Raw genomic sequence first — 57,003 nt, 5'->3', positions numbered from 1 at the left:
CGAGACGTCCGCCGACCGGAGCGAGACCTGCTCGCCGCCACCATTGAGTACACCCTCGGTGATCGTGTCTGGACCCAATCCTTCGTCTCTCGTCGAATCGACGATGACTTCCTGACCGAAGAACTGGCCGCTGCCAAGCTAAGACTTGCGGGCTTCCTCACCCCGGATCGTGCATGGATTCGCGCCCTCCCTGTCCCCCCTCTGCTGTGATCATGAAGGCGTTGAATTCACTGGTCCCGTTCTCCTCGCCGGCCGAATGTCTCGGTTGAGGCCACTGCGCCCGCTCGGCGGCCGGGCACGCGGCCTGGAGGCCGGTCCCGGTCGCCGGTGGCTTTGAGCCGCGGACCATCGAGAAATATCGCCATGTGCAGCGAGCGCAGTTGCGACAATCGCGGCATGAGCGACATGGTCCTTGACATGGCAGACCTCCGCCGACTGTGCACTCTGCTCCTGGACGCCATGGAGCAGCGACATGGACCCCGAATCGACCTCGACGTCGACTACTACTGGGACATCTCACCTCAAGCCGCCTTCGACATGTCCAGCGATCCAGCCCAATATGTGGGATGCGGGCAGGTCAGTGATGACCTAGCCGAATTGCGCAATGCACTCGATCGCTCGCAGAACGACGAACTGATCCTCTGGCATGGCCTGACACATCTGTCCGGGTTGATACGAGCCCTCGCCACGATCGATCTCGCCAATCCATGTTGATCTGAACGCCTCCAGAAGAATGCCTCTACCGGCCCGCAAGGCACTCAAGGCTCAGGGACTGGATCTGCCCCAGTAAGGCATCTACTACGGTCGACTATGTTCGATACCACCCTCACGATCGCCTGGCGTCAGCCGATCTCCGTCCGTGGTCGGGGGCGATCGACGATCCGGGGTTCGTTCCTCAACTCCGGCCCACCGCACTGCTTGGAATTGACCGGCTGGCGTGGTCGGGCACCAGAGTGACGCGTGCCCGCTATAGCCGACGCCTATGGCACCCGCCTACCCGCGATCACGTTCGCCCGTCGGGCCCTGATCGGTAGGGGCACCGACTATGCCATCGGGGGCCTGGGTCGTGTGCATGATGATGGGGTGCTGATCTGTATTGAAGCATCTGAGCTGCCGGGCCGGGAGTGTGGACGGGCGCCGGGGTTTCCCGGCTACTCCAATGTTCATGTCGGTGTGCAGCGGCGGGAGCGCCCCGGTGAACTGCTCGGCATGACGGCCGCAGACGTCTCCTCGGCTGTGTGGGAGCTGGAGGTGACCGCGACCCGCACGGAGTCCGGTTGGGATCTGCGCGGCCCGTTCGTGCAGGGCCGGCCGGGCGGCCGGTTCGTCTACCTGTCGTGGGGGACGGTCGACCAGGCCGGAGCATTCGCGACGTTCCGGCGGGCGAAGCTGTGGCTGGAGGCGATTCCCGCGGACGTGCTGGAGCGGGCCGTGGCCGGTGGCGCCCTGGTGGCGCGGCTGGGGCTGACGGACGCCAAGGGTCAGCCGTTGTGCGCGTCGGTTCGCCCGCCGCTGGTGGAGTGGTCGACCCCCGCGGGCTGACGCCGGCCAACCGTGCGAAGCCAAGGCCGGTCTGTCAATGCGGTCGGGAAAGCTCGACTGGGGAAAGCCGCTTCGACACATCAAAGTCTCCACGAAATCCGGCGGGGCCACTCGGCCACTTCGGACTGGCGCGTCCACCTGGATTTCTGGTGGATCGGCTGTACGGGCACGACGTAGCGCCCTGCTAGCAGAGCACGGTGGCCAACTCCTCGTATGTTGGGGCGAGCCGGCGCAGCGTCTCAGCAGCGGACGTCGTGAGCCCGGCTACGAGCTCGTACTGGAGGCTGCCCACCAGCCGCGCCTGGCGGGTGGCCACGGCGGCGGCCTGGTGGTGGCCAAGGTCGGCGAAGGATGTCGCGGCGTCGGTGAGGCGTCGGGCACCGACCCGGATGGCGAAGTGGACGAGGTGACCGTGCACCTGGGGATCCAGCCCGCCGGTGATCATGCCGGCGAGCCGGTCGACCGCGGCGGCGCCCGCGATCGTGCCTGGTGGCACTGTGAGGTCATCGCGTCCGCGCAGCCAGGCGACCGCACCGGGCAAGGCCGTGTGCAGCGCCGCCTCGGTGGTGACCTCTCGGACCCGCTGGAATTCGCTGCGCATGGTGTAGGGCGTGGTGCGGTAAGCGATGGTGTCGGCGCGCCACGCGGCGAGGAAGTCCCCGGTCGGCAGGGTTGCGTAGGGGTGGCCGTGTGGGTCGTGGAATCGGATGATCTTCTCGTCTGCTTCCAGCACCGTGACGAAATGGTCCGCCTCGATCGGCCCGCTCATCCCGGGCAGGTGATACAGCAGGCCCATTTCCACGGGCCCGGCCAGGATCGGACCGGCCTTGACCGCATCGCGCAGCATCACAAGGGCTTGCTCGTCGTCGTCCGCACCCTGACGCCGGCAGGTCCAGCCCAGCAGCGCGATCGCGTCGTCGAGGCCCCGGTCAGGGTCCCAGCCGTACGGGTCGAACAGCGGCAGCCGCCCGGCCAGCAACTCAAAGCCGAACGGCGAGCCGGTCAGCACTTCGATCACCGACGGCGAGGGCGCGGTGGAGCCGAGCACCATCGCCAGTGAGTTGGCGTAGCAGTAGGGCCCGGAACCGATGTAGGGATGCATCGCTCAACTTTCTTCACTGGGCACGACGGGGTAGGTGACGTCGAGGAACGCGCCGTTGCCGCCGGGCCGGACCTCGACCGGGCTGCCGACGCAGAGCAGCCGATGCGCGTCGATCCAGGCTTCCAGCACACCGTAGACGTGCAAGATCATGGGGAACTCGGCGTCCGCCTCGGCGACCGGCAGTACGGCATCGGTGCCGGCCGGCGAAAGTCTGATCCGCAGATCGTCGACGGGTTCCACCGAGCCGTTGAACGGCACCGCGACCTCCACCGGCCCGTCGCTGTCCCGGGTCACGAATCCGTGGAAGTGCACCAACGCCGGTCCGTCGTCGGACGATCCGACGGCCCGCAACCGCGCCCGGATGTGCTCCTGCGCGTCGGCGATGAAACCGTCCAACTCGTCGATGTGGACACGGCGTTCCCGGCACAGCAGTTTGCGTTGCGGCCGGCTTCGGAGCGTCGGGACACCGGCGGTTGTACGGCTGGTGCAATCGAGTGCCTCGACCAGCTCGCGCCGCTGCTGGAGCTCGATCTCCTGAGCGGCCAGCCAGGCTCGCAGCTCGGCTTGGCGAGCTTGCGCGTTGAGTGGAAGCAGCGCGGCTATGCGGGCCAGTGGCAGGTCCAGCATGCGCAACCATCCGATCAGCCGACCGAGCGAGATCTGGTCGCGGTGATAGCGGCGATACCCGCTGCCGGGGTCGGTGGAGGCCGGCACCAGCAGGCCCTGCGCCGCGTAGAGCCGCAGGGCCTTCGGCGACAGCCGCGTGGCAGCACCGAACTCGCCAGGCAGCATGAGATCCGCGTCGTCCACCCGCCTAGCCTGGACCATGCCCCTGGGGCGAGGTCAAAGCCGCCCAGCCAGGGTCACGACTCAAATCTTGATGACAGTGATGCGCACACCGCACAGGGCGGCGAGGTCCTTGGGGTCGGAGGTGAGGACCGTGACGGGTCCTGGGGCAGCGAGGGCGGTGGCGCTGAGCATGGCATTGACGGCTGTTCGTGGACTAATCGAAAGTGGCCCCCGACCGGCACGGACGCCGGTCAGGGGCTTTCGGGGTAGGTGGTGATGCAGGGCTGCGACCAGACACCGGCAGTGCTCCATCAGCCGGGTGTCACCCCATCGCCGACAGGTCCTTGCTGTCGCGGCCGCGGCGGCGGCATCAGGTCACTGATCGTCTGGTCACTCGGAGGCCGATGTCTCAGGGGATGGTGACGTAAGGGCCGTAGAAGTTCTTGCCGTTGGTGATGTCCTGCAGTACCGACTGGCACTGCCCCTTGTTACCGACCGAGAAGACGAAACTCTTCCGCTGACCTGCCGAAATGTTGAACGCGCCGTTGTCGGCCGCCTTGTATCCACCGACGCACTGCAGGCGGAACCGCACGGTCACCGTGGAACCCGACCTCTTGTTGTAGGCCACGTCGTAACCCGCCGGAGAGCCGGAAATGCCGGTAGTGCACAGGTCGCCATTGCCGATGTTCGTACACTTCGTGGGACCGAAACCGGCCTTGCTGGCCGTGCCGGCCTGAGCGGCGGACGCGGAGAAGGAGGTCAGCGGCACAGCGGCGCACACCGCTGCGAGTGCGAAAACACTGATTCGACGACGTACGATCATTCGTTCACCCTCACTTGGATTGCTATCGCGGTTCGCTGTTCGCGAGCGCCGAACTCACGGTAAGCAAGCCACAGAGGGATGTCGTTGATCGCGCGTGCCACATGCTTGACAGAGCGCGCCACCTACACGGGCCACGTATAGAGACGCTGCGCCCCACCACCCAGGGTGACGTACCAACCCCTGGCTGGACTCGATGCCACGGGGGGAACCTCGGCTTGGCCTCGGCACGGTCTGGGAACAGGTGGTTCCCCTCATCGATGATCAAGAGGGCGGACCGCAGGTAGGAGCCCTCTGGACCACGGCACGGAAGTTCGGTTGTTACAGTCCACAGATGACTCGACGCGTTCCTGCCACCGCCGGCGAAAAAGAGAGTTTGCACGCCAGTCTCGACCGGCATCGGGATGTCGTGCTCTGGAAGCTAGAGGGTCTCGACGAGGAGCGGCTACGACGGCAGATGACGCCGTCCGGCACATCGCTGCTGGGGCTCGTGAAGCACTTGGCGGCCACGGAGTACGGCTGGTTCAGCGAGACCTTCGGGCGCGAGACGGAACCTCTGCCGTTCGACGATGACGACCCGGAGGCCGATCTGCGCCCGACCCCCTCGGAGACGGCCGCGGACATCGTCGCGTTCTACGGCCGGGCTCGTGCCGCGTCCGACAGAGTGATCGACGAGTTGGAGATCGACAGTCTGGGCACCGCATGGCATGGCGAAGTCGTGTCCCTGCGCTGGACGCTCATTCACATGATCGAGGAGACCGCGCGCCACGTCGGGCACATGGACATCGTGCGCGAACTTCTGGACGGGCGAACCGGCGACCACCCACAGGACTGATCTCCGCACCGGCTACCGGCGGAAACTCATGCACCGCCTCCCTGGAGGCACCGCCCGGCCGCTGTAGCGGCGGGCCCAGGCGTTCGCGGTCATGCCGCCGGGCTCCACTCTCGCTGGAGCATCGCGTAGACCAGTTCCTCGCCCCACTCGCCCTTGAACATCTCGTTCTCCACGAAGTGGGCCTCGCGCCGCATGCCGAGCCGCTCCATCAACCTGGCGGAGGCGGTGTTACGAGCGTCGCAGCGGCCGTAGATCCTGTGCAGGCCGAGACCTGCGAAGCCGAGGCGCAGGATCTCCCTGGACGCCTCGGTGGCAAGCCCGCGCCCGTGGTAGGCGGGATGAAAGACGAAACCGATCTCGCCCTGGCGGTGCTCGGAGCTCCGCCAGAACAGAGAGAGGTCGCCGATCAGCGCGCCGGTCTCGCGTAGCTCGACGGCGATGTTCAAGGCGTCGCCGTCCTTGAGCAGCTCGGCCTGACCGATCTTGGTCTCCAGTGCCGCCCGGGTCTCGTCGCGCGTACGCGCGTCCCAGTAGAGGTATCGGGCGACGTCGGGGCGCGAGTGGAAGGAGTACAGCTCATCGAGGTCGTCCATCGTGAAGGGACGGAGCGACAGCCGGGGAGTCTCGATGGGATAGGGAGGCTTCAGCATTTGGTCACCTTATGAGGCATGCGATGCGCCGCGCCTCCTGATATTCACCTGGCCTTCCCGGAGTCGCCGCGTCGCGTGGAGCCTGCGATTGCCGGTGCATCGCGGAAGCCTCGATCCATGAGCTCGGCCACCTGACGCCACCGAGAACCGATCGCGGCTTGATACCTCAGCTGTCAGATCTGCTTGAGGAACCCGCCGTCCACGGCGAAGTCCGCGCCGGTCGTGCTGGCCGAGCGGGGTGAGGCCAGCAAGGCGACCACGTCGGCGATCTCCTGAGGCTCGACGAGACGGCCGGTTGACAGCTTCATCATCTCGGGTGCCAGCTGATCGATGACGCTGTCACGGTCGGTCCCGGTCTGGGCGGCGATGATGTCCGCCGCGCCGCCGCTCTCGGTCCACCAAGCCGTACGTACCGGACCTGGGGAGATGGTGTTCACCCGGATACCCTGGGGTGCGAACTCCTCGGACAGGGCCTTGGTCAGGTTGTTGAGGCCCGCCTTGGCCGCGTTGTAGTCGACGTTCATGGGAGCGGGCAGGCGGGCACTGCCCGAGGAGACGTTGACGATCGAGCCGCCGCCGCGGGCGAGCATCGGCGTGATGGCGGCCCGTACGGTGCGCACGACCGAGAACAGGTTGAACTCGAACATCACCCGCCAGTCTTCGTCGGTCGGGGTGAGGAACGAAAAGCGCGGCAGGGCCACGCCGGGCGGCGGCCCGCCCGCGTTGTTCACCAGGATGTCGAGCCCGCCGAACTCCGAGACGGCCCTTTCCACGATCTGCCCGGGAGCCTCGGCATCCATCAGGTCGGCGTGAACATGGATCAGGTCGCCTTTGAGCCCCGCCAACTCGGGGGTGCTCTTCCGGGAGGCGGCCACGACACGGACGCCTTCGTCGAGGAGGGCACGAGTGACGGCCAGACCGATGCCCTTGGAAGCACCGGTGACGACCGCGACCCGACCGGAAAGCTGGAGATCCATATTTTCTCCCCCTCGTCATGGTTCCCATCCGGCGAAGCGAACGGGTCTGTTCGTTGTGAACGTTACGGGCGGTCGCCTGACGAGGGACGGCGTGATTCGGACCGGCATTTGCCGCGAAAATCAGACGCGACATTTGTGGACAGCCGGTCGAGTGCGTCGCGGGCAGGTCAGTGACGACCTGGCCGAAGTTCATGACGCACTCGACCGCTCAGAGATGACGGACCTCGGCGGGACTACTCAGGCTCCGGGTTTCATCCGGTCTTGGGGGCGCCGGGCGGTGGCTCCCCTTCTGCACGCGTTCGGTCTTCCGGTTCGGGGGTCTCGGGTCGCTGAGGCGCTCGCTCGGGCACGGCCTGCTCGGGTAAGGGCCGAGCAGGCGGTACGGGAGCAGGCGGCACTCGGACCTGACTCGCGCGGTCATGCTTGAGGGCCAGGCGGACCGCTCCGTAGATGACGACGAAAAGCAACAGGAGAAAGAAGGCCCATCCGATCAGGCTGCCCAGCAAATAGAACCGCACCATTGCTCCTTCCAGCGCTCGGAGCCGGGCATGTGGGAAAGGCGGTCAATTGCCCACTGCGTTGCGACGGGAGACGGCGGAGAGCGCATTAAGTGCCGATTCCCGGTCCGCCACTTCGACCACGGCGTAGTCGTAGGTCCAGCCGTCGAAGGACAGCCGGATCGCCCGGTCGCCCTTACCCCACACCCAGAACGAACGCTCCTGCGGACTATGGAACCTGCCGGCGACCACCCCGGGGAACCAGGTGGCGCCCATCCTCATCCCCGGCACGCCGAGGCTTCGGGGGTCGATCTCGTACGCGGCGCTGAGCACCCCTGCGGGCACTCGCAGTCGCGGGGTGAAGGCGAAGAGCTTGAAGATGCCCCGCGGGATGATGACGATCTCGTCGTTTCCGACATCCAATCGCGCGACGTCACCGTTTCTCGCCCTGAGCACGGCGACGGCGAGAAGACCGAGAAGAACGATGAGTGGAAGCAGAGCGACGGCGCCCTGGGAGAAACCCATGCTCACGCGCCTCTCGGATCGGCGGAAGGTCAGGTACGTCGCACTTACTCAAGTTAACACCCGGAGGTCTCTCGCGGGCGGCGCGAAGCCGCGCCGATCGAAAGGCGCCCAGACTTCTTGATATAGGCAGGACCGCGAGGATCAGGTGACGACGAGGCGGTAGCCCAGGTCCAACTCGCCGCGGGCGAGCAGACCTGCGTTTCTCTTGTGCCAGGCACCGGTGCCGAGGTCGCCGGAAAGCCGGTGCATCGCGTTTCGCACATAGGACTGGTCGAGCAGCATGACCGGAGACATCGCCGCCCTGATATCGGCATCGAGATAGGCGTGCGGCCGCCGCCAGTAAGCCCCGGCGAACCCATCGGTGCAATCGGCCGGGATGGGTACCGGCAGCACCGAGGGCGCGGCGCCCAGATGGGCCAGGCAGTCACGGACGGCGTTCAGCGCCGCCAGGTCGCGCTCGCGTACCGCCAGCTCCGGCAGATAGTCCTCGACGAGCCAGAAGCGCGCGGTCACCTCCGGGTCCCAGGTGAGTATCACCTGGCGGCGCGAGACCCGGCGCAGTTCACGCAGCCCCGCGCGCAGGTCCGTCCAATGGTGGACGGTGAGGATCGCCATCCCGGCATCGAACGAGCCGCTCCCCAGAGGGAGCGCCTCCGCGGACGCCTGGACGACCGGGGCCGCCTCTGCAGGACGTTGCCGGATCATCATGGCGGACGGTTCCACGGCGAGGACGGCACGGTCCGCCGGCTCGTACGAGCCCGTCCCCGCTCCGACGTTGAGCACGGTCCGGGCCGGGCCCAGTGAGTCGCCGATCAGTGCTGCTATGCGCGGGTCCGGTCGCCGTCGAGCGGCATATCCCCTGCCGAGAACGGCATAGGCGTCACCTGGCGTACTCATCGGCCTCTCCCAGCAGTCGGCACCGGGCGGCCTGAACGGATCGCGGCCAGGATCACGTCCGGCATGGCGGCGGCCGCCTGGACGCGGTGCGCACAGTCGGAAAGTACGGGGTTTCCGGCGTTCGGGAAACCCCGTACCAAGAGGACGGTGTCATCCCGCCGGGACGGCGGGATGTGCGGGCCGGGCGGGTGTCAGTCGTCCGGTGCGGTGCAGGCGGGTGACGGCGAGGGTGGAGGCGAGGCCGGCGCAGATCAGCAGCAGCCACGGCAGGCCGGGCAGCCGCCAGGTCCCGGCCAGGTCGATGGCGGCTCCGCTGGCCAGGTTGCCGGCCAGGATGCCGGCCCCGGACAGCAGGTTGTACAGGCCGTAGTAGGTGCCGATCAGGCGGCCGCCGCCGACGTCGGCGACGGTGGCCATCTCGAAGGGGAAGGCCAGCAGCGTGCCGAAGGTGAGCAGCAGCGTACAGACGATCACCGGGGCCAGGGCCAGGTACGGCGGCGGGTGGAGCGGCGCCGTGATCGCCAGTGGCGCGAAGGCGAGCGTCATCAAGGCCAGCCCTCCGGCGATGCACTGGCCGGAACTCCATCGTGCCGAACACCACGCCGTGACCGGCACCTGGCCGGCGATGCCGATCAGCCCGGAGATCACGTACAGCACCATGACGCCTCCCGCGCCGCCGCCGACGCGCTGCACCTCCAGCGGCAGTCCCAGATACATCTGGTAGGACAGGGCGTAGGAGGCGATCATGGCGGTGGCGAAGGCGAGGAAGGGCCGGTTGGTGCAGGCCTCGCGCCAGTCGTGCAGGACCGGCCGGCCGGCGTCCGCTTCGGCGCCCCGCCGGGCGGGCAGGCACCGCCACTGCAGGACGGCCAGCACGGCGAAGATCGCCGCGGCCGAGAAGCACACCGTACGGAACCCCGCGCCGAGGAGCGCGAGGCCGAGCAGCGGGCCGGCCAGGATGCCCGCCTGGTAGAAGACGTTGAACACGGCGAAGGCCTCGACCTTGCGGTCACCCGCCTCGTGGGCGAGGTAGGCGCGGGCGGCGGGGTTGAACAGCGCGCCGGCCAGCCCGCTCAGCACCGCGGCGATGAGCAGGAACGGCAACGAGGTGGACAGGCCGAACAGGGCGAATCCGGCGGTACGCAGCACGCAGCCTGCCATGATCATGGGCTTGTAGCCGAGCCGGTCGGCCAGGGTGCCGCCGATCAGGAACAGCCCCTGCTGGCTGGCGTTGCGCAGTCCGAGGATCAGCCCGACGGCCCACACCGCCAGATGGGCCTGGCCGGTCAGATGCTGGGCCAAGTAAGGCATGAGCAGGAAGAAGCCCAGGTTGATCCCGGCCTGGTTGATCTGCAGCAGCCGGATCGGACGGGGAAAGGAACGGAACCGGCGCCAGGTCGAGATCATCGCCCGGATCCCGCCGTGCCGGACGGATCGCTGACGGTGGTGCAGCGGGTCCAGCGTGCCACCTCGCGCTCGCCGGGTGTGGTGATCTCGTCGGGCCGGTCGGCGGGCGGCGCGTCCAGGAGGCCGCGGGCGGCGCAGAAGCCGTCGTCGAAGACCGTGTCCCAGTAGCGCCACGGCCCGTCGGGGAAGACCGCCACGATGGTGGCGGCGGGCCGGGTGGTGGCCAGCCAGCGGGCCACCAGTGCGACCGCCCCGGTGCTCCACCCGCCTGAGACGTAGTGGCCGGCGGCGAGCGTGCGGCAGGTCCACACCGCCTCGGCCGCGTTCACCCAGTGCACCTCGCTGAAGGAGTCGTAGGCGACGTTGCGCGGGTGGATGCTGGAGCCGAGTCCCCGCATCAGGCGCGGCCGGGCGGGCTGGCCGAAGATGGTCGAGCCGACGGTGTCGACGCCGACCAGCTCCAGATCGGGGAAGTGCTGGCGCAGCACCTTGGAGATGCCGGCGCTGTGGCCGCCGGTGCCCACCGAGCAGACCAGTACGTCGATGTGCGGCAGCTGGCCAAGCAGTTCGTGCGCCAGACCGGCGTAGGCGCCGACGTTGTCGGGGTTGTTGTACTGGTCGGGACACCAGGCCCCGGGGATCCGCCTCAGCAGGCGGGCGACGTGGTCGCGGCGCGCCTGCTGCCAGCCGCCGGTGGCATGCGGTTCGGCCACGATCTCCACCCGCGCCCCGTACGAGGCCAGCAGGTGCCGCATGAGCGGTTCCATGCCGGGGTCGGCGACCAGCACGACCGGGTGGGAGTAGACGATGCCCGCCAGGGCCAGGCCGAGGCCGAGCGTTCCGCTGGTCGACTCCACGATGGTGGCGCCCGGCCGGAGTTCGCCGCGGGCGCGGGCCCGGCGGATCATGTGCAGCGCCGGCCGGTCCTTGATCCCGCCCGGGTTGAAGCCCTCCAGCTTGGCCCAGAACCCCGGGCCCGTGCCGCCGGGGCCGGGAACGTACGCCAGTGGTGTGTTTCCGACGGCGAGGCCGACCGACGAATACGGTGACGACGGCACGCTGCTGCGGCGCGCGATGGTTATCTGCGATGACATGTGAATCCCCGATGTGAGATGACGCGACGTCGAGGGCATGGCGGAATATCGCCACGCCTGGAGAATGGCGGCGGCGAGAAAGGCGTACCGCCTATATGCGCATCACACAGATGTGCACCGGATCGGGTGCCCGCAGTGGTACGGCGCCGGGGCGGGCCGGATGCGGGCGGCAGCCGCTGCGGCCGGCGACGGCCGCGAAGACCGCCTGGACGGCGGCGGGCAGCTGTACGCCCGGGGGATCGGTCGCCGAGCAGTCCTGCTCGGTCCCGTGCCGGTGTCCGGGTGGCAGGTCATGGTGCCGGCAGCCGGTGTCCGGCGATACCTTCGGCGCCGTGACGGTCGCGTGGACGGCGTGCCAGTCGCTCTCGGACATGATCACGGCCGCGCAGGCCCCGCCATGGGTGAACACCAGCGAGGCGATCATCACCAGCGCGAGCACCGCGCCCAGCATCGGCCGGCCGGCACCTTGCGCGGCCGGCCGCCCACAACGCCTCACTGCTATCGCGAACATCACCGCCGATGATGCCCACCGGAGGCACAGGACGCGCCCAGCCGATGCACCGCCTTTCGCAAAACGAATTCCCGTCCCGCCCTTTCGCACCGCCCGCGCCACGCCGACCCGGCGGCGAATACCGTGGCCGGCCCCCGATTTCCCGCAGACTGAAAGTCATATCCGCGGCGGAATCCGCCGGACGGCCGCGGGCCGCTGACGCGCGTGGAGAAGCCGATGACCTGGTCCCGCCGAGAGGTCGTCGCGGGACTCGGCGCCCTGGCCGTCGCCCCGGCGGCGTCCTCGGGCCGGCCGCTCGCTGACCTGCTCCCGGCCGTGCCCGCCGGGGTGACGCCCGAGCGGCTGGCCGGCGACGAGGAGTTCTGGGCGGGCGTCGCGGCCCTGTTCCGGGTGAGCCCCGCGTTCGTGAACCTGGAGAACGGCTACTACGGCGTCATGCCGGAGCCGGTACGGCAGGCCTACCACCGCAACGTCGACCTGCTCAACGAACGCAACTCGCACCTGCTGCGCACCGCCTACAAGGCGCGGGCCGATCGGATCCGGCAGCGCGTCGCCCGCGTCGTGGGCGCCTCGGCCGCGGAGATCGCGCTGACCCGCGGGGGCACCGAGGCGCTGCAGAACCTCATCGCGGGCTACAACCGGCTGCGCCCCGGGGACGCCGTCATGTACGCCGACCTCGACTACCACAGCGGGCAGTACGCGATGAACTGGCTGGCAGGCCGGCGCGGCGTACGCGTCGAGCGCATCGTCATCCCCGAGCCGGCCACCCGCCAGGCCGTACTGGACACCTACGAGCGCGCGCTCGGTGAGCGTCCCGGGGTGAGACTGCTGCTGCTCAGCCACCTGAACAACCGCACCGGCCTGGTGGCGCCGGTACGGGAGATCTGCGTCATGGCCCGCCACCGCGGCGTCGATGTGATCGTCGACGCCGCCCACTCCTTCGGCCAGCTGGAGTTCACCGTTGACGACCTCGACGCCGACTTCGCGGTGTTCTCGCTGCACAAGTGGATGGGCGCGCCCCTCGGCTCGGGTTTTCTGTACATCCGCGCGCACCGCCTGGCCGATATCGCCCCGGTCTTCGCCGACGAGACCTACCCCGCCGGCGACATCCGCTCGCGGGTGCACTCCGGCACGATGGACGTCGCGCCGATCCTCACCGTCGGCACCGCCCTGGACTTCCACGAGGCTCTGGGCGGCGCCAACAAGCAGGCCCGGCTGCGGTATCTGCGCGACCGCTGGGTCCACCGGGTGCGTGACGTCCCGGGGATGCAAATCCTCACTCCGGACGAGCCGGGCATGTACGGGGCGATCACCGCCTTCCGGCTCGCCGGACGAACCCGTACCGAGGAGAACGTCGCGATCACCGACCACTTGATGAACCGGCACCGGATCTTCACCGTGCAGCGCGGCGGAGTGACGGCCGGCGACTGCGTCCGCGTCACTCCGGCCCTGTTCACCACGGCCGAGCACCTCGACCGGCTGGCCGCCGCGCTGCGGACCCTGCCCAGGGCCCTGCGCTGAGGCGATCGACCGGTGGCTAACCGCGCGGGGCGTACATGATGACCAGCACGCCGAGCACACAGATGGCGGCCCCGATGATGTCCCACCGGTCGGGCCGGAAGCCGTCCACCACCACGCCCCACAGCAGTGACCCCGCCACGAACACGCCTCCGTAGGCGGCGAGGATGCGGCCGAAGTGCGCGTCCGGCTGGAGAGTGGCCACCAGCCCGTACAGGCCGAGAGCGACGAACCCCGCGCCGACCCACGCCAGCCCGCGTTGTTCGCGCACGCCCTGCCACACCAGCCAGGCTCCGCCGATCTCGGCGATCGCGGCCACGACGAACAGCAGGAGCGAACGGGCGACGGTCACGCCCGCGACTGTAGCCGAGTGGGCCTGGGCCGGTCTTCCGCGCTCACGACGCCGCCCGGGGAGACGACTCGATCGCCCTGGCGGCCAGCCCGTCGAGGACGCTGGAGTGAGCCGCCGGAACGCGCACGTCCAGGACCAGGCCCTCCTCGTCCTCGTCCTCGTCCTCGGCGAAGGTGAAGGTGAAGGTGAAGGCGAAGAACGAGCAGCAGTCCGACTCACGCGCCGCCGGATGCGACCGCCGTCCGGCGGCGCGCACCCCGGCGAGCAGGGCGCGCGCCGCCGGACGGCGGGAGGTGGACGTCAGGAGATGGTGAGCGTGCCGCCCGCGTTGCGGGCGCAGGTGACGATCGTGCGGGGTGCGGCGGTGAGGGCGCCGCTCAGGCACTGGCCGAGGACGGCGTGGCCCGCGGCGTTGGGGTGCCACGACTCCTGGCAGGTCTGGAAGTAGGTGACGCAGGTGTTCGCCAGCCGCTGGATGCCGATCTTGTCCCAGCCGGACAGACTGGTGACGAACGTGCCGGACGGTCCGTCCTGCACCCGCAGCGGCGTGGCGAGCGCGCCCGTCGGGCTGCCGGAGTTCTCGCACAGCCGGGCGCCGTCGAACGCCCGCTGGACGTCCAGCACCCGCAGGTCGGCCGCCGGACGCTCGGCCGCCAGCGTGCTGTAGGCGTTCTTCACCAGGGAGCCGAGGTTCTGGGAGAACAGCTGCCCGGGGGCGAGGCTCGCGCGGTGGATCGGACAGCCGGCGGCGTACCGCTCGGCGCCGAGGGCGCGGAACTTGTCGCGGGTGTCGCTGCGGTCGTCCTCCTCCCAGTACGGCGAGGCGAGGTCGGGCGGCAGCGGGTTGGTGTAGGTCTGCAGCACCACCCGGTGGACGCCGTCGGCGTCGATCTGGTCGAGCGTGTCCAGGACCTGGCGCAGGGCGGCGGTGGTCTCGGTGGTGGCGGCGCTGATCTCGGCGTCCGTGGCCAGGTCGGAGACGGTGCAGGGCTCCTGCGGCACGTCGCCGTTCAGGTACGCCCAGAACTCCCACCAGCCCGTCCAGGCGTCGGCGATGAAGCGGTTGGCGCACAGCTCGGCCACGTCGCCGAAGGTGAACTGACTGTTGTTGGAGCCGAGGCCGATGAGGACGACGTCGATGTCGTGGGTCTGGGCGACGGCGCGCAACTGGTCGAGCTGCGAGGCGACCGAGCGGCCCTTGGCGCGGGCGCTTCCGGGGTTGGCGATGTCGGCGGGCCGGCCACCGGAGCAGGCGAGGTTGAAGCGGTCCTGGATGCCGGGGAGTGTCGCCTTGTACAACGAGGCGTTGGCCGACCGGTGGCAGAAGTAGGCGTTGCCGTTGGCCGCCGACCAGCCGGGGAAGCCCTGCGCCGTCCCGGACGCGTCGACGACGGGCTGGTAGTCGCCCGCGCCCTCCCCACTGATGAAGCTGTCGCCGAGCGCGACGGCGGCGGTGGGCAGGGCCGCCTGCGCCGCTCCGCCCTGGACGACCTGGATGCCGGCCGCGCCCAACAGGATCGCGGCCACCGCGGCAGCATGCCGGAGTACCCTCACAACTCCTCATTCCCTGCTAAATAAGCATGAAATATTGGTTATGCGGATCACAACACGCCACCTCGATGGCGTCAAGATCTCCACATGCGCGGCCGCTCCCCCTAAGAGATCGCGAATCGCCCTGATCGTCAAGCATGCGTTTGCTCATTCAGTCAGGACTGCAGGTCGAGCAGGTTCGGGACGAGCGGGGTCAGACGAGGCCGCGGCGGGTGGCCTGGGCGCCGGCCTGGAAGCGGGTCTCGGCGTTCAGCTCGTCGAACAGGTGGCGGAGGCGGCGACGGAGGCTGCGCGGGCTGGTGCCGAGCTGGCGGGCGATGGCGTCGTCCTTGAGCCCGGCCGAGAGCAGCGCGAGGATGCGGCGGTCCTCCAGGCAGAGGTCCGTCCATTCTGAGTCCTCGCGCTCGCCGGGCGCCTCACCGGGCGCCTCACCGGGCGAGGACGCGCCGTCGTGGTCGGCGGGCCGCGGGTACATCGGGACGGCCTCCTGCCACAGGCGCTCGAACAGCTCGACCAGGGCCACCACCATGGTGGACCCTCTGATCACCACGGTGCGGGAGATCGGCGGGTCCAGGTGCAGCGGCATGAGCGCCATCCGCCGGTCGACGAGCATCATCTTGAACGGCAGGCCGGGCAGGACCTTCGCCTCCTCGCCCGCCGCCAGCGCGTCGTCCAGCACGTCGAGCGCCCCCAGCTGCTGGAAGGCCTCCGGTGCGTAGATGGTGCGGTAGCGGACGCCGTCGCGCAGGCGTTCGCGCTCCAGCGGGTTGCGGTGGTCCACCACGTACGGCGGCCGGTCGAAGGTCAGCACCTCGTCCCTGGCCTCCTGCTGCAGCCGGACGAACCACCGGGAGAGTTCCTCGGCCCCGGCCAGCACCTCGAACTGGCCGGCCTCCTCCGGGTCCTGGCCGACGCTGCGGAACGCCGCCTCCAGCGTGTCGGCGGTGTCGGTGAGCCGCTCCAGCTCGCCCTGCAGGCCGCGTACGAGCGAACGGATCGCGGTCCCGGGGTTGGTCGCGGTCCAGCGGGGTGCCTGCCCCCACGGGCGGCTGACCATGCCCTTGACACGGAGCCTGCTCAGCGAGGACTGGATGCGACGGGGACTCTCGCCGCTCCGCATGACGAGCTCCTGCACGGTGATGCCGGGGGAGGCCAGCACCGCGCGGTACACGCGTTCGTCGAACGCGCTGATGCCCACCACTTCCAGCGTCGGACCTTCATCGAGCATGCCCACGATGCTGGCCAGTTCCGGCAACTGCCGCAATAGGCCAGACGATCACCTTGTCAGCAAAATTCGCAAACAGTTAGAAATCGGGTCGTGCTACAAAGAACCGCCCTTGTTGGAGTTGTGGTAGCGGCCCTGACAGCCGCCGCAACCCCCGCCCAGGCGACCCCCACGCCCTCCCCCACGGCGTCTGCCGGAACGGCGCAGAGCGCCGCGAAGGCCGGCCCGCCCAAAACGATCACTCTGATCACCGGTGACAAGGTCACCCTTCGCCCGCTTCCCGGCGAGCAGACCCAGCTCAGCGTCACCCCCGGCGCCGGCCGGGAGAACATCGCCTTCATCCACCGCCGCGGCCAGGACGGGCTCAGCATCGTCCCGGCCGACGCGATGCCGCTCCTGGCCGCCGGCCGGCTGGACTCCCGGCTGTTCAACGTCACCCGGCTCGCGGCGTTCGGCTACGACGACGCCGCGAGCCCGGCGCTCCCGCTGATCGTGACCTACCCCGCGGACGTCGCCACGCTGCGCGTCGCGGGCGGGCACCCGCTGCCCGCGATCAACGCGATCGCGCAGAGCGAGCGGCACGACGCCGCGGGCACGCTCTGGAAGTCCCTGACCGCGCAGGCCAGGACGTCGGCGGCCACCCCGGAGAAGATCTGGCTGGACGGCAAGGCCAAGCTGTCCCTCGACGTCAGCGTTCCGCACATCGGCGCGCCGCAGGCGTGGCAGGCCGGGTACGACGGCAAGGACGTCCCCGTCGCGGTGCTCGACACCGGCTACGACCCCGGCCACCCCGACCTGCAGGGCCTGGTCGTCAAGACGGCCAACTTCACCGCCGAACCCGACGTACGCGACCTCAACGGGCACGGCACCCACGTCGCGAGCACCATCGCCGGGTCCGGCGCCGCCTCCGGCGGCAGGTACAAGGGCGTCGCCCCCGGCGCGAAGCTGCTCATCGGCAAGGTCTGCGAGCAGGGCGGCTACTGCCCGGACTCGGGCATCATCGAGGGCATGACCTGGGCGGCGGAGAACGGCGCGCGCGTCGCCAACCTCAGCCTCGGCAACCCCGACGCTCCCGGCCTCGACCCGCTGGAGCAGGCCGTCGACACGCTGTCGGAGAAGTACGGCACGCTGTTCGTCATCGCCTCGGGCAACGACGGCCCCCGGACGCTCGGCTCGCCGAGCAGCGCCGACCGCGCACTGTCGGTCGGCGCCTCCTTCCGCGACAACGACTCGGTCGTCGCGTTCAGCAGCACCGGCCCGCGCCCCGGCGACGCGGCGGTCAAGCCCGACCTGATCGCGCCGGGCGTGGGCATCGTCGCGGCCAGGGCCGAGGGCACCGGCTTCCCGGCGGACGACGAGTCGTACACCGAGATGAGCGGCACGTCCATGGCCACCCCGCACGTCACGGGTGCCGCGGCGATCGTCGCCGGGCGGCACCCCGACTGGAAGGCCGACCAGATCAAGGCGGCCCTGATGGCCTCCACCGCCCCCGGCGCGGAGCTGGGCGCGTACGTCCAGGGCTCCGGCCGGGTGGACGTGGCCCGCGCCGTCACCCAGCAGGTCACCGCCGAGCCGGCTCCTCTCAGCCTCGGCGACGTCCAGCTTCCGGCCGCCCCCGGCAAGCGCACCCTCACCTACCGCAACGACGGCGACGCCGCCGTCCGGCTGGACCTGAGCATCGTGGCCAAGGACGGCCGGGGCCAGACGGTGACGCCGTTCACGCTCAGCGCCTCCTCGGTCGAGGTGCCCGCCCACGGCACCGCGCAGGTCGAGGTGTCCACCGCGGCGCAGCCGACCGGCCTGTACAGCGGCACGGTCATCGCCACCGGCGGCTCGGTCTCCGTACGCACCGCCATCGGCATGGAGGTGGTGCCGGAGAAGCGCAAGGTCAAGCTGACGTTCACCGGCTCGGACGGCCGGCCCGCGCAGGCCGCCCTCGCCGGGGTGATCGACCTCGACACCAAGGAGCAGAGCAACTACGACGTCGCCACCGGCACGCTGGAGCTCAAGCTGGACAAGGGCCACCGGTACACCGTCGTCACCCTGCTGCTCGACCAGGACGGCGCCGTGGTGATGGGCGCCGATCCGGAGTTCACTCTCGACGCCGACCGCGCCTTCACCTCCGACGCGCGCAAGTCCCGGCCGGTGGACGTGCGCACCGAGGAGCCGTCGGCACGGCTGGCGTTCGGCATGCTCGGCATGCTGCAGGTCGTCGACGGCGTGCAGCCGCTCGGCGTGGACGTGGACCTGCCCGCCGGGGCCGACCGCGTCGATGGCATCAAGGCGATTCCCACGGCCCGCACGGCGAGCGAGAAGTTCGCCTACTACCGGTGGACGCAGTGGGCCAAGCCGAAGAGCGGCGGCGGCTTCGACGACAGCCCGTACTTCTACCACCTGATGAAGGCCGAGCCGCGCATCCCCGCCGACCCCGGCTACCGGCCGCGCCGCCGCGACCTCGCCCAGGTCGACGCCACCTACGCCGCGCAGGCGGACGGCAAGCAGGGCGAGCGCTTCGCCCTGCCGGTGCTGTACGGAACCGAGCTGGCGTGGATGCCGTACGGCGAGGTCTCCCGGTTCCCGCTGCCGTTCCACCGCACCGAGTACTACACGCCGGCCGACACCGGCTGGTACTCGACCTTCGTGCAGTACAGGGTGCCGCCGGACGGCTTCGACAACCTCGACCAGTTCTTCTACGACAAGATCAGGTCCTACCGGGCCGGCGAGAAGATCTCCGACCGCTGGAACGGCGGCGTCTTCGGGGCGGCGCTCGACCCCGGCGGGGACTACTCCTGGCGCGAGGGGAACGCGCTGCAGTTCTCCATCGGGCTGTTCAAGGACGGCGTGCCCGAGCACTTCTCCTACGACTCCTACGTCAACCCCAAGGCCACGCTCTACCGGGACGGCAAGGAGGTCTGGGCCGCCGAGTACCTGCCCGGCTACATCGAGGTGCCCGCCGACGCCAAGGCGGGCAAGTACCGCCTCGCCGTGAGCGCCGACCGTGAGCCCCTGAGGTCCAAGCTCTCCACCAGGGTCAGCGCCGAGTGGCGGTTCGGCTCCACGACACCGGAGCAGGGGAAGCGGCCGGTGCTGCCGCTGATGGCCGTCAAGATCGCGCCGGAGCTGGACGACCGCAACCGCGCCGACGTGGGGCACATGCGCATCCCGCTGCAGATCCAGCGGCAGAAGGGCTCCCCCGCCCTGAAGGTGAACGCCCTCACCCTGGATATCTCCTACGACGACGGCCGCACCTGGCTGCCGGCGCTGGTGCACCGCACGGGCGACGGCACCTGGGCCGCCGAGACCTCGCACCCGCGGAACGCGCGTGGGAAGTTCGCCTCCCTGCGGGTCAAGGCGGCCGACACCGGCGACAACGCCTTCACCGAAACGATCATCAGGGCCTACGAGATCAAGTGAAGGACGCGTCCGATCACCGCGCCGGCGAGGACGTCCTGAGGACGTCCTGAGGTCGGCGCCCGGTCGGTGCGGGGACCGCCGGTCCTGGTGGGAGAGGCCTTCTCCCCCGGGCCGGCGGTCCTCGCCGTCGGCGGGCACGTTCGCCGGTACGGCCCGGCGGCCCTCTCAGGGCTGGGCACTCGGCAGGCGGCGAAGAGCGCGCACGGGTGACAGCAGGCCCGCGGCGACGCCGGTGAGCATCAGGCAGGAACCGGCGACCAGGGTGGCCCGGAGACCGAACGCGGTGCCCGCCACCCCGCCGGCCAGCGCGCCGAGCGACTGGCCGCCGAAGGCGAGGAACCGCCAGGTGGCGTTGACCCGGGCGAGCAGTTCCGCCGGGACCAGGACCTGGCGGAGCGTCTGCTGGTTGACGCCGTACAGCGAGGGCCCGAGGCCGCGCAGGCACTGGGCGAAGACCAGGACGGCGAACGCCACGAGGAACGGGCCCACCGCGGCGGCGAGCACCAGGCCCGCGACCGAGGCCAGGAACATCCCGAGGATGAAGGTGGGGCCGGGCCCGAGGCGATGGGTGACCCGCGACGCCATCAGCGCGCCGGCGACGCTCGCCAGGCCACCGGCCGCGATGAGCGCACCGATCTGACCTGACGACAGGCTCATGTCGCGCACGAGGTACAGCACCAGGACCACGGCCTGCACCTGGCCGGCGAACGCGCCGACCGTGGCGGCCACGACGACCGCGCGCAGGACGGGATGGGCGAAGACCGCCCGCCAGCCCTCGGCGATGCTCGATCGCAGGCGCATCGGCGGCCGCGGTTCGCCCGCCGCGCTCACCCGGCCCGGGGTGCGGATGCGCGTCTTGCACAGGGCGGAGACCAGGAACGACGCCGCGTCCACGACGATGGCCATCGGCGCCCCGAGGGCTGCCACCAGCACTCCGCCGATCCCGGAACCGGTGGTGCCGACCGTGGCGTTGCTGAGCATCAACGCGCTGTTCGCGGCGAGGAGCCGGTCACGCGGCACCAGTCGCGGGGTGAACGACTGCGCGGCCACCGACGCGAAGAGGCCGGCGACGCCGGCGAGCACCGCCACCACGTACAGGTGCCATATCGAGAGCGCGCGGAACACGGCCAGCGCGGGGATCGATCCGACCAGGAGCAGCTGCGCCGCGTCGGTCACGATGAGGACGCGGCGGTACGGCAGGCGATCGACCCACACACCGGCGGGCAGGCCCAGCACCAGGTGCGGCAGCCACGCGAGGGCGCCCAGCACCCCCATCTCGGCGGGCGATGCACCCAGGTGGGTCACGGCGGTCAGCGGGAGGGCCACCGTGGTGACGCTGGACCCGAACAGCGAGACGGAGTTGCCGGCGAACAGCCGGCGGAAGTCGGCATGACCGGCCAGCACCGCCCACAGACCCGATGAGCGCCGCGAGATGTCATCCGCATCGCGCGGCGGCGTCCGCGATGTACCCCCGCCAGGGACCATGCGATCGACCTTATCCCGCCAGGGCGGCGTGCGCCGCGGCGAGACGTTCCTCCTGGTCGCGGTGTGAGCCGCCGCCCGAGACCTCGTCGGCCCAGTCGAGCAGGCGGTGCAGGTGACGGTCGGGTGCGGCCGGGACGGCGGGATGGTCGCCGAGGACGACCTGACCGCCCGTTCCGTCGATGGTGATGAGCGTGCCCTCCGCGATGGTCCGCCCGCCCGCGCTGACACGGGCGGCGGCGACGTCGACCGTGAGGTCCGCCGCGCCCACGACGGCGGGTTTGCCCATCGCCCGCGCGACCACAGCGGCGTGACTGACCGGCCCGCCCCGGGCGGTGACCACGCCGGCCGCGGCGGCGAGACCGTGCATGTCGAGCGGAGAGGTGTGCGGGCGCACCAGGATGACCGGGCCGCCGGCGGCCATGCGGACCGCCCGGTCGGCGGTGGTCGCGACCCTGCCGGTGGCGACCCCCGGGCAGGCGCCGAGCCCCCGGGTGAGCACGTCGCCCGGCTCGGCCGTACCCATCCGGGGCGTGCGGACGTGCCGGAGCTGCGGCGGGGTGACCCGGAGCAGCGCCTCGCGGCGGCTGATGAGCCCCTCGTCCGCGAGGTCCACCGCGACGCGGACGGCGGCACGGCCGGCGAGGCCGCCGGGACGCACCTGCAGGAGCCACAGCTCCCCCGCCTCGAAGGTGAACTCCACGTGGCACGCGTCGCGATAGTGCCGTTCGAGGCGGTCCAGTGCCGCCGGCAGGCCGGCCCATACCTGCGGCTCCCGTCCGGCCAGCTCGGGCAGCGGCCTGGTCAGCGACGTCCCGGAGACCACGTCCTCCCCTTGCCTGCCGAACAGCACCTCACCGAAGGGCGCCCGCTCACCGGTGTTGGGGTCACGGCTGAACGCGACACCGCTTCCGCTACGGTCGTCGCGGTTGCCGAAGACCATGGCCTGCACGGTGACCGCCGTACCAAGGTCGTGTGGAATGTCGTGCAACGTGCGGTATGTCGTGGCGCGCGGTGTGTCCCATGACGCGAACACGGCCCGGACGGCCAGTTCCACCTGCCGCACGGGGTCGTCGGGGACCGGGGCGCCCGATCGGCGATGGACGAGCTCCTCGACGGCTCTGATGGCATCGGCGAGACCGCTCTCGCCATCGCTCCCGGCCACCTGGCGGGCGGCGTCGAGGATGTCCGGCGGCACGCCGAGGACCGCGGCGGCGAACCCGGACAGGAACCGGAAGCGGGAGTCCAGCGCGAAGTGCCGGTCGCCCGTCTCGGCCGCCAGCGCCGCCGTGGCCCCGGCGGTGAGGCCGACGTTGAGGACGGTGCTCATCATGCCGGGCATCGACACGCCGCCGCCCGAACGGACCGACACCACGAGCGGCCGCTCCGGCCCGCCGAGACGCCGTTCGGTGGCCGTTTCCAGGCCGGAGACGGCGGCGGCCAGTTCGGCGTCGAGACCATCGGGGAGCCGGCCGTCACGCAGGAAGGCGCGGCAGGCCCCGGTGCCGATGATGAACCCCGGCGGCACGGGCAGCCCGAGCCGGCGCAGGACGACGAGCCCGTACCCCTTGCTCCCGAGCACGCTCGCGGGCTCGGTGAGCCCGGCGTGGATGGGGTGGATCCAGGTCATCGGTGTCCCGGGTCGGGGCGCGGGATGCCCAGGGTGGCGAGCAGGTCTTCGTGAAGCTGGAACCACACGATGTGGTAGGAGGACATGTTGTCGGTCACGTAGTCCAGCGCGCCCGCTCTGGCACGGGTGAGTGCGTCGGTGAGCCGGAGCCGGTACCTCCCGAACCGCAGCATGGCCGCCCACAGCTCCGCGCAGGCGTCCTGCAACCGCTGGTCGAGGTCGGCGAACCGGTCCAGGACGCGGGAGTCGTACGCGGAGTCGGTGTGGTCGTTCCACGTGGGCACCCCGCCGACCGGCCGCATCTGCCACGCCGTGCACAGGTCGAGCAGTTCGGGGTTGAGCACGAGGAAGGCGTCGTACGCCTTCGCCACCACCGGCCGAGTGCCGGCCGTGTCCAGCTCGCCGGAGATCCGTTCGGCGTCGGCGGCGCGACCGGCCTCGGTGAGCCCCCACGCGCCGAAGTCGCCGGGAACGTACTGGACCAGGCCGGCCGCCGCGAGGTCGATCAACTCGGACTCGGTGTCCGCCTCGGAGAGCCCGGTCGCTTCGGACACGCGGGACAGGGCGGCGAAGCCGATGCACCGAAGCGCGTGCAGGGCCAGCAGGTTAGCGCTGGTCACATGGGGTGAGCTCCGCACTCGACCCGCCTTCCCTTCCGGCCGCGGATCCGAGTCGACACTTCGGATGCCATCTTCATCTGGATGACATTAACATCCGAATGGCCGGGACAGGTAAGGCGTACACCCTGCCTCGCGGAACCGGGCGCGAGGCGCTCCGCCCGCCGCGCCAAGGCCCGGCACCGCGCCTCCCCCCGATGTCGCCTGCGCTCGACCGCGGAGGTCGCCCGCCGGACGTCGCGCACGCGCGGGGCATCCGCTCGGCCAGGGCGCCGGGCGCCGAAAACGGGTGTCCGAGGTCAGTTCGGGGCTGCGGCGAGGACTCCGTCGATCTGCCCCAGAGCCGCGCTCATCCCCTCGATGACGCCCATGGCCAGAATCTGGTCGAGTTGCTCGGCGCTGGTGTACACCGTGGCCAGGGTCATGCGGGAGCCGGCCCCGTGCGGCTCGATGGTGACGACGATGTGCGCGGGGTCCATGGCGACCAGCGGGTCGTTCTCGTCACCGCCGAAACCGTCGTCGAACTCCAGCCGGGCCGGCGCCTCGATCGCCGTGAACCTCCACCAGCCGCGGACCTCCTGCTCGCCGGGGCCGTTCATGCGATAGCGGGACCCGCCGCCGACGGTGAAATCGTGCTGCTCGAAGGTCGCCGGCCACATGGGCGGCCCCCACCAGCGCTCGGTCTGGCGAGCGTCCTCCCACACCTGCCAGACGCGTTCGACCCCGGCGTCGAATTCGCTGACGAACGTGAGCGTCCGCGCGTCCAGGTCCTTGTCCGTGCTGACTACGGTCATGGGGTGGTTTCCTCTCCCGGTCTTCGGTCGGATACCCGGTCGATGCCTCTGGCTTCATGCCGCGAAATCCGCTCGCGCCGAGATCCGGCGGCGAGCGGCGCCCCCGAGGCCCGGACGACGAGATCGGCGTCCGCCCCGCTCAGTTCCCTTAGCACGATATAGACGCACACACAGCCCGTCACCCCCGATTTCAGCCGGGGTCCCCTAGCGGCGAGCACCTTCCGTGACTCACCCATTCACCCCGCAGGGCGGGCGGAGCCATCGTCAGCGTTTGACGCAGGTGTAGGTGCCGTAGAGGGAGCGGTGGAACGCCGACCGGACGATCTCCAGTCCGGCCGCGGCGATCATCGGTTCGAGCAACCAGCGGAAGGTGCTGAACTCCGTGCGGATGTGCACCGCGTAGTCCTCCGCGGTGTACCCCGCGGCCGGATCACTCGCCGCGCCGGCGAACCACCGGCCGAAGACGGCCTCGGCCTCCGACGGCGCGAAGTCGTAGATCAGGTCGTGCAGCCGCAGCACACCACCGGGCCGCAGCAGGCGGGAGATGCGGTCCAGCGCGATGGCCTTGAAGAAGTCCGGAAGCTGGTGCAGGGCGTTGCGGGTGTGGACGGCGTCCACCGGCGGGCCGTCGTGCTCGTACGACAGAAACCCGGCCCGGACGACATCGATGTTCGACACGCCGGCGTCCGCGGCCCGCCGCCGCAGGAAGTCCTGCATCGCGGGAGAGACGTCCACCGCCACCACCCGCCGGAAGCGCCGCGCCGCGGGCAGGGCGAACTGCCCGGTCCCCGCGGCGAGGTCCACGACGGTCGAGTCCTCGGCCACGCCGAGCTCGCCGAGCACGGTCAGATCCTCGGTGGGATCGGGGTATCCCTGTTTGCGGTCGTATCCGGCGATGAAGGCCGGGTCGAGATGTTCCGGCCCCGCGTACGCGAGTTCGTCGATCATCCATGCGGGCACTCCCCGATCATCCCGTTGGCCCCGGGGGTACGGCATCCGGTTTTCCCGTTCCGGCCGCCCGAGAGGTCGCCTGCCAGGGCGGGTGGCCGTCAGGGGGCGTTCACCTGACGTGAAGGGTGCTCCGCGACTCAATAAATAAGAAAGCTTCCTATTGACAAGAGCCGTGACGTCGGGGTTACATCCTTTTCATCCAGGCGGTGAAGGCTCTTCCGGCAGGACGACGAGCGCGCCGGTGTGCGCCCCCGCACGCCTCCGAGGCGCGGGCCGGAAGTCGGTGCCTGGCGAGAACCACCACCGGAGGTCTCCATGCGCACACCCCGGCTCCTCCTCACGGCGCTGACCGTGGTCGTCACCCTGACCGGCGGCCTCGTCGCCGGCACGAGCGGCGAACGGGCCGAAGCCGCCATCGGCCCCGTCACCTGGTCGGACGAGTTCAACGCCGCCTCGGGAGCACCCGTCGACGGCACCAAGTGGAAGTTCGACATCGGCGGCGGCGGCTGGGGCAACAACGAGCAGCAGTACTACACCGACTCCACCCGCAACGTGTACCACGACGGCCAGGGCCACCTCGCGATCACGGCCCGCAAGGAGAACCCGGCCGGCTACCAGTGCCACTACGGCACCTGCCAGTACACCTCGGGCCGCATCCTGACCTCGGGCAAGTTCAGCCAGGCCTACGGCAGGTTCGAGGCCAGCATCAAGATCCCCCGAGGGCAGGGCATCTGGCCCGCGTTCTGGATGCTCGGCGGCGGCGACTGGCCGAACACCGGCGAGATCGACATCATGGAGAACGTCGGCAAGGCGCCGAACACCGTGTACGGCACCGTGCACGGCCCCGGCTACTCCGGGGGCGAAGGCATCGGCGGCAACCGCAGCATCGGGGCGCCGCTCGCCGACGGCTTCCACAACTACCGGGTCGACTGGTCGCCGAACCTCATCGTCTGGTACCTGGACGGCTCGGAGTACTTCCGCGTCACGCCGTCCAACCTGGGCGGCGACCGGTGGGTCTTCGACCACCCGTTCTTCATGATCCTGAACGTGGCGGTCGGCGGCTACTGGCCCGGCTACCCCGACTCCACCACCTCGTTCCCGCAGACGATGCTGATCGACTACGTCCGCGTCTCGGCCTGGACCAGCGACGGGGGCGGCGGAGGCGGCGCGCTGAAGTCCGCCATGAACGGCCGCTGCATCGACATCCCCGCCGCCAACCCGGTGGACGCCGCTCCGCTGCAGATGTACGACTGCAACGGCACCGCCGCCCAGCAGTGGTCGGTCAACGCCGACGGCACCGTCACCGCGATGGGCAAGTGCATGGACGCCGCGGCGGCCGGCACCGCCAACGGCACGGCGATCCAGCTCTACACCTGCAACGGCACCGGCGCTCAGCGGTTCACGCTCACCGCGGCGGGCGACCTGGTCAACGTCCCCGCAGGCAGATGCGTCGACATCGTGGAACGCAACTCCGCCAACGGGGCACGGCTGCAACTGTGGGACTGCACCGGCGGGTCCAACCAGAAGTGGACCCGCGGCTGATCCGCTGAGAGCGGCGAGCGAGAAGGCCGGCGGCGCCCACCGCCGGCCTTCCCGTCAGGCGGTGCGCAGGGCCTGCGTCGGAGGCATGCGGGCCGCGCTCAGCGCCGGGTAGAGGCCGGCGATCGTACCGACCGCCACCGCCGCGGCGAGCCCGGCCCCGGCGGCGGACACCGGGACGACCGGGGGCCAGCCCTGCCGGTGCGCCAGTGCCACGGTCACCGCCGCGCCCAGCAGCACCCCGAGGACGCCCCCGGCCGCGCTGAGCAGCATCGACTCGACCATGAACTGCGCGGCCACGTGCCGGCGGGCGGCGCCGAGCGCGCGGCGCAGCCCGATCTCCCCCCGCCGTTCCAGCACCGAGATGACCATCACGTTGGCGATGCCGATCCCGCCGACCAGCAGCGCCACCGTGCCGAGGCCGAGGAACAGCGACGTGGTCGCGTCCACCACCGCCAGCCGCGCCGACAGCACGTCCGAGGGACGGCTCACCGTCACCTGCCCGGGAAAGCGGGGGTCGGCGGCGCGCGGCAGCATCGCCGCGACCTCCGGCGTGCGGTCGGTATGCGCCCGGACGTAGAGGCGGCTCGGGTGACCGTCGTACCCGAAGTCCGCGGCGGCCGCGGCGAAGCCGATCAGGGCGGACCGGTCGATCTCCGGCGCGAACTCCACCGGGCGCAGGACGCCGATCACCGCGTACCACCGGCCGCCCAGCCAGACCCGGTCCCGCCCGGACACCTCGGCGATGCCGAGCGCGCGTGCCGCCTCGTACCCGAGGACGACGGCCGGGTACCTCGCGGTGGCCTCGTTCAGGAAGGCGCCCGCCGCGGGCGTGGCGTCCAGGGTGGACAGCAGGGTGGGGTCGCAGGCGCGCACTTCGAGTCCCGCGCTCAGATACCCGGGGATCCGGTCGCTGCGGTAGACCTCGATGCCGCGCATCTGCGCGGTCGGCGCGACGGCCAGCACGCCTTCGGTCCGGCCGACCGACCGCGCGGCGGTGACCGGCAGTTGCGCCTCCTCTCCTCCCATGCGCACTCCGTTGGCCACGGTGAGCAGGTTGGTGCCGAGCCGGTCGAGGCGGGCCAGCACATCGGCCTGGCTGGACCGGGTGACCCCCAGGACGGCGACCACGGCCGCGATGCCGATCGCCACGCCGAGCAGCGACAGCGCCGCGCGCGCCGGCCTGGTGCGCAGGCCGATGGTCGCGACCGGCACCAGGTCCGCGAAACGCAGCCGTGACATCTCGCTCACCGCCCACGCTCCCCGGCACGCGCTGCTCTATCGCCCGACGCGGTACCGCGCCCCGCTCCGCCGTCCGGCACGACGCCGGCCGCGTGCCCCATGAGGCCGCGCACGGCGCCGCTCGGCCCCGCGGTGTCGTGCTCGATCCGTCCGTCGCGGACGAACACCCGCCGGTCGGTGGCCGCCGCCACCTGGGCATCGTGGGTGATCACCACGATGGTGGTGCCCGCCGCGTTCAGCTCGCGCAGCAGGGTCAGAATGGACGCCCCCGCGGCCGAGTCGAGGTTGCCGGTGGGCTCGTCGGCGAACAGGACCGCCGGCCGGCCGACCAGCGCCCGCGCGATGGCCACACGCTGCCGCTCGCCCCCGGAGAGCAGCCGCGTCCGATGACCGAGGCGGTGCGCCAGGCCGACCCGCTCCAGCGTCTGCGCCGCGGCCGCCCGGCGCCGGCGCGCGGGAACCCCCCGATAGAGCAGCCCGTCCGCCACGTTGTCCAGCGCGGTCGCGTGGTCCAGCAGAAAGAACTGCTGGAAGACCACGCCGAGCCGGTGCGCCCGCAGCCCGGCCAGCCGCCGCTCGCCGAGCCGTTCCAGCGGCTCGCCGGCGACGCGCACCGAGCCGGAGGTCGGCCGGTCCAGGCCGGCGGCCAGGTTCAGCAGGGTGGTCTTGCCCGAGCCTGACGGGCCGACCACGGCGACCAGCTCCCCGCTGTGCACGGTGAGGGTGACGCCGCGGACCGACTCCACCGGTGGGCTGCCCGGATAGGTCCGGCGTACGTCGAGGAGTTCCAGGACGGCGGTCACGACTCCGGCACCTCCACCCGGTCGCCGTCGCGCACGCCGCCGGTGACCTCGACCCGTCCGGTGGTCTCGTCGAACAACCCGGGTTTCACCTGGACGTACGCGCCGGAGGCCAGCCGCACCTGGTACCCGCCGCCGGGGCGGGCGAGCAGCGCGGCGACCGGCACGGTCAGCACGTTCTGCCGCACGGCGGTGGCCACCATCACCTGTACCGGGGCCTTGTCCAGCTCGGGCGCCCCGCGCGGCACTCGCACCGTCATGACCAGTTCCACGGTGGCCGGGCCGGAGGGCCCCTCGTTCCGCTTCGGCGCCGTGGCGACCCGGCCGACGCGGAGCACCTTGCCCCGCGCCGGGACGGCGCCCGGCAGGGTGACCGTCACCCGGTCGCCCTTGGCGACCGCGTTCTGCCGGTCGGCGGGAAGGTCGGCGGTGACCACCCGCCGGGTGGACGTGGCGGACAGCACCGGCCCGCCCGGACGGACGCCGGCGCCGGTGGAGACCTGGGCGGCGCTCACGCGGATCCTGCCCGGCAGGAACACCACCGACCCGAGCGGCAACTGCCCGGTGCGCCCGCTCGCGGGCACCCCCCACGCCTTCTGCAGGCGGCGGACCGCGGCGGCGGTGGCGGCCGTGAAGTGGTCGTCCACGGTCATCAGCCGGCCGGGGTCCATGCCGAGCGCGACCAGGTTGCGCTCCAGTTGCCGTACGTCCCGGCCGTCGGTCATGCCGAGCCGCAGGTCGCGGTAGGCCGGGATGGTGCCGTAGAGCAGGCGCACCGCCCGTCCGTCCACCCGGAACAGCACGCCGCCCCGGCCGACGCGGGCGGCGGGCCGCGCGGCGGCGGTCAGGATGCCCGGAGCGCCCTGGTGCACGATCGAGTACGACCCGTCGAAGCCGTAGGCGCCGGCCAGGCGGATCGACTGGGCGACCCGTCCGCGGGCCACCGTGCCGGTCGCCGTGGGCACGGTCGCGGTGGCGACGTTCTCTTCGGGCGTGGCGGTGACCGCGTACCCGGCGGCCACCGCCCCGCCCAGCACGACGGCCAGCACCGTACCGCCGGCCACGATGCGCCGCGTCCGCCGGCGACGCCCCGAGCCGCCGATCCCATCCCGCCCGTCCGTCGTCACGTCGCGCCCGTCCGTCGTCGTATGGCCCCCTTCGGTCGTCGCGGCTCTCGCGTCCGGCGCGCCCCCGATCCCATCGCGCCGGTCCGTCGTCACGTCGCGCCCGTCCGTCGTCGTGTCATGGCCGTCCGTGGTCGTATCTCGCCGATCCGTCGTCGTACCGCGGTCGTGCGGTGTCGTGTCGTGGTCGTCCACCGTCGTGTCCCGCCCGCTCACGAGATCACGAGGCCGCCGGCCCAGTGCTGTCTGCACGCCTGGGCGGCCTCGGTCATCCGCTGGGAGCCGCGCTCCCCCTGCAGGGCCGTGCCGCGCAACGGGAACGTCCCATCGGGCTTGGGGTCCGGCCATTCCGGGATGCCGTGCTCGCGCACGCACTTGGCGTACGCGCGCAGCGCGTCCACGTCGCCCGGACCCGGGCGTCCGCCGACCGGTTCGTCGCCGCCGCCACGTAGGGCGGACTGCGGCAGTTTGTCCATGATGCCGCGGCATGCCTCCTCGGCCTGCTCGCGCACCTGCTCGGAGTACTGCGCCTCGATCTCGTCCTCCTTGCCATCGGGCAGCCGCAGCCGGCCGTCCTTGACGATGGGATCCGGCAGCGACGGAACGCCGTTGTCGCGGAAACACTGCGCGAGCTGCTTGCCGATGCGCAGCATCTCGGCGTCGGAAATCGCGGCGGCCGTCGGCGACGCACCCGCCGCCCCGCCGGATCCGCCCGCGCATCCGGCCAGTGTGATCAGCGCCGCCGCCACGGCGGCGCGTCCGAGAAGAAGCCTCATGGACACTCAGGCTGGCCGCCCGCGCCGTCCCGATCGTCGGCGTACGGTGTGATCTTTCCGGCGGGCGTATGACCGCGGTAGGACACCGCCATCCGCCTCCGGGCAGACGAACGGACGGCGGGCCGAACCTACGATGGGCCTCGTGTCCCGGCTCACCGCGTTGTACCGCCCGCTGCCGGCCTGGCGGTGGTTCGCGTTCGACATCGCCCTGGCCACCGGCCTGCTCATCACGACACTCGAACAGTCCGGCGACCGGGAGGCGTCCTGGTGGGTGCTGACCGCGCCGATGCTGATCGGCCTGGCGGTCCAGCGCCGCCGGCCGCCGGTGGCGGTCGTCCTGGCCTGCGCGGGCGCGCTCGGCCACCACCTGCAGGTCGCGATGGCGGTCGAGCCGCTCGACCTCGCCGTGCCCATCACCCTGTACACGCTGGCCGCCTCGGATCGGCCCCGGCGGGTCGCGGCGGTGACGCTCGGCGTCATGCTGGCCTGTGTCGGCCTGCTCAGCGTGCTGCGGCCCGTCCTGCCCACAGACGACGACCGGCCGGCCGCGGTGCTGCCGGTGCGGCCCGAGGTGATGGACAGGCCGCACGTCCCGGGGTCCTACCTGCCGCTGTTCGACGGGCCCATGGTGGTCGGCGAACCGGACGAGCAGGGCGGCTTCGAGCGGCTGATGGTCGCGCTGAGGCAGGGGGCCACGGTGATGCTCGTGCTCGGGCTCACCTACGCGGTCGGGGACAACGTCCGCAGCCGGCGCGCCCACCTGCGCACACTGGAGGCCCGCGCGGCCGACCTGGAACGCGAACAGCGGCAGCGGGTCGCGCTGGCCACCGCGGCCGAGCGCGCCCGCATCACCCGCGAGCTGCACGATGTCGTGGCGCACGGCCTGTCCGTGATGGTGGTCCAGGCCCAGGGCGGCGCCGCCGCGCTGAGACGCCACCCCGAGCGCACGGAGGCGGCTCTGCAGAACGTGATCAGCACCGGCCGCTCGTCGCTGGCCGAGATGCGCCGCCTGCTCACCGTGGTCCGCGCGGACCCGGCCGCGGACCCCGAGCTCGCGCCGCAGCCCGGCGTGGGCGCTCTGCCCGATCTCGTGGACCGGATCCGCGCGGCCGGCACCACGGTCACGTTCGTGGTGGACGGCGACCCGGTCCCGCTGCCGGCCGGCGTGGACCTGTCCGCCTACCGGATCGCCCAGGAGGCGCTGACCAACACGCTCAAGCACGCCGGCGGCGACGCGCGCGCCGCCGTGCGGCTGGCCTTCCGGGAGGACGCCCTGGAGATCGAGGTCACCGACGACGGCGCGGGCGCGGCGGCGTGGCCGGCCGGTGACGGCGGGGGCAGCGGCCTGCACGGCATCGCCGAGCGCGTGAGCCTCCTCGGCGGCGAGCTGACCGCCGGCCCGCGCGAGCCGGGCGGCTTCCGCGTGCGTGCGGTGCTCCCCCTGCGCGCGGCGGCGCGAAACGGCGGAGTGGCATGACCATACGGGTGGTGCTGGTGGACGACCAGGCGCTGGTGCGCACCGGCTTCCGGATGATCCTCGACGAGACCGAGGACATCGAGGTGGTCGGCGAGGCCGGGGACGGCGCGGCCGCACTGGAGGCGACGGTCCGCACCACGCCGGACGTGGTGCTGATGGACGTGCGGATGCCCGGAGTGGACGGCATCGAGGCGACCCGGCGCATCCGCGCCCTGTCCCCCGCGCCGAAGGTGATCATCCTGACCACGTTCGACCTGGACGACTACGTCTTCTCCGGGCTGCGTGCGGGCGCGAGCGGGTTCCTGCTCAAGGACACCCTCGCCGCCGACCTCATCGCGGCGGTCCGGGTCGTGGTGTCCGGCGAGGCGGTCACCGCGCCGAGCGTCACCCGGCGGCTGATCGCGCACTACGTCCAGGCCGCCCCGGTGCCGCCGTCGCCGCGTTCCGGCAACCGGCTCGACACGCTGACCGCGCGGGAGCGGGAAGTGCTGACGCTCATCGCGCGCGGTCGCTCCAACTCCGAGATCGCGGCGGATCTGCACGTCTCGGAGGGCACGGTGAAGACCCACGTCGGCCGGATCCTCGCCAAGCTCGGCCTGCGCGACCGGGTGCAGGCCGTGATCCTCGGTTATGAGTACGGCCTGGTCTCCCCCTGAGCCGCGCCGCCGGATCGAGGCGCCACCGCAGTGCGCCGTGGACATGGCGACCGCGTCAGGCGTGGGCCGGCACGACGTGGTGACGGCCGGGGTCGCTCGGTTCCGCCGTCAGGGGTGGTTCGGTGTGGCGTTCGCCGTCAGGGTCAGGGCCCGTGCCGCGACGGTCTCGGCGGGCCGGCCGAGCACGCGCTCCAGGTCGCCCGTGTGCCGTTCCAGCGCGCCCGCGCGCACCAGCCCGTTGATCCAGCTCATCGGCCCCGGCTCGGTGTCCGGCACCTCGCGGTAGGGCACCCCGAGGGCACGCGCCACCTCCGGATGACTCCACAGCGGCCCGGTGAAGTCGTACGCCCTGCCCAGGTGCTCCGCGCCGGTCAGCACGTTGGCCGCCGCCTCGGCGAGGTCCGAACGGAACGCCGTGTTGAGCTTCCTGCCTCCGGTGCCGCTGCTGATCGCCCCGTCGGACACCCTCGGGACGAACGGGTCACTGTAGAAGGGGTGGCGCAGCATCGTGTACGGCAGGCCGCTGGCGAGGATGGCCTGCTCGGTGGCGTGATGGGCCTCGGTCAGGCCGGTCGCGCCGGTGTCGGCGCCGAGGAAGCTCGTGTAGGCGATGGCGCCCACACCGGCCGCGACGGCGGCGTCCACGGCGGCCAGGTGGTGCCTGATCCTGCGTGCGGAATCGAGCTCCGGGGAGGAGATCAGCAGCAGGCGGGTGGCTCCGTCGAAGGCCGTGCGCAGGCTCGCCGGGTCGTCGTAGTCACCGTGCCGCGCCGGGACGCCTTCAGGCGCCCGGGCGAGATCGCGTACCACGGCCGTCACCTCCCCCCGGCTGCGCAGGTGGGCGATGACAAGGCGGCCGAGCGCACCGGAGGCGGCCGTTACCACGATCATGAGACTCCCTCGGAAAGACCGCCCTCATCCAAGCGTCGCGGAGCCGAATGCCGCCACCGATTTTCCGCCCGGCCGCAAGGGGTGTTCCGGTCGAGCCTTGGCACCAGGGCCGCCATTTCCGGTGGCAAGGCTGTGGACGGCCCCCGCTTTTCGGGCCAGGGCCGAGAAGTCGTCCACAGGATCCTCCGGGCTGGGGATGCCGGATCGGGATGTGTGCCACGATCGGCCGGTGATGGCATTGCGGCTCGCGTCCGCCGCGGCCGGGGTCGCCCTGGCGCTCGGCGGGCCGTGGAGCATGGCGGGCGAAGGCACACGGGGAGGCGCGGGCGTGCTGGAAGACAGCGGCGGAGGCGGCGTGCTGGACGGTTTCGTGATCGGGTACGTCCCGCCCGGCGCGGGGCCGGCCACGTCCGACTTCGCGTACGAGCCCGAGGACGGCGTCCGGTTCGCCTCCAGGGTCTGGGAACGCGAGACCGGCGAGGGGCACGCGGTCAATCTCACGGTCGTGGTCATGCGCGCGGGCCGCTTCACGACGCTCGGCGAGGTGCGCGGCTTCCTTTCGGCCTACCACGGGCGCGACCCGTCCTCGTGGACGGAGTCCCAGGTCGGCGCGCGTCCCGCGCTGGCGTCCGCCGGTCAGGTGTGCTGGCTGGCCGAGCCGGGCGTCGCGCTCTCAGTGACCCTCGACCCCACCCGGTTCGCCCCCGCCGAGCCGCTGACCGTCGCCGAGAGCGTCCGCACGGCCTGAGCGGCCGCCGGGTGGGCATCACCTCGGGGGGAGGGCGGCGGCGACCCGCGCGCGGAGGGCGGGCTCGTGGGCGGGGTCGGTGCTCAGGGTCGCGGTCAGTCCGGCGGCGGCGGCCTCGGAAAGGACGTCGAGCAGGGTGGTGAGTTGCCCGGGAGGCTCGGCGTCGAGCAGGTGCTCGGCGTGCTGGACCACCAGCGCGACGGGGCCGGCCCGGGTGGCGTCGCGCAGCGAGTCGGTGAGCGCGTCCCAGTTGCGGCCGAAGTAGCCGGGAAGGCGCAGGGCCCGCGCCACCTCCTCGAAGAAGGCGGCGCGGGTCCGGCACGCGCGCCCGTCGACGACCGCGGGCGCCGGCCCGGTGGACACGGTCAGCCAGTGCGGCAGTGGACGCGCGGCGGAGGTCATGGAGCTCCTAGAGCCGGTAGAAGTCGGTGTAGTGGTTGGGCGAGAACCACACCGCTCCGCTGCTGCGGTTGACGACGATGCGGTAGGCGTCGCGGGCGGCGCCCTTCGCCCGGGAGTACACGTCGTACTCGTAGTAGGTGGCCCCGCTGGGGAGCTGGCCCTCGCGGTTGTAGAAGCGCCCGCCGGTGTAGTTGTACCTGCCGTCCGGCCAGGAGTACCACCCGGCCGAGGTCGGGTATCCCTTGCCGGCCCAGATCGAGCTCGCCGTGCGCGCGTCGGCGCATCGCGAGATGGTGCAGGTGCTGTAGACCGAGGCGGTGGCGGGGGTGACGCCGACCAGGCCGGTCAGGGAGACGAGGGCGGCGAGCACGACGGTGAGTCGGGCAGGCCACGACGGTCGGGGGCGTTGCAGGGTGTGCACGAAGCCTCCTCGCGGGTACGCGGACGAACAATCGTCATGATCAGCGTCAATTCCAGTCAAATCAATGGAAAGACGGCTAAGCGCCGGTTAACTCTTCGCCTCCCCCGTCCACCACCGCGCCACACCGTCCCCGAACCACCCTGCGGCAAGAGTTCGATCATGCGACGGTAGCGACCGGCGCCGGAGCCGGCTTCCAGGCGGGAATGTACTGGCAATGAAAACCGTTACCACCACTGTCGCGCTCAGTCTCCGACAGCGAAGGGAGCCGGCGATGGCCAGGAACGACGTCCGTCCCGTGATCAAGCTCAGGTCGACCGCGGGCACCGGTTATGCCTACGTGACCCGCAAGAACCGGCGCACCCAGCCCGACCGGCTGACCCTCACCAAGTACGACCCGATCGTGCGCAAGCACGTCCTGTTCCGAGAGGAGCGATGACCCTCATGAGGAAGGGCATCCACCCCGCCTACCGGCCCGTCGTGTTCCGCGACGCGAGCGCCGGCTTCCAGATGCTGACCCGGTCCACCGCCACCAGTGAAAAGGCGGTGGAGTGGGAGGACGGCAGGACCTACCCGGTGGTCGACGTCGACGTCTCCTCGGCGAGCCACCCCTTCTACACCGGCCGTGGCCGGGTGCTCGACACCGCGGGCCGGGTCGAGCGCTTCAACCGGCGCTACGGCAAGGCCTGACCCTCTGGTCCGGCGCGGCACTCACCCCCCGGTAAGGCCGGGGACGATGCGGTGCCCGCGCCGGAACAGCCGATAGCGGGGGTCGACGGCGGCGGGCATACGGTGCGCCGCACGGAGAACATCCGCGGCGCCGCGCGCCGTGATTTCCACCGCATTACCGCGATCTCATTAGCGCGCCGGCCCGCCGGCGCGCTCTTCGTTTCGGCGCGGCAATATGCGTCGCGTCCCGGGGCGCGCGTTTTTGCGGGCCCGGCCGCCGACCGCCGGCATTTCTCCTTTCCGGCGCGGTGATTGCCCGGATCAGCCGTCCAGGGTGCGGTGCTGGACCGGGACCGCCGGGCGCACTCCGCCGTCCCGGATGAACTCCGCCCAGACGGGGTCGCCCACCTCGCCGGACACCGCGCCGGCCGGGGACGTCTCGACCAGGAAGAAGCCCACGCCCCGCATCGACTCCAGTCTGATCGCGGCTCCGGCCTCGCGCAGTTTGCCGCGCAACCGCTTGACCGTGGAGCGCACCGCGGCGACGTCGTCCAGGTATTCGGCGCCCCAGACCTGCTCGTAGAGCTCCTGGTAGGTCCAGACCCGCAGTCCCGGGGTGGCCAGCGTGGCCAGCACCTCGCGTTCGGTGCGGGTGAGCGGGAGCACCTTGCCCGCCCAGCTCACCTGCTGCCGGTCGTGGTCGACGACCAGCGCGCCCAGCCGGACCGCCGGGGTGGTCCGTGCCGGGGTCACCGTCTGCGCGTCGCCGCAAAGCACCCGCCGGACCGATTTCATGTCCGGGAACATCAGCAGCGTTCCGCTGCCGCTCACCAATCGAGCCAGTTGTGCCCGCTTGCTGCGGCTGGACGTCACGCACATGATGACCGGCTGTTCATCGAAGTCGTCCCGCGGGCTATCGCTCATGCGCTAAGGAAAGCAACGGCTTCCCGTGCAGTCAATATGAAGCTTTCAACCGTTACCCGGCGACAGTAAGACGGCCACATTGTGCGCCGATCCGATTTCGCCCCGCCATTGCCCGCCTTCTGACCTTGAGCGGGTGCCCCCGTGCGCTGAGGATGATCGCGGGCTGCGACCACCCCGGACAGCCGACCCGTCCTGACTCCCGGTGAGCCGCCGGGCCCTCAGCCGCCGCCGGAGAGCCGTCACCCATCCCGCGTGTTCCACTCGGTCGGCCATCCCTACCGGCCGGGGCAAGGAGGCCCCCGTTGACCCCATCACGAGGACGAATCCGACGATCTTCGCCGCTGGTGGCGATCTTAGCGATCTTGTGCACGCTGTTCGCCGGCCTGCCCGCCGCCGCGCAGGCGTCGAGCCGGACGGCCGGCCCGGCGGCGGTCGCCGCGGAGGACTCCGGCCCGGAGCCGGCGGCCACCGGCACGCGGCCCGAAGTGCGGGAGGCCGTCCGGCATGACCTGTCGGCCAAGCTGAGCGACATGGCGCCCCGCAGGACCAAGGGTCTGACGGCGAAGACCGGTGAGAACCCCTCCCGGCAGCTCCCGCGCCAGGCGCCGTCCACCGGCAAACCCGATAAGTCCGATCAATCCGACAAAGCAGCTAAGACGCCGGTCGGCGCCGAGGTGCTGCAGACCAACGCCGCCGCCACCCAGGTGCCCGAGTTCACCGCGAGCTTCGAAGGCGTCGGCAACGTCGACGGCGTGCTGCCCCCGGACACCAACGGCGACGTCGGGCCCCACCACTATGTGCAGTCGGTCAACGTCTCCTACGCGATCTACGACAAGAGCGGCACCCTGCTGCTCGGCCCGCTGCCCGGCAACGCCCTGTACGCGGGCTTCGGCGGGCCGTGCGAGACCACCAACGACGGCGACCCGGTGGTGCTGTACGACGAGGCCGCGGACCGCTGGATGATCACGCAGTTCGCCGTGCCGGGCGGCACGGCGGGGTACCACCAATGCATCGCCATCTCGCAGACGCCCGACCCGACCGGCGCCTACTACCGGTACGACTTCTTGTACCACCAGAGCCGGATGAACGACTATCCGAAGTTCGGCATCTGGCCGGACGCCTACTACATGACGGCCAACGAGTTCTCGCCGTCGTTCGCCGGCGCGGGCGCGGTGGCGTTCGAGCGGGAGAAGATGCTCGCCGGCCAGCCGGCCCGCATGGTGTACTTCCACCTCGGCCCCGACTTCGGCGGCCTGCTTCCCGCCGACGCCGAGGGCACGGCGCCCCCGGCCGGCGCGCCGAACCCGTTCACGATGGTCGACGACGACGCCTGGGGCATCTCCCCGACCGACCGGCTGCTGATGTGGGACTTCAAGGTCGACTGGACCGACCCGGCGGCCTCGACCTTCGGCAACGGCCTGGCCCCGAGCCGGTTCTTCGAGACCGCTCCCTTCGACTCCAACATGTGCAACTACGCCCGTGCCTGCGTCCCGCAGCAGGGCACGGCCGCGAAACTCGACGCGATCGCCGACCGGCTGATGTACCGCGCCGCCTACCGTGACTTCGGCGACCACGCCTCCATCGTGCTCAACCACACCGTGGACGCCGACGGCACCGACCACGCGGGCATGCGCTGGTACGAGCTGCGCGCCACCGGCCCGGCCGCGTGGACGCTGCACCAGCAGGGCACGTACGCGCCGGACGCCGACCACCGGTGGATGGGCAGCGGTGCGATGGACGTGACCGGCAACATCGCCTTCGGCTTCTCCGCCTCGGGCACCACGACCTTCCCCTCCATCCGGGTGGCCGGGCGGCTGTCCGGCGACGAGCTCGGCCGGCTCGACCAGAGCGAGCGCACCCTGGTCGCCGGCACCGGCGCGCAGACCCACACCGCCTCCCGCTGGGGCGACTACAGCTCGATGTCGGTGGACCCGGCGGACGGCTGCACCTTCTGGTTCACCACCGAGTACATGGCCGCCACCAGCTCGGCCGGCTGGCAGACCCGCGTCGGGGCGATGAAGTTCCCCAACTGCGCGGCGGGCCCGCACGGTGACGTGACCGGCAAGGTCACCTCCAGCACGGGCACGGCCATCGCCGGCGCGTCGGTCAAGGCCGGTCCGACCGGCACCACCACCGGGGCCGACGGCACCTACAAGCTGACCCTGCCGGAAGGCGAACACGAGATCACCGTCACCGCCTTCGGCTACGCGGCCAAGAGCACGACCGTCACGGTGCCGGACGGCGGTTCGGTCACCGCGAACTTCACCCTGACCGCCGTTCCGCGGCACAAGGTCTCCGGCGTGGTGAAGGACGTCTCCGGGCACGGCTGGCCGCTGTACGCGCGCATCGACGTCATGGGCAGGCCCGGCGGGCCGGTGTTCACCGACCCCGCGACCGGCGCCTACAGCCTCGACCTGCCGGCCGGGCAGTACGGCCTGACGGTGAAGGCGATGTACCCCGCCTACCGGCAGGCGGCCGAGCAGATCGAGGTCGGCGGCACCGACCTGGTGAAGGACATCGGCCTCGCGGTGGAGAACACCTGCACCGCCACCGGCTACCGCTACTCCTATGGAACCCCGCTGTTCACCGAGCCGTTCGACTCCGGTGCCGCGCCCGAGGGCTGGAGCGTGGAGAACCACACCGTGCACGGCGGCTGGGCGTTCACCGACGCCAAGAACCGCGGCAACCTGACCGGCGGCACCGGCGGCTACGCGATCGCCGACAGCGACGCGCCCGGGTCGGGCACCAGCATGGACACCGAACTGCTCCTCCCTGCGCTGGACCTGTCGGCCGTGCCGGGGCCGGTGCTGCGGTTCAACAGCGACTACCGGGCGCTCAACGGGTCCGCCGGCGTCGAGCTGAGCCTGGACGCGGGCGCCACCTGGACCGTCCTGACCACCTGGACCACGGCGAGCCGGCGCGGCCCGGTCGTCGAGGAGATCCCGCTGACCGGGGCCGGCGGCAGGACCGACGTCCGCGTCCGGTTCCACTACAAGGCCAACTACGCCTGGTGGTGGGAGCTGGACAACGTCTCGCTGGTCAACCGGTCGTGCGACCCGATCCCCGGCGGCCTGCTCGTCGGCCAGGTGCTGGACGGCAACACCCGCGCCGGCCTCAACGGCGCCACGGTGACCAGCGACGGCAGGCCGGAGGAGAAGGCCACCACGGCGGCGACCCCGGACGACGACGCACTCGGCGACGGCTTCTACTGGATGTTCTCCACGCTGACCGGCGCCCGGGCGTTCACCGGCGCCAAGCCCGGTTACGGCCCGGTCACCTCCACCGTCAGCGTGGCCGCCGACGGGGCGACGAGGGCGAACTTCGACCTCAAGGCCGGCCGGCTCACCATCACCCCCGCCACCGTCGCCGACACGCTGACCATGGGCGAGACCAAGACGGTGAAGACGACGCTCAAGAACACCGGCACCGCGCCCGCGACGGTCGAGCTGACCGAGCGCCGCGGCGCGTTCGAGATCCTCGGGCCGCGCGGCGCCCCGCTGCAGAACAACGCCGTGAAGGGCGGCGGCGCGTCGGTGGCCTGGCGCGGTGAGAACAAGCCGGGCGTCCCGTTCGAGCCGTCACCGTACGCGCCGCCGTGGATCACGACGGCGAGCTATCCCACCGCGGCGATGGACAGCGCGGCGGCGGCGTACGAGGGCCAGGTGTACGTGGTCGGCGGCGCGTCGGCGACGGCGAACCTGGCGACCGCCTACGTGTTCGACCCGCCGACCAACGTGTGGACCAGGCTCGCCGACATGCCGGCCGCGCTGGAGAAGCCCCAGGCGACCTTCGTCGGCGGCATCCTGTACGTCTTCGGCGGCTGGGACTCCGCCGGCAACCCGTCGGCCAAGGTGTACGCCTACGACCCGGTGACCGGCGCCTGGACGACCAGGGCCGCGGTCAACCCGCAGCCGCGGGCGGCGGCCGGCGTGGCGGTGGTGAACGGCCAGATCTACCTGGTGGGCGGCTGCTCCACCGGCGCCTGCGCCAAGTCGGAGCTGGTCGTGCGGTACAACCCGGCCACCGACGTGTTCGCCGCCGTCGCCTCCTACCCGGTGCCGGTCGCCTGGCAGGGCTGTGGCGGCATCAACGGCACCGTGTACTGCGCCGGCGGCAACGGCACGACCACGCTGAAGAGCACCTACGCCTACAGCCCGGCCACCAACGCCTGGACGCCGCGGGCCGACCTCCCGGTCGACTTCTGGGGCACGGGCGCCGACACCGCGAACGGCCTGCTGCTGCTGTCCACCGGGGTCATCAACAACTCCGCCCTGGTGACCAACCAGGGCTGGGCGTACGACCCGGCGGCCGACGCGTGGACCACGCTGCCGAACGCGAACTTCGCCCGCTACCGCGCCGCGGCGGCGTGCGGGTTCATGAAGGTCGGCGGTTCGACCGGCGGGTTCACCCCGACCCCGGAGAGCGAGCTGCTGCCCGGCTTCGACCAGTGCGCCACCGCCACGGACGTTCCGTGGCTGTCGGCGACACCGGCTAAGGTCACCCTGGCGCCCGGCAAGAGCGCGACGATCAGCATCAAGCTGGACGGCCGGACGGCGGCGGGCGTGGAGCAGCCCGGCACCTACACCAGCCAGTTCGGCGTCCGGTCCGACACGCCGTACGCGGTGCCGCCGATCGGCGTGACGATGTCGGTCAAGCCCCCGAAGGACTGGGGCAAGCTGACCGGCCTCATCACCGGGCGCGACTGCCAGAACGCGTCGGCGCCGCTGCGCGGGGCGACCGTCCAGGTCGACGGCTCGCGAGGGTGGACCTACACCCTCAAGGCCGACACGAGCGGGCGGTACGCGATCTGGGGGCCGGAGCGCGCCAATCCGGTTCAGATGATCGTGGCGCGGGACGGCTGGGTCCCGCAGACGAAACGCGTCTCCATCAAGCCGGGGAAGACGGTGACGAACGACTTCATCCTCCGCCCCGACGCCTGCTGACCACGTCCCTCCCCCACCGGGCCCGCGCCGCCTTCCGGCGCGGGCCCGGCCCATGCCCGGGGTGGGGCCGATGAGCCGCGGACCGGGTTCGGCGTCAGTAGTAACCCTTCTCCCCGTCGAGCAGCTCGCGGATGATGTCCATGTGCCCGGCGTGCCGGCCGGTCTCCTCCACCATGTGGATGAGCATCCAGCGCAGGCTCGCGCCCGCGGAGGGATGGTCGGGGTATCGGCCGGTCTCGTCCAGGGAGTGCGCCGCGACGATCTCGTTGGAGATCGCGCACTGGCGGGTGTAGTCGTCCAGCAGCCGGGCCAGCGGGACGCCCTCGACCCGCATGTCGGCGTCCTCGTCGTCCTTGTCGAACTGCGGCCCTTCCGGGGGCCGGCCGAGGAAGAGGACCTCGAACCAGGAGCGCTCCACCCAGCGCAGATGCGAGACGATGCCGGCCATCGTCATCAGCGGCGAGGTGGGCAGCAGCGCACGGTGGGCGTCCTCATCCGACAGCCCTTCGCACTTCATCTGCACGATGGCGCGCTGGAGGTCCAGCCAGCCGACGAGCTGCGTGCGCTCGTCGGCGACCAGAGGGGGGCGTGGGCGGGGCGAGGTCATGGACACGACGTTACCGCCCCCTCCGGGGGCGCCGCTTCGGCCCATGGCCGCGATCGCTAGTCCGGGGGCCGGCGGGAAGGGCGGCCGTGGGCGGCGGTCCGGGCCGGGAGGTGTTCGTCCTGCCAGGCGCGCAGGGTGCCGAGCATGGCCCGGGTGAAGACGGCGCCCGCCTCGGTCAGCGTGCCGCTGCCGAGCAGCTCGGCGGCCGCCTCGGCCGCCGCGTCCCGCCAGCGGGCGAACTCGTCGTGCGCCAGGTCGTCCTCCGGGTGGCGCCGCCCTTGGACGCGCCAGAACCCGGCCACGCCCATGTGCGCGTACGCCCCCTGCAGCAGCGCGGCGGCCGGGCGCGGGTCGTCGCGCCAGGCCGCGTGGAAGGTCCTGCCCGTGCCCGGGCGCACCAGGTCGAACAGATCCATCAGCGCCGCGAGCTTGGCGTGCTGCACCTCGTGGGCGAGCGTCACGGCCGCCGACCTGGTGTCGGCGGGCCGCGACAGGGCGATGCCACCGTAGGCGGTGCGCGAGGTGGCGCTGCGGGTGCCGCGCGCGGGCGGGGACAGCGGCACCACGACCTTGGTGATGGCGGCCAGTGACCGGGCGACGGCGCCGTGGTGCCCGGCGAGCAGCGCGCGGGCGCCGGTGATGAGGGCGGCCCAGTCGGTCAGGGCCGCCGGGGTGAGCCGGTCCAGCGGCGCGATGTCCTCGGAGAACCGCCAGGCGTCCACGTCGTCCACCAGGAGGGCCGGCCACACCGCGTCCGCGGGCTCCGGACGGACCCGGCCCGGTGGGCGGGCTCCGACGGCCGGGCGGCCCTCGCTCGCCTGGCACGCGGCGGCGGCCGGGTGGGCGTCGGTGCCGTCCGGCGGAGTGCCGATCGGGCGGACGGCCTGCCAGGGGCCGGCGTCGGTACGCGGCCGGCGGGGCAGCGGCACCCGCGTGCCGCCCACAGTGAGGTACGGGGCCGCCCCGCCGTGCAGGGTGACCGGCTCGCCGGCCCGCAGCCCGGGCAACAGCGCGCGCCCCACTCCGGGCAGGGCGGCGGCGCCGGCCTCGGCGGGGAAGGTCACGGCGAGGTCGGCGCCCGCGAGCAGGGCCGCCGCGGCGGCGAGCGCGGCGGGCCGCCCCGGCAGGGCGTCGGCGCCGCGGCCGAGGGCGAGCAGGGTGGCGGTGGCCCAGGTGCCGACCAGCGGATAGCCGGCCACCTGCCGCACCACGGCCGGCGCGGACCGCTGCAGCGCGGCGAGCAGCCCGATGCCCTCGGCCGCCGCCCGCGCCCCCTCGTGCCCGAGCACGGTGGCGCGGGCGACCACGGCCCGCAGCAGCAGGATGTTCTTGCTGTGTTCGGCGTCGGCCAGGCGGCGCAGGACGGCCGGGTCGGCGGCACCGGCGGCGAGCCCGGTGAAGGCCGCGCGCGACAGCGAGAACCGGGCGGTCACGCGCGCAGCCGCGCCAGGTCGTCGGCGACCCGGCCGTCGATGTGGGTGATGAGCCGCAGCAGGTCGGGGCAGTAGACGCTGGGGTTGGCGAACCCGGTGCCGCGCCGGTAGCGGTGCGCGGGGTGGCCGCCGCCGCACACCCGGAAGACCGGGCAGCGCCGGCACCGGTCGCACGGCGGGCGGGTGGCGGCGAGGCCGGGCAGGCGCAGGACCTCGTCGAAGGAGTGGGTCGCCACGTGCGCCCCGGTGGCCGCCGCGCCGTCGTAGGCGGCCTTCAGCGCGTCGGTCTGCTCGATGGACCCGTCGCTCTCCACGATCACGACCGGCGCGGGCACGGGGCCGACGCCCTCGGTGCCGGCGCGCCCGCCGAGCAGCAGGTGGATGATCGCGTCGAACAGCCGGACCGAGGTCTCCCGGACGGGGGCGCCGTACCAGCGGTCGAAGGCGGCGATGAGCCAGTCGGCGTACGGCGTGGCGGCCTCCGCCTCGACGCGGCCGGGCGGCGGGGTGCTCCAGGTGCCGTGCGGGAGCAGGAAGTCGATGACCGGCGGGCGGTAGGAGATCAGTTCCTCGTAGACGCGCACCGGGTCGGCGTGCGGGTCCACGGTGGCCAGCAGCCCGCCGAAGCGGCCCTCGCGCGCGGACAGGGCGCGTACGGCGGCGGTCACCCGGGCGTGGCTGCCGCGTCCGGCGCGGGTGCGGCGGTGCGCATCATGGTGCCGCGCGTCCCCGTCGAGGCTGACCGCGACGGTGGCGCCGATTTCGTCGAACAGGTCGAGGTACTCCTCGTCGAGGCGGACGCCGTTGGTCTGCACGGCCAGCCTGACCCGTACCGGCGGCTCGGTGAGGACGTCCGCCAGCCGCCGCAGGTGGCGTGGCCCGCACAGCAGCGGCTCGCCGCCGTGCAGGACGACGTCCACGGCGGCCAGGCCGTGCGCGGCGGCGTGCTCGGCGATGCGGGCGGCGGCCAGGCTCGCCACCTCGGCCGTCATCATCGGCGGACGGGTGCGCCAGCTCTGGTCGGCCGCCTGGTAGACGTAGCAGTAGTCGCAGGCCAGATCACACCTGGCGTGCACCTTGAGAACGAACGTGCGAAAGCTTTCCGGCGCCGCGAATAGCAATAACCGCCCCGTCCTGCAATGCCCCAGGGAACCTTTCCAGCATAATAGACTAATAGTCGCTTTTATGGAGGTGACGTGGCGTTGACCGCTGACCCGGGAGGGGACGAGGACGTCCTCCGCTCCGATCTGGCCGACCTTTCGGACCTGGACCTGGCGGAGGTCATGCGCCTGCCGGAAACCGCGCTGGTCCACGCGCTGCGCCGCCTGCTGTCGGGGCTCGACGGCTCCGGCGACACCTATTTCCTCGGCCACAACTCCAGCCTGCCGGGTGCTTGACCCGGCGTTAGTATCACTAAAACGCGTTCTCCCGCCCCTACGGTGGAGATGATGACCGAAGCCTCAGTGATCGCATTCTTCTCCGCCCGCCCCGGAGTCGGACGCACCATAGCGCTTTGCAACACCGCCGTCGTGCTGGCCGACGCGGGAAAGCGCGTGCTGATCCTCGACGAGGATCCCGACGCCCCGGCCCTGCGCCGCTACCTCGGCCGTTTCCTGCCACCGGGCTCCCGCGACCCGCTGACCGCCTCGCCGCGCGACTGGCGCTCCCGGGAGGTGCCCGTCCACGCCGCCCACCGCAGGCTGCACCACGCGCTGCTCGCGCAGGGCCCGGTCGGCGCGGGCGCGCTGCGCGCCGCTCCCTTCGACCACGTGCTGGTCAACCTGCGTACGAGTCCCGTCCCCTCCGCCCTGGTGAAGGCCTGCGACCAGGTGGTCCTGTGCTTCCAGCTCAGCCCGTACGGCATCGAGGAGGCGTCGGTGGCCGCCGCGGCCGTCGAGCGGGAGAGCCCGCGCGTCGTGCCGCTGCCCACCCGGGTCGACCTTTCGGGCGGTGCGGCGCTGGAGACCGCGCGCAGGCTGGCCCGCGGCAGGTTCACCACCCCGCCCGAGGTGGAGATCCCCTACGTCACCGACTACTACTACACCGACGACCTGGCCGCGGTCACCGAACCGCCCGGCGGCAGCGGCCAGCGGGCCGGGTACGAGCGGCTCGCCGAGGTGCTCACCGGCGGCGCGGTGACGGCCCTGGCGTCGGTGTCGGTGGTCCACTCCCCCGGGTACGAGGTGTGGGCCGAGTGGATCGCCGCGCAGGCGCAGCGCTGGGGCCTGCGGGTGGAGTCCTGGCCGCTGGCCGGCTACCTGGAGGGCACGCCGGTCGGCCTGCGTTCGGGCGACGGCCGCGCGGCCGTGCTGTTCACCGGCCCCCCGGCCGCCATGCCCGAGCCGGAGCCGGTGGCCGGCGACCGGCCCGCCGGGTTCGGCCGCGGGCTGATCCGGGTGCGGGTGGACGACGACCGGCCCGAGCCGGGGCGCCCGGCCGGGCCCGAGCTCGACCTGTACGGGCTGGACGAGGCCGCGGCCGTCGCCGAGTTGCAGTCGCGGCTCGGTGTCGGCGGCACGCTGGTCCCCGGCGGCGGCGGGCCGGGCGCGGCGCGCTACCCGGGACGGCCGGGGAAGGCTCGGCTGCCGGCGCGCGACGAGATGTTCGCCGGGCGGGAGGAGACGCTGACGCGCATGCGGCGCATGCTCGGCCCGCGCTGGGAGGGCCCGGGCCGGTGCCTGGTGACCGGGGCCGAGGCGAGCGGCAAGAGCGAGCTGGCGCTGGAGTTCGCCCACCGGTTCGGCGGCGCCTACGACACCGTGCACTGGATCCCGGCCGGCGACATCTTCAGCGTGCGCGACGGCCTGCGGCAGATGGCGCACGACCTGGAGCTGTACGTCCGCGACGACGCGGTGACGGCGCTGCTGGCCCACCTGGCCACCCCGGAGGCCGGGCGGTGGCTGGTGGTCCTCGACGACGCCGACGACCCCGCCGTCCTCGCGGGACTGATCCCGCAGGGGCGCTTCGGCCACGTGATCGTCACCTCGCGCACCGCCGAGGGGTGGGGCGACGCCTTCGACGGCCACGTGGCGGCCGGTCCGCTCGATCCGCGCGACGCGATGGCGCTGCTGACCGGCGGCCGGGTGCGGCTCGACGAGAGCGACGTCCAGACCATCGCGACGACCGCCGGTCATCTGCCGCTGGCCCTGCGCATGGCGCGCACCTGGCTCGACCGCGAGCTGGCGAGCGGGCGCCGGCCCCGGCGTACGCTGGAAACGCTGCGTGACGCGACCGTCAAGCGTTTCCTGTCGGCCTACCGCAGGACCGAGCGGGACATGCTCGCCGCGGGCGGGCAGCCTTCCCCGCACGCGGTCATGGTGGAGCTGATGCTCGATCTGCTGCGCGGCCATTCGGGGATGACCCGCGCCGAGTGGCTGCTGGAGACGTGCTCGTTCGCCTCGCCGCACGGCGTGCCGCTCGCACTGATCAGGTCGACCCCTTCGCGCGCGTACGCCGCGGGCCTCATGCGGGAGTACGGCGACGAGCTGGCGGTGGACATGCTGGTCCGCCTCGTGCACGACCACGCGCTGGCCCGGCTGGAGCACGGCCCGCAGGGCGTGCTGCGGCTGCACCGCGTCATCGGCGCCCTGATCCGCGCCCGCATGTCCCCGCGGGCCGTCGAAGAGCGCAGGCGGCAGGCGCTGCGGCTGCTGGCGCTGTACGCGCCGATCGACACCGAGGGGCCGGGCGCCGGCGCCTTCGCCGAGCTCGGCGACCATCTGGAGCCGTCCGGCGCGCTCGCGAGCGACGACGACATGGTCCGGCGGTGGGTCGTCAACCAGGTCCGCTACCTGTACCTGCAGGGCGACCGGAGCGCCTGGCTGCGGGCCAGGGCGATCGGCCGCACGGCGCTCGCCGCCTGGAGTTCCACCGAGGGCGGCGCCTCCGGGCCGGTCGGCAACCTCCAGGTCCAGCTCGCCAACGTCGAACGCGCCCTCGGCGACCGCACCGCCGCGTTCGAGCTCACCCAGACGGCGCTGCGGCGGCTCAGCGCCGCCGGTGAGCGGCACCCGCTGCGCTACATCGCCGCCCAGGCGCACGCGGCCGACCTGCGGGTGGCCGGCGAGTTCGACGAGGCCTACCACTGGGACTCGCTGGCCTGCGCCGGCATGACCGCGCTGCTCGGCTCCGACCACGAATGGTCGAACAGGACGCTGAACAACCTCGCGCTGTCCGCCTCGCTCAACGGCAGGCCGCACCTGGCCGCCGACCTCATCATGCGCTGCTTCGACGACCGCGTCCGGCTGCACGGCGAAGAGGACCTCGACGCGTGGCGGGCCGCGCTGACCGCGGGCGTCCTGCTCCGCGATCTCGGCGAGTACGAGCGCGCGTACGAGCTGCAGCGCAGGGGCGTCGGCGTGCTGATGCGGCGGCACGCCAAGGGCGGGCGGCGCGGCCTGCTGGTGCTGCGGCTGGAGATGGGCCTGGCGGCCTGCGAGCGCATGCTCGGGCGTCCCTTCGACGCGCTGGCCAGAGACCGCGAGACGCTGGAGGAGCTGCGCGTCCTGGTCGGCCCCGCCGACCTGTACACCGCGCTGTGCCATGCCGGCCTCGCGGCCGGCCTGCACGCGAAGGGCGGCCACGAAGGCGCCGCGGAGCACGGCCGCGCGGCGCACGCCGCGCTCGCCGCCCTGGCCACCGGCCACCCGTACGCCTACGCCGCGCAGGTCAACCTCGCGGCCTACCTGCGGGCGAGCAACGCCGCCGAGGCGCGCGCGCTCGCCGAGGACGCCTACCAGGCACTGCGGTCGCGGCTCGGCGTGCGACACCCCTACACGCTCGCCGCGGCCGGGACGCTGGCCACCCAGCTCACCGAGACCGACCCCGACCGGGCGCTTGCCCTCGATTTCGACACGCACGACTATCTGAGCAGGCTGTTCGGCCCCGACCACCCCCGGGTGCGGGCGGCGGCGGACAACCTCGCCAACACCCGTCACCGGCAGGCCGGCAGCCCGCGGGGCACCGCGGACGCGCGGCACGACTTCGAGATCGAGATCTTGGGCAACTGAAGCGGAGCAGATGGCATGGAGATGGCGCGTTCCCCCTTCGCCCACCCCGGGCATGCCAAGGTGATCGAGCTGTGCCAGGAGGCGCTCGGCCACCGGCCCGAGATCGAGCTGCTCGCCTACTACGACCGCGGCTTCCACGTGTTCACCCTCACCCGGCTCCCCGAGGAAGAGCGGCGGCGGCAGGAGCGCGCGTTCCGGCAGCTCGTGACCGAGTCGATCCGGTTCGGCGATCCGCTGCGCGAGCTCGGCACCGGGGAGCTGACCCGCACGTTCGTGCAGACCGAGGACGGCGCCGTGCACTGCGGCCACGTGTTCGAGGAGGACTATCTGGTCGGCTCCACCCGTGACGCGGGCGCGGTGGAGGAGATGGACCACGCGGTGGGCCGGCTCATCACCCGGATCCGGCGGGAGATCTACCTGCAGCCCGACCTGATGCCCGGCGGCCGGCGCGGCCCGAGGAAGGGCGACCCGCTGCCGCCCGCGACCGTGCGCACCGAGTGCGCCGAGGGCCTGGACGCCGAGCTCGCCACCGCGCTGACCCGGCTCGGCGAGCGCGTGGTGGACGTCAACGACCTGCACTACCTGGCCCTGCACCACCAGTGGCGCTTCGCCTTCGCCGCCGACGTCTGCGACGCCGACGCCCTCGCGCCGTGGTTCGGCGGCGCGCTCGGCGCCGAGGGCGCGCGCAAGCGGTACATGGACCTCGCCGTGCGCATGCGGTCCGACCTGCCGGCGCTGGCCTACGCGCTGCGCCTGTACTCCGAGCGGCCGCTGGTCAGGCTGGTCCTGGACGTGGTGTCCGGCGCCATCTTCGTCTACCCCCTGCTCCGGCAGCAGGGGTTCGTCATGGGGGTGACCGTGTTCCAGCCCGAGGTCTTCGCCGCCGAGCAACGGCTGCGTCCCGCCGTACCGGAGATCGCCGGCGTTCTCACCGGCTGACACGGGCCGGACGGGCACGGGGGAAGGAGCCCAGATGGTGCGCTCACCAGGGGTGAGACGGCTGGTCATGGGGGCGGCGGTCGCGCTCGCCGGGTGGGCGGTGGCCGCCGCCGGCCTCGGCGACGTGAGCGGCCACCCCGCCTACCTGTACGCGGTCACCGCGCTGCTGGCGCTCGGCCTGTACGGCAGCGCGCACGGCATCGCGGTGGAAACGGTCGCGGGCCATGTGCGCACCGTCGTGCTGGCCGTCACGGTGGGCGTCCTGCTGAAGACCGCGCTCATCGCCGCGGTGATGTTCCTGGTCTACCGCGAACCGGCGGCGCTGCCGCTCGGGCTGGCCGTCGCGCAGATCGATCCGCTGTCGGTGTCCGCGCTGATGTCGCAGGCCCGGATGTCCGAGCGGGCCAGGTCGCTGCTGCTGGCGTGGGCGTCGTTCGACGACCCGGTGACGGCGCTGCTGACGGTGTACCTCTCCGCGCTCGTGCTGGGCGGCGCGTCCGCCGACCTCGGCGGCTACCTGGGCAACCTCGCGCTCAACCTGGGGTTCGCGGCCGTGGTGTTCCTGGTCTGGCTGCCGCTGCGGCGCATCCGCCTGCCGACGGCCGTCGCGGTCGCGGCACTGGTGGCGCTGCTGGCCGTCGCCACCGCCTTCTTCCTGGTGCTGGGCGTCGCGCTGGTGGGCCTGTTCTTCCGGCCGCGGCTCGGCGCGCTGCTCGACCGCTCGGTCACCGTGGCGTTCTACCTGGCGGTGTTCGCCACCGGCGCGCTGCTGGCAGGCGGGGTGGAGCCGGGCAGGGCGCTGGTGCTCGGCCTGAGCGCGTTCGGCGCGCAGATCGTCGTCGGCGGCCTGCTGATCACCCGCGGGCTGGCCCCGGCCGAGCGCGTCGGCCTCGCCCTCGGCCAGCAGAACGGCATCACGGCCATCCTGCTCGCGCTGACCCTGGTGCCGCTCTACCCCGCGGCCGTGGCGGTGATCGCCCCGGCCGTCCTGGTGGTGAACGTGCTGCACCTTTCGGCCAACGCCGCGTGGGACCGGCTGCTCATCCTCGCGTCCCCGTCCGCACCTCGCTCAGCACGCGCCGCCCTAGCTCGTCGAGTGCTCGCCCGCGTGCCGGACGAGCAGACGACCGCGGATCCCGCCACACCGGAGCGCTGATCGGGGCGGGCGGCAACGCCTGCACGCTCACCTCGAACGTCCGGCACATGGCGAGCAGCTCCTCCTCCTGGGCGGAGGTGAGCGGGCCGGGGCCGGCCCCGCCGAGGAACGCCGACAGGCGCTCGCGGAAGGCGTCCAGGAGCTGCCGCTGCAACCAGACCGTGCCCGCGGCCTCCACCAGCTCGCGGGAGGAGAGCCGCCGCCTGGCCCGCACACTGACCTCGGTGTTGCCGGGATCGTCGAACAGCTCGGTCAGGATGCCCCCGAGGTCGCCCGACGGGTCGGTGTCCGCGGCGGCGTCGTCGAACTGGGCGGCGATGCGGGCCGGCAGCGGCGGCGCGGGGCGGCCCGTCCCCGGCGCGGACGTCTTGAGCCCGGCGACCGACTCCAGCAGGTTGTCCATCATGTTCTGTGTCGCGGTCTGCTGGCGGCTCAGCCGGTCCATCTGCCGGCGCAGGCCGTCCAGCGCCCCCTCGTCGGCCGCGGCGGCCAGCCGCCGGACGGCGGCGTCGACGGCGCTCCGGAACGCCGTGCCGAAGCCGGGGAGGTCGAAGACCAGCGGCTGCCGGCCGGTCAGCCCGGACACCTCGGCGCGCATCCGCGCCGTGAGATGGCCGTTCACCACGACGATCACCTCGCATGGCACGGCGGCCTCCCGCGCGGCGTCGACCTGGGCCCGCAGGTAGACCTCCTCGCCCTTGCGCAGCAGCGACCGGGTGACCAGCACGGCGATGGCGGCGCTGCCGTCGCCGTAGGGGATCCAGAAGTCGACCGGGTCGGCGCCGCCGGTGAGGACGATCGAGGAGCGGAAGTCCAGGCCGCTCTCCTCCAGCAGCGTGCGCACGGCGCCGGTGACCTGCTCGGCGGGCACCTGGGAGCGCTGGCGTACGGCCTCGCGCAGCACGGCGGTGGTGACGCTGCCACCGCCGCCGCGCCCGGCGACGATGGCCTCGGACCTGCGGTACAGCGACAGCGCCTCGCGCGGGTTGCCGTCGGACATCTCGACCAGGCCGCCCGCGAGCGAGGCGCTCACCTCGCGGCCCCGTTTGCCGAGCAGCTCGGCCATCTCGGTGGCGCCGAACGGCGTCGGGGTGAGCACCCGGGTGCGTTGCAGCAGCCCGGGGGGCAGCTTGGCGAGGCTGTCGGTCATGCCGCAGAACACCGGCAGGCTGCGGGTCTCGATGAACACCTGCACCAGCTCGTCGAAGGAGTTCAGCGCGGCCTGCTCCCAGGGGCCGGGGGCGCCGAGCAGCTTCTCGAACTCGTCGATCACCAGCACCAGGCGGCGGTCCATGCGCCCGGCGAGGAAGGCCAGCACGGCGAGGGTGTTGTACGCGTCGGCCGGGGTGGCGAGCTGGTGGGTGACACCGCGGTCGCGCAGCTCCTGCCCGGGCGGGCCACCGCTCAGCCACTCCCACACCGGGTCGACCAGGTCGTCCATCACCATGAGGGCCAGTGCGGTGGCGTACGGCGCGTGCTCGGGCAGGTGGCTGAGCCTGCGGCGCAGCTCGCCGACGAGGGTGGCCTGGGCCAGGTGGTAGTGCTCGATCACCTTGCGCGGGTCGACGGTGCCCGCGAGCAGGCCCGCCCTGATCGACGCGGACAGGTGGTCCTCTCCCTCGCCGGTGGGCAGCTTGGCGGCGGTCACCTGGGCGTAGTAGTCGATCACCAGGTCGTGCAGGCGGTCCTTGCCGAACTGCTCGATGAGGACGTTGCGGAACAGGAATCCGAAACCGGTGTGCGGGGTGTCCAGGCGCAGGACGATGGCGTCCTCCTGGCGTTTTCTGATGCGGTCGATGACCGACCTGGCCAGATGGGACTTGCCGGTCCCGAGCCCGCCGATGATCGCCAGGGCACGGCCCGACTCGCCGACCTCGCCCTCCCCGGTGGCCAGATAGGCGTCGACGAAGTCGAAGGCACGCCGGAAGGCCGGGGTGACCACCGTCACCGCGGTGGGATCGGCCTCGTCACCCAGCCTCAGTGTGTAGGTGACGGGGACTTCCGGCCCGCTGCTCTCCATAACGGATCCTTATCCATCCGACCTTCTCGTCCTGGCCAGCCTGGCCAGCAGCCGATCGACGCTTTCCCTGGTGTACGGCGCCAGCTTTTCCGGGGTTATCTCGCCCTCGCCGCACGACGTGAAGAGGTGCTCCAATTCTATGACCGCCTCCGCCACGGCATCGAAAGGGACCACCACCCCTTCCGCGACCAGTTTCATTTCCGGCGCGGACATTCCCTTGACCCGCTTTTTCAGTATTTCCTGGACGTCCCGCGGCCGGTCCCGCATCGCGGTCAGCCCCAGGACCGTCGTACGGCGCAGCGGGATCACGCCGAACCGGCGGTTCTCCTCGTCCGGGTCCACCGGACCGCACTCGGCGAAGAAGATCATGCGAGGGCGGGCCAGCTCGTGGAAGCGCCGCACCCACTCGAGCGGGATCTGCTGCGGCAGGATGACCACGGCCACCGCATCGGCCTCCTTCAGCATGATGCTGAACCTATGGTGCGCGGTTTCCGGGTCGCCCACCAGACCCCGGAGCGTTTCGAGTTCCTCCAGGTGGATCCAGTCCGCGCTCTCCAGGACGTCGACCATGCCCCGGAGCAACTTCTTCGACATATCCCCGAAATCTGCGCTTTCGCGATATCCGGCGGCCTGTCCGAAGTCGAAGATCATCGGGCGTGCCATCCCGATTTCCCGGACGAGCAGCCGGGCACAACGGGCGATGAACGAGCTCTTTCCCACCCCCGGCGGCCCGCCCACCAGGACCAGGTGACCCATGGCCACCAGGCGGGCGGGATCGGCGAACTCGGCGAACCGCTCATAAGCCCGGTGCATGCCGTCGATGAACGCGAACAGCTCGAAGTGGTCCTCCCACTGGTCGAACATGCTCAGCGGACCGGTGGAGGGCCCCTCCAGCCGCAGCGGTCCCTCGGACACCTCACCCCCCCTTTCTGAACGGGATCCAGGGACGGCGCAGCGCCCCGTCGATCCACGACAGGTCGTTCCGCAGCGCCTCCAGCGGCTCCCGGACGTGCTCGGCGCCCTGGTCGGCCTCCTGCCGGGACAGTCGTTCCTGGACGGTCCGGCGGGCCGCCGCGACCTTGGGCCACTGCGGGCGGTGCCTGCGCACCCGGTCCAGTTCGCGGACCAGCGCGGTGTGGGCGGTGTCGAACGCCTGCGCGGACGGCGGCCGTCCCGCCGACCGCGCCTCGGCGTAGTCGCCCGCCGCGGAGAAGAAGTCATCGGCGAGGTCGCCGAGCCGTACGGCGCGCTCGACCCCCGCGTTGGCGGCGGTGCGCCACTCCGCGGCCACGAGCGCGATCAGCCCGCCGGAGAGCGTGGTGAACACCACGGACAGGGCGTTCCACAGCGGGTTGGGCGGGTCCTCCTGCTTCAGGGCGGGCACGGCGGCGGTCAGCGCCCTGCACGCCTTGGCGAACGCCGCCGGGTCGCCGGCGCGCCATTGCTCCAGGGAGAGCGTGCCGCTCTTCTGCGGCGCCAGCCGGTCGCCGATGGCGGTCAGCCGCGGATCGAGCGCGGCCGCCGCGGACGCGAGGTTGTCGCGGTGTGACGAGGAAAGGCAGTAAACAAGCTGCTCGTCCTCGATGTCGGGAATGTCGGCGGCCCATGCGGGTGCCGCCAATAAAACCGACAGCACCACGCCGGCTAATCCACCGGCCGAGCCGCCTCGCATGCCACCGCCCTCGGTCAAACCTCTGAATTCACCATAGCCGCACCTTGGAGTCGCCGGGGAAACGCTGCGATCTCGTGACCCAACGGCCGCCGTCCCCGCGCCGGACGCCGGTGCGAGGGGTCGCCCCGCGAACGACGGTCCCGATCAGCGGGTAACACTTTGCTCCTTTCGGCGCCACTCACGCCGGCGCGGGAGCACTCTGGAAGCATGTCGAAGACGACGCCCGAGGCGGGACGAGCGACGGGTTCGCGACTGTGGCGCGGCATGGCGATCATCGCGCTCCTGGTGCTCTCGGCCTCTCTGCTGGCGGCGCTGCTGTGGTTCTTCGCCGAACCGCTGCGCCTGTCCCCGGAAATGCTGGCCATTTTGAACCAACGGGCCGGCGTGGCCGGCCTGTTCACCGGCATGCTGCTGGGCACGGCCGGGCTCGTGGTCGCGGTGGTGGCGTTGCGCGCGCAGACCCGCGCCGACCGCATCCCGGCCGGCATTGCCCCACCCGGGACGGCGGCAGCCGGGCGGCAGGCCCTGCGGGTGGCGGCCGAAGGCCGGCGACCGGCCCTCGCACCCGCCGACGTGCCCGACGCCCGCGCCCCGCGGCCCGGTGACACCGACGAGCCGCCCACCGGCACCGGCAAGTACGTGGTGGACCTGGGGCATGCCCAGGGCGTCCAAGTCGGCGAGCACCTCACCCAGCACAACGTCTTCCCCTCGCCCAACCATCCCGCCTGACCTCGCAGACACGATGCCTCCGATGGACCCGCAGCCCGCTTTCGACCCGCCGGCACCTCCCCCCGGGCCGTCCGCAACGTCACCCGCCGAGCCGGGTGCCGAGCCGGCCGAGGCGCCGGCCGGGGACGGCCCGCGATATGTGGTCGACGCGCGTACCGCGACCGGGGTGCAGATCGGCGAGGGCAACACCCAGATCGTCTACAACTACGGCCGGTTGACCTGGAGCGACTCGGCGGGCGTGCCGCCGCTGGCGGACGTGGGCGGCGCGGTCGACTCCCCCTACCGCGGACTGAACGCCTTCCAGGAACGCGACGCGGCCTACTTCTTCGGCCGCGAGCAGGTCACCGGCGAGCTCATGACCCGCCTGTCCCGCCAGGCGGCGGCCGGCGGCCTGCTGATGGTCTCCGGGGTGTCCGGCGCGGGCAAGTCCTCCGTGCTCCGCGCCGGGATCCTGCCCCGGCTGCGCGGGAGCGGCCTGGACGGCGCGTCGCACGCGGCCCACTGGCCCTGCCTGCTGTTCACCCCGACCCGAACCCCGCTGGAAGAACTGGCGGTCCGGATCGCGGGCCTGGCCGGGACCGACGCCGGCGCGGTCCGGCACGCCCTGGCCCAGGATCCGGCCGGGTTCGCCCTGACCGCCCGCCAGGCCGCCCTGCACGCCGGCGCCGCACCCGGCCTTCCGGCACCAACCCTCTCAGCGGCACACCCGCCGGCACCAGAACCGGCAACCCCAGAAGCGGACAGGCAGCGGCGGCTGGTCCTGCTCATCGACCAGTTCGAGCAGTTGTTCACCCAGTGCGCCGATGACGGCCGGCGCGCCGCGTTCATCACCGCCCTGCACGCCGCCGCCACCGTCGGGCACGGCCCGGACCGGACACCGGCGGCGCTGGTGGTGCTGGTGGTACGGGCCGACTTCGAGGCCCGCTGCGCCGACTACCCGCTCCTGGCCCAGGCGGTCCAGGACCGTTATCTGCTGACCGCCATGACCGAGCGGCAACTGCGCCTGGCCATCACCGAACCGGCCCGGCAGGCCGGCTCCCAGGTGGAGGACGACCTGGCCCAGACCCTGCTGCGGGAGATCCGCACCCGCCGGCCCGCATCTCCCGGCCCGCCCTCCACCGCGGCGGGCGGCGGCGCCGGGACGTTGCCGCTGCTGTCCCACGCGCTGGACCAGGCCTGGCGCCACCGTACCGGCCGGCTGCTGACCTTGGCCGACTACGAGCGCACCGGCGGCATCGAAGGCGCGGTGGCCGACAGCGCGCAACGCGTCTACGACGGGCTCACCCCCGCCCAACAGGACCTCACCCGACAGATCTTCCTCCGCCTGACCACCACCGGCAGCGACGGCACCGACACCGCCGACCGCGTCCCCCGTGCCGCGCTGACCGACGGCCGACCCCCCGCGCACGTGGCCGAGGTGGCGGCGGTGCTGGAGGCCTTCGCCGCCGAACGCCTGCTCACCCTGGCCGCCGACACCGTGGAGATCAGCCACGAGGTACTGCTGCGCGCCTGGCCGCTGCTGAGAGAGGAATGGCTGGCCCAAACCCACGCCGACCGCCTGCTCCATACCCGCCTGCGCGCCGCCGCCGCCGAATGGGCCCCCACCCGCGACCCGTCCTACCTGTACACCGGCAGCCTGCTGGAAACCG

53 protein-coding genes (1 of these 53 running past the window's edge) are annotated in these 57,003 nt (G+C 72.0%); 20 read left to right on the top strand and 33 right to left on the bottom strand.

Annotation, left to right across the window (positions count from 1 at the left end):
- The 3 genes from IEY93_RS20265 to IEY93_RS20255 form a co-directional block, all read left to right on the top strand.
- Positions 1-210, top strand: partial view of a class I SAM-dependent methyltransferase gene (locus IEY93_RS20265; RefSeq protein WP_189164668.1) — the 3' portion only. 486 nt of this gene lie to the left of the window's left edge; the window shows 210 of its 696 coding nt (coding positions 487-696); its start codon lies off the left edge, out of view; it ends in the stop codon at positions 208-210.
- A 186-nt stretch (positions 211-396) separates the two neighbouring features.
- On the top strand, positions 397-714 hold the full coding sequence (locus IEY93_RS20260; protein ID WP_189164667.1) for a hypothetical protein: 318 nt from the start codon (positions 397-399) through the stop codon (positions 712-714).
- Positions 715-960: 246 nt separating this feature from the next.
- Complete coding sequence (locus tag IEY93_RS20255) at positions 961-1,542, top strand: DUF5990 family protein (protein WP_307837600.1); 582 nt, start codon at positions 961-963, stop codon at positions 1,540-1,542.
- 184 nt (positions 1,543-1,726) lie between these two features.
- Here IEY93_RS20255 and IEY93_RS20250 read toward each other — a convergent pair whose 3' ends face one another.
- The 3 genes from IEY93_RS20250 to IEY93_RS20240 form a co-directional block, all read right to left on the bottom strand.
- Complete coding sequence (locus IEY93_RS20250; RefSeq protein ID WP_229691301.1) at positions 1,727-2,593, bottom strand: YobF C-terminal domain-containing protein; 867 nt, start codon at positions 2,591-2,593, stop codon at positions 1,727-1,729.
- 54 nt (positions 2,594-2,647) lie between these two features.
- A complete protein-coding gene (locus tag IEY93_RS20245) occupies positions 2,648-3,454 on the bottom strand; it encodes a MerR family transcriptional regulator (RefSeq protein ID WP_203968733.1) in 807 nt (268 codons plus the stop codon).
- A gap of 388 nt (positions 3,455-3,842) precedes the next feature.
- Positions 3,843-4,256 (bottom strand): hypothetical protein, encoded by a 414-nt coding sequence (locus IEY93_RS20240; RefSeq protein WP_189164663.1) that lies wholly within the window; start codon positions 4,254-4,256, stop codon positions 3,843-3,845.
- 331 nt (positions 4,257-4,587) lie between these two features.
- On the opposite strand from IEY93_RS20240, the gene IEY93_RS20235 reads away from it, so the two are divergent.
- Positions 4,588-5,088, top strand: a complete 501-nt coding sequence (locus tag IEY93_RS20235; protein ID WP_189164662.1) for a DinB family protein — start codon at positions 4,588-4,590, stop codon at positions 5,086-5,088.
- Between the two features lie 89 nt (positions 5,089-5,177).
- Here the strand turns inward: IEY93_RS20235 and IEY93_RS20230 are convergent, their stop codons facing one another.
- The 7 genes from IEY93_RS20230 to IEY93_RS20200 all read right to left on the bottom strand — a co-directional run bounded on the left by IEY93_RS20230 (position 5,178) and on the right by IEY93_RS20200 (position 11,586).
- Positions 5,178-5,738 carry a GNAT family N-acetyltransferase gene (locus IEY93_RS20230; protein WP_189164661.1) on the bottom strand — a complete coding sequence of 187 codons (561 nt, stop codon included), beginning with the start codon at positions 5,736-5,738 and terminating at the stop codon, positions 5,178-5,180.
- Between the two features lie 173 nt (positions 5,739-5,911).
- Positions 5,912-6,715, bottom strand: a complete 804-nt coding sequence (locus IEY93_RS20225) for an SDR family NAD(P)-dependent oxidoreductase (RefSeq protein ID WP_189164660.1) — start codon at positions 6,713-6,715, stop codon at positions 5,912-5,914.
- A gap of 563 nt (positions 6,716-7,278) precedes the next feature.
- The gene (locus IEY93_RS20220; RefSeq protein WP_189164659.1) at positions 7,279-7,737 is read right to left on the bottom strand and encodes a hypothetical protein; all 459 of its coding nucleotides are present in this window, start codon (positions 7,735-7,737) and stop codon (positions 7,279-7,281) included.
- A gap of 141 nt (positions 7,738-7,878) precedes the next feature.
- Positions 7,879-8,634, bottom strand: coding sequence for a class I SAM-dependent methyltransferase (locus IEY93_RS20215; protein ID WP_189164658.1), 756 nt, complete (start codon positions 8,632-8,634; stop codon positions 7,879-7,881).
- 150 nt (positions 8,635-8,784) lie between these two features.
- Positions 8,785-10,041 carry an MFS transporter gene (locus IEY93_RS20210; protein WP_189164657.1) on the bottom strand — a complete coding sequence of 419 codons (1,257 nt, stop codon included), beginning with the start codon at positions 10,039-10,041 and terminating at the stop codon, positions 8,785-8,787.
- Complete coding sequence (locus tag IEY93_RS20205; protein ID WP_189164656.1) at positions 10,038-11,135, bottom strand: PLP-dependent cysteine synthase family protein; 1,098 nt, start codon at positions 11,133-11,135, stop codon at positions 10,038-10,040. Before IEY93_RS20205 ends, IEY93_RS20210 begins: the two co-directional genes overlap by 4 nt.
- Positions 11,136-11,226: 91 nt before the next feature.
- On the bottom strand, positions 11,227-11,586 hold the full coding sequence (locus IEY93_RS20200) for a hypothetical protein (protein ID WP_189164655.1): 360 nt from the start codon (positions 11,584-11,586) through the stop codon (positions 11,227-11,229).
- A 276-nt stretch (positions 11,587-11,862) separates the two neighbouring features.
- Here IEY93_RS20200 and IEY93_RS20195 point away from each other — a divergent pair, with 276 nt between their 5' ends.
- Positions 11,863-13,167, top strand: coding sequence for an aminotransferase class V-fold PLP-dependent enzyme (locus IEY93_RS20195; RefSeq protein ID WP_189164654.1), 1,305 nt, complete (start codon positions 11,863-11,865; stop codon positions 13,165-13,167).
- 16 nt (positions 13,168-13,183) lie between these two features.
- Here the strand turns inward: IEY93_RS20195 and IEY93_RS20190 are convergent, their stop codons facing one another.
- The 4 genes from IEY93_RS20190 to IEY93_RS20175 all read right to left on the bottom strand — a co-directional run bounded on the left by IEY93_RS20190 (position 13,184) and on the right by IEY93_RS20175 (position 16,295).
- Positions 13,184-13,516, bottom strand: a complete 333-nt coding sequence (locus tag IEY93_RS20190; RefSeq protein WP_189164653.1) for a YnfA family protein — start codon at positions 13,514-13,516, stop codon at positions 13,184-13,186.
- Between the two features lie 43 nt (positions 13,517-13,559).
- Positions 13,560-13,772, bottom strand: coding sequence for a hypothetical protein (locus IEY93_RS20185; RefSeq protein WP_189164652.1), 213 nt, complete (start codon positions 13,770-13,772; stop codon positions 13,560-13,562).
- Between the two features lie 44 nt (positions 13,773-13,816).
- Entirely contained in the window at positions 13,817-15,043 is a 1,227-nt protein-coding gene (locus IEY93_RS20180) for an SGNH/GDSL hydrolase family protein (protein ID WP_203968731.1), read from the bottom strand.
- Positions 15,044-15,260: 217 nt separating this feature from the next.
- Positions 15,261-16,295, bottom strand: a complete 1,035-nt coding sequence (locus IEY93_RS20175) for a helix-turn-helix domain-containing protein (RefSeq protein ID WP_189164650.1) — start codon at positions 16,293-16,295, stop codon at positions 15,261-15,263.
- A 120-nt stretch (positions 16,296-16,415) separates the two neighbouring features.
- Between IEY93_RS20175 and IEY93_RS20170 the strand changes: the two genes are divergently transcribed.
- On the top strand, positions 16,416-19,706 hold the full coding sequence (locus IEY93_RS20170) for a S8 family serine peptidase (protein WP_189164649.1): 3,291 nt from the start codon (positions 16,416-16,418) through the stop codon (positions 19,704-19,706).
- 165 nt (positions 19,707-19,871) lie between these two features.
- Here the strand turns inward: IEY93_RS20170 and IEY93_RS20165 are convergent, their stop codons facing one another.
- The 5 genes from IEY93_RS20165 to IEY93_RS20145 all read right to left on the bottom strand — a co-directional run bounded on the left by IEY93_RS20165 (position 19,872) and on the right by IEY93_RS20145 (position 25,177).
- Positions 19,872-21,191 carry an MFS transporter gene (locus IEY93_RS20165; protein ID WP_189164648.1) on the bottom strand — a complete coding sequence of 440 codons (1,320 nt, stop codon included), beginning with the start codon at positions 21,189-21,191 and terminating at the stop codon, positions 19,872-19,874.
- 10 nt (positions 21,192-21,201) lie between these two features.
- On the bottom strand, positions 21,202-22,818 hold the full coding sequence (locus IEY93_RS20160) for a pyruvate, phosphate dikinase (RefSeq protein WP_189164647.1): 1,617 nt from the start codon (positions 22,816-22,818) through the stop codon (positions 21,202-21,204).
- Positions 22,815-23,438 (bottom strand): transcriptional regulator, encoded by a 624-nt coding sequence (locus IEY93_RS20155; RefSeq protein WP_189164646.1) that lies wholly within the window; start codon positions 23,436-23,438, stop codon positions 22,815-22,817. The genes IEY93_RS20160 and IEY93_RS20155 overlap by 4 nt, the downstream gene beginning before the upstream one ends.
- 296 nt (positions 23,439-23,734) lie before the next feature.
- On the bottom strand, positions 23,735-24,229 hold the full coding sequence (locus IEY93_RS20150) for an SRPBCC family protein (RefSeq protein WP_189164645.1): 495 nt from the start codon (positions 24,227-24,229) through the stop codon (positions 23,735-23,737).
- Between the two features lie 264 nt (positions 24,230-24,493).
- Positions 24,494-25,177, bottom strand: a complete 684-nt coding sequence (locus IEY93_RS20145) for a class I SAM-dependent methyltransferase (RefSeq protein ID WP_203968729.1) — start codon at positions 25,175-25,177, stop codon at positions 24,494-24,496.
- Positions 25,178-25,495: 318 nt separating this feature from the next.
- Here IEY93_RS20145 and IEY93_RS20140 point away from each other — a divergent pair, with 318 nt between their 5' ends.
- Positions 25,496-26,722 (top strand): glycoside hydrolase family 16 protein, encoded by a 1,227-nt coding sequence (locus tag IEY93_RS20140; RefSeq protein ID WP_189164643.1) that lies wholly within the window; start codon positions 25,496-25,498, stop codon positions 26,720-26,722.
- Between the two features lie 54 nt (positions 26,723-26,776).
- Here IEY93_RS20140 and IEY93_RS20135 read toward each other — a convergent pair whose 3' ends face one another.
- From IEY93_RS20135 to IEY93_RS20120, 4 genes are all read right to left on the bottom strand, one after another.
- On the bottom strand, positions 26,777-27,961 hold the full coding sequence (locus IEY93_RS20135; RefSeq protein ID WP_189164747.1) for an ABC transporter permease: 1,185 nt from the start codon (positions 27,959-27,961) through the stop codon (positions 26,777-26,779).
- 5 nt (positions 27,962-27,966) lie between these two features.
- Positions 27,967-28,764 (bottom strand): ABC transporter ATP-binding protein, encoded by a 798-nt coding sequence (locus IEY93_RS20130; RefSeq protein ID WP_189164642.1) that lies wholly within the window; start codon positions 28,762-28,764, stop codon positions 27,967-27,969.
- Positions 28,761-29,825, bottom strand: a complete 1,065-nt coding sequence (locus tag IEY93_RS20125; RefSeq protein ID WP_189164641.1) for a peptidoglycan-binding protein — start codon at positions 29,823-29,825, stop codon at positions 28,761-28,763. Before IEY93_RS20125 ends, IEY93_RS20130 begins: the two co-directional genes overlap by 4 nt.
- A 272-nt stretch (positions 29,826-30,097) precedes the next feature.
- Entirely contained in the window at positions 30,098-30,661 is a 564-nt protein-coding gene (locus tag IEY93_RS20120) for a hypothetical protein (protein ID WP_189164640.1), read from the bottom strand.
- 142 nt (positions 30,662-30,803) lie between these two features.
- Between IEY93_RS20120 and IEY93_RS20115 the strand changes: the two genes are divergently transcribed.
- On the top strand, positions 30,804-32,138 hold the full coding sequence (locus tag IEY93_RS20115) for a sensor histidine kinase (protein ID WP_189164639.1): 1,335 nt from the start codon (positions 30,804-30,806) through the stop codon (positions 32,136-32,138).
- Complete coding sequence (locus tag IEY93_RS20110) at positions 32,135-32,794, top strand: response regulator (RefSeq protein ID WP_189164638.1); 660 nt, start codon at positions 32,135-32,137, stop codon at positions 32,792-32,794. The genes IEY93_RS20115 and IEY93_RS20110 overlap by 4 nt, the downstream gene beginning before the upstream one ends.
- Positions 32,795-32,902: 108 nt before the next feature.
- Here IEY93_RS20110 and IEY93_RS20105 read toward each other — a convergent pair whose 3' ends face one another.
- Positions 32,903-33,685, bottom strand: coding sequence for an NAD(P)H-binding protein (locus tag IEY93_RS20105; RefSeq protein WP_189164637.1), 783 nt, complete (start codon positions 33,683-33,685; stop codon positions 32,903-32,905).
- A 229-nt stretch (positions 33,686-33,914) separates the two neighbouring features.
- Between IEY93_RS20105 and IEY93_RS20100 the strand changes: the two genes are divergently transcribed.
- Complete coding sequence (locus IEY93_RS20100) at positions 33,915-34,433, top strand: hypothetical protein (RefSeq protein WP_189164636.1); 519 nt, start codon at positions 33,915-33,917, stop codon at positions 34,431-34,433.
- Positions 34,434-34,451: 18 nt separating this feature from the next.
- Here the strand turns inward: IEY93_RS20100 and IEY93_RS20095 are convergent, their stop codons facing one another.
- Together IEY93_RS20095 and IEY93_RS20090 are read right to left on the bottom strand one after the other, a co-directional pair.
- Positions 34,452-34,835, bottom strand: coding sequence for a barstar family protein (locus IEY93_RS20095; RefSeq protein WP_189164635.1), 384 nt, complete (start codon positions 34,833-34,835; stop codon positions 34,452-34,454).
- A 7-nt stretch (positions 34,836-34,842) separates the two neighbouring features.
- A complete protein-coding gene (locus IEY93_RS20090; protein ID WP_189164634.1) occupies positions 34,843-35,256 on the bottom strand; it encodes a ribonuclease domain-containing protein in 414 nt (137 codons plus the stop codon).
- Positions 35,257-35,527: 271 nt separating this feature from the next.
- Between IEY93_RS20090 and rpmG the strand changes: the two genes are divergently transcribed.
- The 3 genes from rpmG to IEY93_RS20075 are packed head-to-tail and all read left to right on the top strand — an operon-like array spanning position 35,528 to position 36,234.
- The gene (gene rpmG, locus IEY93_RS20085; protein ID WP_189164633.1) at positions 35,528-35,692 is read left to right on the top strand and encodes a 50S ribosomal protein L33; all 165 of its coding nucleotides are present in this window, start codon (positions 35,528-35,530) and stop codon (positions 35,690-35,692) included.
- Positions 35,693-35,697: 5 nt separating this feature from the next.
- Positions 35,698-35,943 carry a type B 50S ribosomal protein L31 gene (locus IEY93_RS20080; protein WP_189164746.1) on the top strand — a complete coding sequence of 82 codons (246 nt, stop codon included), beginning with the start codon at positions 35,698-35,700 and terminating at the stop codon, positions 35,941-35,943.
- A 51-nt stretch (positions 35,944-35,994) separates the two neighbouring features.
- Entirely contained in the window at positions 35,995-36,234 is a 240-nt protein-coding gene (locus tag IEY93_RS20075; protein ID WP_189164632.1) for a hypothetical protein, read from the top strand.
- 9 nt (positions 36,235-36,243) lie between these two features.
- Here IEY93_RS20075 and IEY93_RS20070 read toward each other — a convergent pair whose 3' ends face one another.
- Positions 36,244-36,846: a winged helix-turn-helix domain-containing protein gene (locus IEY93_RS20070; RefSeq protein ID WP_189164631.1), complete on the bottom strand. Its 603-nt coding sequence runs from the start codon at positions 36,844-36,846 to the stop codon at positions 36,244-36,246.
- 344 nt (positions 36,847-37,190) lie between these two features.
- On the opposite strand from IEY93_RS20070, the gene IEY93_RS20065 reads away from it, so the two are divergent.
- A complete protein-coding gene (locus tag IEY93_RS20065; protein ID WP_189164630.1) occupies positions 37,191-41,789 on the top strand; it encodes a carboxypeptidase regulatory-like domain-containing protein in 4,599 nt (1,532 codons plus the stop codon).
- Between the two features lie 94 nt (positions 41,790-41,883).
- Here the strand turns inward: IEY93_RS20065 and IEY93_RS20060 are convergent, their stop codons facing one another.
- Genes IEY93_RS20060 through IEY93_RS20050 form a run of 3 tightly spaced genes read right to left on the bottom strand, consistent with a single transcriptional unit; the run spans position 41,884 to position 44,950 of the window.
- Entirely contained in the window at positions 41,884-42,396 is a 513-nt protein-coding gene (locus tag IEY93_RS20060) for a DinB family protein (RefSeq protein ID WP_189164629.1), read from the bottom strand.
- A 56-nt stretch (positions 42,397-42,452) separates the two neighbouring features.
- A complete protein-coding gene (locus IEY93_RS20055) occupies positions 42,453-43,829 on the bottom strand; it encodes an aKG-HExxH-type peptide beta-hydroxylase (protein WP_189164628.1) in 1,377 nt (458 codons plus the stop codon).
- On the bottom strand, positions 43,826-44,950 hold the full coding sequence (locus tag IEY93_RS20050; protein WP_189164627.1) for an FxsB family cyclophane-forming radical SAM/SPASM peptide maturase: 1,125 nt from the start codon (positions 44,948-44,950) through the stop codon (positions 43,826-43,828). The genes IEY93_RS20055 and IEY93_RS20050 overlap by 4 nt, the downstream gene beginning before the upstream one ends.
- Before the next feature lie 75 nt (positions 44,951-45,025).
- On the opposite strand from IEY93_RS20050, the gene fxsA reads away from it, so the two are divergent.
- Genes fxsA through IEY93_RS20030 form a run of 4 tightly spaced genes read left to right on the top strand, consistent with a single transcriptional unit; the run spans position 45,026 to position 50,933 of the window.
- Positions 45,026-45,226, top strand: coding sequence for an FxSxx-COOH cyclophane-containing RiPP peptide (gene fxsA, locus IEY93_RS20045; RefSeq protein WP_189164626.1), 201 nt, complete (start codon positions 45,026-45,028; stop codon positions 45,224-45,226).
- A gap of 51 nt (positions 45,227-45,277) precedes the next feature.
- Positions 45,278-48,838: an FxSxx-COOH system tetratricopeptide repeat protein gene (gene fxsT / locus IEY93_RS20040; protein ID WP_189164625.1), complete on the top strand. Its 3,561-nt coding sequence runs from the start codon at positions 45,278-45,280 to the stop codon at positions 48,836-48,838.
- 15 nt (positions 48,839-48,853) lie between these two features.
- Complete coding sequence (locus IEY93_RS20035) at positions 48,854-49,777, top strand: hypothetical protein (RefSeq protein WP_189164624.1); 924 nt, start codon at positions 48,854-48,856, stop codon at positions 49,775-49,777.
- A gap of 34 nt (positions 49,778-49,811) precedes the next feature.
- The gene (locus IEY93_RS20030; protein WP_189164623.1) at positions 49,812-50,933 is read left to right on the top strand and encodes a cation:proton antiporter; all 1,122 of its coding nucleotides are present in this window, start codon (positions 49,812-49,814) and stop codon (positions 50,931-50,933) included.
- Here the strand turns inward: IEY93_RS20030 and IEY93_RS20025 are convergent.
- The 3 genes from IEY93_RS20025 to IEY93_RS20015 are packed head-to-tail and all read right to left on the bottom strand — an operon-like array spanning position 50,818 to position 54,643.
- On the bottom strand, positions 50,818-52,953 hold the full coding sequence (locus tag IEY93_RS20025; RefSeq protein ID WP_189164622.1) for a hypothetical protein: 2,136 nt from the start codon (positions 52,951-52,953) through the stop codon (positions 50,818-50,820). The two genes, IEY93_RS20030 and IEY93_RS20025, sit on opposite strands and share 116 nt — an antisense overlap.
- 9 nt (positions 52,954-52,962) lie before the next feature.
- A complete protein-coding gene (locus IEY93_RS20020; RefSeq protein ID WP_189164621.1) occupies positions 52,963-53,817 on the bottom strand; it encodes a hypothetical protein in 855 nt (284 codons plus the stop codon).
- A gap of 52 nt (positions 53,818-53,869) precedes the next feature.
- Positions 53,870-54,643, bottom strand: a complete 774-nt coding sequence (locus IEY93_RS20015) for a hypothetical protein (RefSeq protein WP_189164620.1) — start codon at positions 54,641-54,643, stop codon at positions 53,870-53,872.
- A gap of 189 nt (positions 54,644-54,832) precedes the next feature.
- Between IEY93_RS20015 and IEY93_RS20010 the strand changes: the two genes are divergently transcribed.
- Together IEY93_RS20010 and IEY93_RS20005 are read left to right on the top strand one after the other, a co-directional pair.
- The gene (locus IEY93_RS20010) at positions 54,833-55,354 is read left to right on the top strand and encodes a hypothetical protein (protein ID WP_189164619.1); all 522 of its coding nucleotides are present in this window, start codon (positions 54,833-54,835) and stop codon (positions 55,352-55,354) included.
- A 22-nt stretch (positions 55,355-55,376) separates the two neighbouring features.
- Positions 55,377-57,003, top strand: a 1,627-nt coding sequence (locus IEY93_RS20005) for an nSTAND1 domain-containing NTPase (protein WP_189164618.1), incomplete at its 3' end; no start/stop codon positions are given.

Origin of the sequence: Sphaerisporangium melleum, from assembly GCF_014646695.1 — a bacterium.
Lineage (GTDB): Bacteria > Actinomycetota > Actinomycetes > Streptosporangiales > Streptosporangiaceae > Sphaerisporangium > Sphaerisporangium melleum.
The sequence above is the reverse complement of the archived record's forward strand: the minus strand, read 5'-3'. Positions and strand labels throughout refer to the sequence as shown.

Bases quoted from the DNA above. Each gene is read 5' to 3' on its own strand.
- IEY93_RS20010 (WP_189164619.1), top strand. From the start codon at position 54,833: ATGTCGAAGACGACGCCCGAGGCGGGACGAGCGACGGGTTCGCGACTG.
- IEY93_RS20195 (WP_189164654.1), top strand. From the start codon at position 11,863: ATGACCTGGTCCCGCCGAGAGGTCGTCGCGGGACTCGGCGCCCTGGCC.
- IEY93_RS20150 (WP_189164645.1), bottom strand. From the start codon at position 24,229: ATGACCGTAGTCAGCACGGACAAGGACCTGGACGCGCGGACGCTCACG.
- IEY93_RS20165 (WP_189164648.1), bottom strand. From the start codon at position 21,191: ATGGTCCCTGGCGGGGGTACATCGCGGACGCCGCCGCGCGATGCGGAT.
- IEY93_RS20175 (WP_189164650.1), bottom strand. From the start codon at position 16,295: ATGCTCGATGAAGGTCCGACGCTGGAAGTGGTGGGCATCAGCGCGTTC.
- IEY93_RS20145 (WP_203968729.1), bottom strand. From the start codon at position 25,177: ATGATCGACGAACTCGCGTACGCGGGGCCGGAACATCTCGACCCGGCC.
- IEY93_RS20025 (WP_189164622.1), bottom strand. From the start codon at position 52,953: ATGGAGAGCAGCGGGCCGGAAGTCCCCGTCACCTACACACTGAGGCTG.
- IEY93_RS20250 (WP_229691301.1), bottom strand. From the start codon at position 2,593: ATGGTGCTCGGCTCCACCGCGCCCTCGCCGTCGGTGATCGAAGTGCTG.
- IEY93_RS20080 (WP_189164746.1), top strand. From the start codon at position 35,698: ATGAGGAAGGGCATCCACCCCGCCTACCGGCCCGTCGTGTTCCGCGAC.
- IEY93_RS20230 (WP_189164661.1), bottom strand. From the start codon at position 5,738: ATGCTGAAGCCTCCCTATCCCATCGAGACTCCCCGGCTGTCGCTCCGT.
- IEY93_RS20020 (WP_189164621.1), bottom strand. From the start codon at position 53,817: ATGTTCGACCAGTGGGAGGACCACTTCGAGCTGTTCGCGTTCATCGAC.
- IEY93_RS20225 (WP_189164660.1), bottom strand. From the start codon at position 6,715: ATGGATCTCCAGCTTTCCGGTCGGGTCGCGGTCGTCACCGGTGCTTCC.
- IEY93_RS20205 (WP_189164656.1), bottom strand. From the start codon at position 11,135: ATGTCATCGCAGATAACCATCGCGCGCCGCAGCAGCGTGCCGTCGTCA.
- IEY93_RS20220 (WP_189164659.1), bottom strand. From the start codon at position 7,737: ATGGGTTTCTCCCAGGGCGCCGTCGCTCTGCTTCCACTCATCGTTCTT.
- IEY93_RS20120 (WP_189164640.1), bottom strand. From the start codon at position 30,661: ATGAGGCTTCTTCTCGGACGCGCCGCCGTGGCGGCGGCGCTGATCACA.
- fxsT (WP_189164625.1), top strand. From the start codon at position 45,278: ATGACCGAAGCCTCAGTGATCGCATTCTTCTCCGCCCGCCCCGGAGTC.
- IEY93_RS20135 (WP_189164747.1), bottom strand. From the start codon at position 27,961: ATGTCACGGCTGCGTTTCGCGGACCTGGTGCCGGTCGCGACCATCGGC.
- IEY93_RS20210 (WP_189164657.1), bottom strand. From the start codon at position 10,041: ATGATCTCGACCTGGCGCCGGTTCCGTTCCTTTCCCCGTCCGATCCGG.
- IEY93_RS20095 (WP_189164635.1), bottom strand. From the start codon at position 34,835: ATGACCTCCGCCGCGCGTCCACTGCCGCACTGGCTGACCGTGTCCACC.
- IEY93_RS20215 (WP_189164658.1), bottom strand. From the start codon at position 8,634: ATGAGTACGCCAGGTGACGCCTATGCCGTTCTCGGCAGGGGATATGCC.
- IEY93_RS20105 (WP_189164637.1), bottom strand. From the start codon at position 33,685: ATGATCGTGGTAACGGCCGCCTCCGGTGCGCTCGGCCGCCTTGTCATC.
- IEY93_RS20160 (WP_189164647.1), bottom strand. From the start codon at position 22,818: ATGACCTGGATCCACCCCATCCACGCCGGGCTCACCGAGCCCGCGAGC.
- IEY93_RS20260 (WP_189164667.1), top strand. From the start codon at position 397: ATGAGCGACATGGTCCTTGACATGGCAGACCTCCGCCGACTGTGCACT.
- IEY93_RS20140 (WP_189164643.1), top strand. From the start codon at position 25,496: ATGCGCACACCCCGGCTCCTCCTCACGGCGCTGACCGTGGTCGTCACC.
- IEY93_RS20240 (WP_189164663.1), bottom strand. From the start codon at position 4,256: ATGATCGTACGTCGTCGAATCAGTGTTTTCGCACTCGCAGCGGTGTGC.
- IEY93_RS20110 (WP_189164638.1), top strand. From the start codon at position 32,135: ATGACCATACGGGTGGTGCTGGTGGACGACCAGGCGCTGGTGCGCACC.
- IEY93_RS20060 (WP_189164629.1), bottom strand. From the start codon at position 42,396: ATGACCTCGCCCCGCCCACGCCCCCCTCTGGTCGCCGACGAGCGCACG.
- IEY93_RS20070 (WP_189164631.1), bottom strand. From the start codon at position 36,846: ATGAGCGATAGCCCGCGGGACGACTTCGATGAACAGCCGGTCATCATG.
- IEY93_RS20035 (WP_189164624.1), top strand. From the start codon at position 48,854: ATGGAGATGGCGCGTTCCCCCTTCGCCCACCCCGGGCATGCCAAGGTG.
- IEY93_RS20200 (WP_189164655.1), bottom strand. From the start codon at position 11,586: ATGCTGGGCGCGGTGCTCGCGCTGGTGATGATCGCCTCGCTGGTGTTC.
- IEY93_RS20030 (WP_189164623.1), top strand. From the start codon at position 49,812: ATGGTGCGCTCACCAGGGGTGAGACGGCTGGTCATGGGGGCGGCGGTC.
- rpmG (WP_189164633.1), top strand. From the start codon at position 35,528: ATGGCCAGGAACGACGTCCGTCCCGTGATCAAGCTCAGGTCGACCGCG.
- IEY93_RS20235 (WP_189164662.1), top strand. From the start codon at position 4,588: ATGACTCGACGCGTTCCTGCCACCGCCGGCGAAAAAGAGAGTTTGCAC.